The sequence below is a fragment of the Asaccharospora irregularis DSM 2635 genome, assembly GCF_900129815.1.
GTDB classification, from domain to species: domain Bacteria; phylum Bacillota; class Clostridia; order Peptostreptococcales; family Peptostreptococcaceae; genus Asaccharospora; species Asaccharospora irregularis.
Genome location: NZ_FQWX01000016.1, coordinates 10302 through 50702, shown reverse-complemented (window position 1 = coordinate 50702; position 40401 = coordinate 10302). Strand labels below are relative to the sequence as shown.

The following is a 40401-nucleotide window of genomic DNA, read 5'->3' as shown; positions in this document are numbered from 1 at the left end:
TCCTGCTGGAGCTTCCATTACCACATGTGTTGTAGGTTCTACAGCTGGTACTACACCAGTTTCTATAGCAGCTGTTATAGCTCCTATTGATCCATGACCACACATGTTTAGGTATCCTCCGCCATCCATGAATATTATTCCAAAGTCAGCTTCTGGAGAACAAGGTTGTGTCATTACAGAACCGAACATATCATTATGTCCTCTTGGTTCTAACATTATAGCAGTTCTTAAGTAATCTAAATTTTCTTCTAAGAATTCTTTCTTTTCAGCCATAGTATTCCCTTTTATGTTTGGTATTCCACCTACAACTATTCTAGTAGCTTCTCCTGCAGTATGAGAATCTATTGCTTGTATACTTCTGCTAAATTTCATAGTAAAATCCCCCTTGTTTATTAAGTTTATTTATTTAAATTTAATGTTACCTGTGTAAATAGACCAGTTTCTACCATTCTAATCCTATATTATTTTCTACTGCCTTGTCATATATTTTCTTAGCAGTTACAATATCTTGAACAGCAATTCCTACAGTCTTAAATAAAATTATTTCTTCATCATTTTCTCTTCCAGCTATACTTCCATTTATTACTTGTCCTAACTCTCCAGTAAAATCTTCTTTAGTTACTATACCCTCAGCTAAAGGAGTAAGTATATCACCTGCTTCTGATAATACTGCATCAGTAGAATCAAAGTATATTTTATCAGAACGCTTTAGAGTAGTTCCATCGAATTCATGCATATGAGGTTGATATGAACCTACTGCACTTATAGTCGCTCCTTTTTTTATCTTGTTTCCATCAAATAAAGGAACTGTAGATGTTGTAGCAGTTACTATTACATCTGCATCTTCTACGGCCTCATCAGCTGATGAAGCTGGAACAAACTTAGTTTTATATTCAGATAGTTCTATCTTAGCTTTTTCTATAAATTCTTCTACTTTTTTTGGGTTTCTAGAGAATATTTTTACCTCTTCTAAATCTCTAGCTGTAATCATAGCCTCTAGTTGAGCACAAGCCTGGCCACCAGTACCTATTAATGCTCCTTTTTTAGCATCTTTTTTGGCTAATATATCTATAGCCGCACCCGATGCAGCTCCTGTACGAATTTGAGTTATGTATGTACCATCTAACACAGAACTTACCTCTCCAGTAATTCCATCCATTAGTAAAACGGTTGCCGGGATTACTGGTTTTCCCTTTTCTGCATTTTTAGGAAAAACAGATACTATTTTTAGTCCTGCACAATCTAATCCCTCAACATATCCTGGCATAAATAACATTGTACCTTCTTCTTTAGGTGCCTGTATATTGGTTCTAAGTGGAACCTCACTCTCTTTATTTGTATAAATCTTAAAAGCTTCTTTATCAGCTTCTATAGCATCTTTCATTGTAAAAACTTTCTTTATGTCCTCTTTAGTAAGTAATAACATTTGTATGTCCTCCTTGCTTTTAAATTAGATTGCCCAGCATCTTATTCTTTGTATATAAATTAACTTTTTTTCTGCCTTTATATAATATTATATACTCTTTCTAGAAATTTTCAATATTTTTACTTTTTTTCATTGTTCTAATTTTTTTTAAATAAACCTATGATTTTTCAATATTTTTATAAGACTTACTGATTAATTCTGGTTTTGAACCCCTTTTTTTAGTAGTAATTTTTTAATATTTATTTTGTTATTTCATGTCTAAATTTAAACAAATTAATCTAAAAATAGTACCCAACTAAATTATTTTATTTAATTGGGTACCCATCAGATAAATTGTTTATCAAACTAAATAATCAAATTATTTTTTTAAGTTTTTTATTTCATAGAATGCATTTTCATTTCCATTTCCACCAACTCTAATGATATTATTAAAGTTCTTGTTTTGGACAACCTGTTTTTGACTTGCATCTAAGCTAGACCCCACTAACATTACAGGGGACTTAGTTCTAGCACCTAAAGGTCCTACTGCCAATCCATCTATTAAATCCTTTTGAGCCTTCATTCCATCTTTAACTACAAATAAATTTTCTAGTGCAGAAGTTCCTGGATAAAATTCATTTATTATTTTTGAATTTGTGTCATTTCTATTTAATCCTGCTAATCTCTTAGGATTAACCAGCTTACTTTCTAAACTAGTTGATAATGTAGATGTCCCACCAACTACATAAGACTTATTTACATTTATTGACTTTATAAATTCTTCTGCCCCACTAAGTTCACTTTTTTCATTAGCAAGTATTATCGGCATATTGTTTTGTGCAGCAGCCGCACCAACACTAATTGCATCTGGTAGACCTTTTACTCCATTTACTACAACTATGTTTGATACAGAACTTATACTGTTTTGTTTTTTTGCCAACTTGATACTAGTTTCATATCTATCATTTCCCCATACTCTCTCTACATTAATTCCCATATTCTTAAGAGCAGACTCAGTATTTTGGCTAAGTGAATTTGTACCACCTATTAAGTATACCTTGTTGGCTTTTAATCTTTGTATTTCTTTTTTAGTTTCTGGATTAAGAATACCTTTTTCTGATAATAAAATCGGTGCATCTACTGATTTCGCAAAAGGAGTAGATGCTAAGGCGTCTACTATAGAATCACTATTAACCAAAACAACATTATTTGATGTAGTCCATCCTTTTTGGCTTACCTTTATTGCTGTTTGGTATCTATCTGCACCTGCCAAAACTTCACCTGGATTTGAGTTAACTCCAGTCTTTGTTATAGCTTTTATTGTTGGGTTTCCTTGTAAATCACTTCCTGGTAAATTAGTATCCTCAAACTTTATACCATTAAAGTAATAACTCTCTCCTAAACTAGCCTTTGCATTGAAGTAATTAGGTATAGTTGTCTCTACTCCTAGTGTTGCCTTTTTTTGGCTTGCAGAAGGTTTTATATTGACTACTATTGCACCCTTTCCCTTAGGTAAATTATATAGGCCTGTATCTACTGTGATATACCCTGAGAAATCTATATTTCCACTTTTTATTTTTTGCATCTTATCTTTTTGAGGAACATTATTTACTACAGGTGCATAGTAAACTTCATATTGTCCACCTACACTATCTGTAGAAAACATTACAGAGTCTAGTACCTCTCCTTCCTCAGAAAAATCAAAAACATTTGCAGCCGTAATTTCACTAGCTGTTATAGTTATACAACTTCCTTTTTCGTGTTGATAAAGTTTTTTATTTTTATCTGGAGTTTCTGCTTTTTTTATAGCATAGTTATCTGAATCCTTTAATAAAGTTTTGTCCTCATATGATATCCACAAATAACCATTTTCTCCACTATCAGGTCCCCAGCTATTTTTTATTAGCCAAGCTCCATTTTTCGTAGGCTTATAACTATTTGAGAAATTGTCTCTTGAATAATTGTCATCCCAACCTACAATTGAAATTGCATGGTTTGTAACTGCTGCAACATCACTACAATAATACGCACTACCTTGTGCATTCATATACTTAGGATCATCATAGTATCCTGATATTACCCCTCCATACTCTATTATTGCATTTTTTATAGAATCCATATCAGTGCTTACGCAAACCACATCAGTTACATTTGTTTGCACATCCCCACTATCCATATTACTAGGTTTAGTAGCTCCGTCTGCCTTGGATATTTTCCCGTTATACGGTATATCTTTCTCAAGTTTTGGTCCTTCCCAAGAAGTAAAATACCCTACAGCTGGTAAGTTAGAAGCCCCTTCTCCATCGGCATCTCCCAACCATCCAGAATAATTTCCATCATCTATTACCCACCATTTTAGGTGTTCTTCTGATAGATCATAATCTCCATAATTCTTTGATTTTAAATGACTCTCTAAAGTAGATATAGCAGCAAAGTCCCAACAAGTAGATAAATCTTCCTGGTCTTTAACCGCTGTCACTTTGTTTAATTTTCTCGGATCATATGATGAAATAGATCCTCTAGTAAAATTATATTTAGAAGGTAACTTTTCGTTGCTTTTGTTAGTAATTTTTGTACCCTCAAATGAATATGGCGCTGGGGCTACTCCCCCATATTTTTCAGTGTCACCAGTTTTAACATCCTTTAGGTATTCCTTGAACTCTTTGCTGTATTCTGAAATCCTTATATCGTATTTTGAGCTAATATTCTCTGCTGATACTATTGCAGGATTTAACGAAAAAATACAAAGAGATGTCGCCAGTATAACGCTAAAACCTTTTCTAATAAGTTTCATACTCATCTTCCCCCTATAATATTTTTAATAAATATACTATATTCAATCATAAATTTATTTTTATTAGTGATCTAATAATCCAATTTAAAACATATTAGAACATAAAATAAGTTGAATATATACATATAGTTAAATTATACATTAAATTTCAAAAAAACTTTAATGTATAATTCAAATTTCTAAATAAAAATTATTTCCTACATGCATTTAGTACCCTGAAATTACTGAGTTAGGTTAGTTATGCATAGAAAGCAATTTAATATAATTTTTTGCAAAAAAATAAGAATAAGTAAAAATATTACTTATTCCTATTTCAGTTGCACTTAATTTTAATATTACTCACCAAATCCACCTGACACTAAATCGACTAATTCTGTTATTGCCTCTTGTTCATCACTTCCATTTGCAATTATAGTCAATTCTTCACCTTGGGCTAATCCCAAACTCATTACACCCATTATAGATTTAGCGTTTACAGTTTTTCCCTTAGCTAGAATTTCTACATTAGATTTAAATTCAGATGCTTTTTTTACAAACATTCCTGCTGGTCTAGCATGTAATCCACTTTCGTTTTTTATGCTAATTGTTTTCTCCATTTGTTAACCTCCAACTGTATTTTTCTTTAAGTCATATTTTATGCTTATCTTTTGTAAAATCTTATATTACATATTCTATTATAACCTATTTTATAATATGGCATTTTTTGTCCTCTATGTAGTTTTTTGTCCCACATTCTTTTGAAAATTCTTATTAATAATATACACTTTTTTTATACTAAATGGTAGTATTTAATTAAAAAAACAGAGGATTTTTTATAATTGATTTTTAAAATTTATTTATAATTGATTTTTAAAATCTCTTATAATACAGTTTGTTAGTATTTTTGTCACTTTATTTTTGTTAATAGATATGACTGGTCTAATTTCAAAGTTTGACATTAGATCATTGTTTGAATTTATATTTTTATTTACAACATTTATAACCTTATTAAAATCATAAAGCTTTAGTCTGTCTATATTATTTTCTTCAAGTTTTTTTTCATATATACAGTAAAATAAGTCCTTATATGAAAAATCCTTTGGCAATCCTAAAATGCTACCTAGCTTTGGAAGTACATCTTCCATCAATGTTCTAAGACAAGGGCATTTTTTTATATTTAAAATATTACAAAGGTTTTCTATAGTTTCCTTAGTTAATTGCTTGAATTTACAAAAACAGTAATCCTCATCATACTTAAATTCAGCGTTGAAATAGTACTTATTTCCATCATATCTTTCATAAGCTTTCATAGCATCTAAATAGCCTAACTTAATATTTTTCTCTACATTATCTCTGTCTTTATTTAGAGATCCTCCTAAGTATTCAGATGGAATTATAGTTTTTATATTTAAATCCATATGTTTGTTTAAATTTCTCTTGCCTATAAAATCATCCAATAACCTTATTACAACAATATCATTGTATCCTTTGTTTTCAAGTAAACTTATTGGCATATTATCAGAAAACATTCCATCTAAAAAAAGCTTATCATCTATAGTGTTAAGCTGAAAAATTGGCAGGCTCGAACTGGCAATTAAATAGTCTATTAGCCTCCCTTTTGGTATGTCTTCTAGGTATAATGGGTGTGGATTGATCCCTTTTTCCCAAGAAACTGTTACCAACCCAAAGTCCTTTTTACAATTTCTAATTTCACTTTCATTTAATGTTTTTTCCATCAAATCCCTTAGAGGGCTTATATCTATGCCCTCATTTTTTCTAGCCTTATTTACAAGTTCAATTACATTGTTTATATTTCTTGTTGTAAAATCTACATTTTTAAATCTCTCATAAGTCTCCTCATCTATGTTCATAAAATGAGTGTAATCATAATCCAACCAGATTTCTTCCATGATTTCAATATCATTTTGAAGCATATAGGCCCCATTTAATGCACCTATAGAGGTTCCTGTTATACCCTGAAACTCTATTCCAAGATCTCTAAGAGCTTTATATGCTCCTATCTGGTATGCACCTTTAGTGCCTCCACCTTCTAATACTAGTCCTTTCATACTATCACCCATTTGATAAAAATTCGCTAATCTAAGCTGCTAGTTAACTTCCTTTATTGATTTTATAAATTTAACTGACTTTAAAAATAACTTTTTCTCAATAGCTCCCAGTGATAAACTGTTCATTATATTGTTTTTGGGATCTACTAAATACATCTTATTATATCCAGTTTTTAGGAAAGCCATACACACATTCCTTATGTCTTTGTTGTTTTCACATTGAAAATCTGACGGTTCCACTACTAATCTATATTGTGAAGGCTTTATAGATTTTGTCATTCTCTTGTAGTTATTCAAAAATTCTTTTGCATCTACTCCAGTTAAATACCCGCCTACACTTACATAAACAATATTCTTATCCTCAACTATTTTTGCATTAATCACTAATTTTCCCCCTTCAATATTTAAATCTCACTATAAATTATATGAGGCAGGGGCTAAATAGGTGATTTTACATCAAGAGATGATTCTATTAAATAGTCAATTTCTCTCTGAAGTTTTGATATATTTTCTTTTTTTTGATTTATTATGTCTGATTTTAAATCTTTTTCTTTTAATATCTCGTTTATTTCATACGAATCTGATATTATCTGTTTTGATAGTTTCTCTATTTTATAGTAATTATGGTCTTTAAATATTTTAATTTTCATGACTTTGTTTGGATAGTAGTCGTAAATATTTTTGCTCATTTTCTTAGCCGTTATTTTGTAATACTTATTATATACTTCAGAGTTTAAAATTCCTACCAAATACTCGTAAGAAAATTCATCTATATATTCGTCCTTTATAAAAAAAGAATAAACATCTGCACTAGAAAAATTATTTTGGTAATCTATTGCGAACCTATTGTTATTTGATTTATATGGGTACATTATTTTCTTTCTTTCAAATAAACTTTTTTCTCTTCCCCATTGAAGTTCATACCATTTTCTTAGGTTTTTCTTACATTCTCTTCTATTTTCTAATTTTTCTCTATACCTGCCTATAAATTCATTTATTACGACTGGGTACTCTTCTTCACTTTTTATATCATTTGAGTAGATCAATTTATGCCTAGCTTCACTGACTATATAAGGATTTATTCCTTTGCTTTTTATCCAATTCTTAAGCAAACTTTCACTTACCTTTTTTATTCTATCATCGTCTTTTTCTATTATGAATGCTTTATCGCATCCCGTTATAATACCTTGGAAACTCACTGCAATATCATCTAATACATACTCACAAGTACTCTGGATCTTATTATAAAAATCATACTTGTCTCGATTTACAATTACCCACTCATCACCTAATGCATCTACATCTATAGAAAAGTGTTCAAATAAATCTTTTTGTATAAAGTTAGATAGATTATCCAACGCATTAATACTTATATCTTCATTCTTTATTCTAAACACATCTATAGGATCTTTTTGCTGTTCTTGCTTTAATTTTTTATTAAAGGTTATTATACAGCTTGCAACCCCTATATTTTTGAATACGTTTGCCCCTAAGAAATCCACCAACTCGTCTATTATTACATTGTTCTTCATATACTCTCTTAAATATTTTGCAGAAGGACTCTCCAAGAAGTACCTTGGTGTAATAATACTACTAACACCGCCTTCTTTTAGAATTCCTATTATCTTTTCATAAAAACAGAAATATAAATCAGACTTGTCCTTGTATACTTGTCCATAATTTTTTAAAAGGAATTGCTTGTATTCTTTATCCAAATTTTTGTGGCCTATATATGGGGGATTTCCAACTATATAATCAAACCTACTATACCATGATGTATTTAAGCTATCACAACAAAATATATTTAACTTATCTACTTTTGAATTTTGTTTTTTCTCAAGCAAAGAAGCCTTTAGTATATCTACAGCTTCTCTGTCTATGTCTGCACCGTATATACAATTACTAAGTATATGATTGTGTAAATTTTCGACTTTCCAATATTCTTCACCATATCTTTTAGCTAAATCCTCTATGTTTTTTTCAAATAATTCATATAAAATATCATACGCCTCTAATAGAAAGTTCCCACACCCACACGATATATCTAGTACTTTTAAATATGGATTTTCTATAATATCATGGCCTTTTAATGTTTTTTCCATTATATAGTCAACCACTACCTTTGGTGTATAGTATACTCCCTTGGTTTTTTTTATATCTATATCCAAACTGTTTTCGTAACTTATAGATGAATGAAAATTATTTCTACCCATTTTCTCCTCCAAAATATATCTCCTTTACTTTCCCGATTTTATAAATATATTTATCCTAGCGCTATCTATGTAGAAAGTCTCCCTTGAAAAATTTACAAGGTCGACTCTTTAGTTACATTTTATCTAATTATATCATATGTTTTATATTTAATCCCATCTTTCACCTAGCCACCTAACTGTATCAGATATATCACAGCTTTCTCCTAGTGATACCAAATATTCTATAGCTTCATAATCATCCATCGCAATATCCCTACTCATTTTAGGGTTTACTCTATTGTAGTTATCCTCTAGTAGTTTTTGTGAAAATAACTGACTCATTTGACAGTTTCCCTCTAGAGTAACTGCTATTATCGGTAAAGATGGTTTTTTATTTGTTATCCAGTCTATAGCTCCCCAATCAGTTGTATCTTCCTTTATACTGTTGTATACATATCCCGTTCCAATAGAAAGTAGCCTCATATCACTCGTCTCTTTGCATATTTCTTTATCTATAGAATAGATTATACAAGCTAGGCTCGGGTCTGTTGCGATTATTCCACCATCAATATGGTAGTTGTATGTTGGAAAAATTACCGGTGCAGCACTACTAGACATAGCCACATCTACTACCCTTTCATTCTCTGTTTCAGAACCAGGTATATTGTTGTAAAATATAGGTTTCCATGTGCTAGTCTCATTCCCAATATAAAATGTAGGTACGACAACTAATTTCCCCAAATCTTTTAACCTTAACCTTTCTGGAAATATACTTAAAAGTACCTCCTTCAGATTCTTGTTGTTGTATTTAGGCCTTATTAACTCTGAATGTTCTTTATTAAATATATACCTTGAATTCTCTATTGAATAGAGTTCTTTTATCTCCAGAGGACTCACACCATAGGCAAGCCCAAGGGCAATTAAACTTCCTGTAGATGTCCCACCAAACATATTTACATTGTTTAATATATTCGGAAATTTACCCTGAATTCTAGCCAAAATTGTTGCACTCAAAGCCCCTCTGAGCCCTCCACCATCAAATGTCATTATATTAAAAGATGAATTCACTTTATCCCTCCTACCCCGCATGAGTTAGTTTTTATATACATCAACACTTTAATATATGCATTATAAAAACAAAAAGCCTTTAGGAATTAAATTAACTCCTAAAGGCTTTTTATTTACGATAGTAATTGCGACTAAAATGGGTACTATTTCCGCTTCTTATAATAAGGTTACAGTTGTTGGGGGTACTGCATACCTTCTAAATTTAGTAACCCAGTATAATTTTCACTTCTTATCTACATATATACAAATACTATACATACTATTTTTGTAACATCTAGTTATCCACCTATAAATTATAAAATAATAAATGTATTTCTACGTTTCCAAATTCTAATATCTCTAAATTAGATAATACCATATTTTTGCTTTATTTTCATTACTTTTTATTGAAAATCCTAATATGAAGATTTAACAGTAACCTAACCTTTTGATTTTTGATCTAAAAATGAAAGTATTCCCTGAACTATACCCTCTGTAAGCTGATCTTGATATTTTTGGTTAAGTAGTTTTTGTTCTTCCTCAGGCGTAGTCAAAAAACCACATTCAACTAATATAGCAGGCATTTGGGCTTCTCTAAGAATTTCAAAATTATTTCCTAGTATACCTCTATCATTAGTTGGTACATAAGATATCATCGTATCTTGAACTATACGTGCTAGTTCCTTTGATCCATCTTCAGCTCCATTTTTGTAATATGTCTCTATTCCAGTTGCCGTATTTCCATTTTTCTCAGCATTTAAGTGTATAGAAACTAATAGATCCACTTCTTGATCTTTTACCACTTTCGGGCGGTCAGACAAACTAACATATCTGTCTTCTTTTCTTGTAACAACAACTTGAACATCGTCTTGTTTAGCTAATTTATTCGCTACCTTCTTGGCTATTTGTAGACTTAAGTCCTTCTCATAAACATTGGTTAGCTTACCTGAAGTACCTTTGTCGTACCCTCCATGGCCAGCATCTACAAGAACAGTAAATTTCTTATTTGCATTTTCTGATTCATCTCCTAATTCAAATTGTTCATTATCTATAACAATCCCATGTGAATTCTTAGACTTTAATTTGGCGCTACTTAACGCTCCTAGACCATACTGTATTATTTTGAATACACTAAAGATAGCTATCATCAAAAAACAAATGACTATTAATAACTTCTTTTTATTTAATTTTCTTTTTCGGACACTCTTTTTAGACATACTCGACATTTGTCCACCCTTTTCATTATATTTTATCTACTAAACCTTATTTGTTAGTGATATTTTATCATATAATGAGGTATTTTTCCAATGGTTCAAGCCAATGTATTCATTAAGTAAGTTGTCGTTTATCCTCCTAAAGTAACATCTTGAGTATGGTACCACTCAAAAGCTTCTTTTATATGCGTATCTTTAAAATCTGGCCAATAATTCTCTATTATATAGAAATCTGAGTACACAGATTGTACTGGAAGGAATCCGCTAAGTCGTCTTCTTCCTCCCCATCTTATTATTAAATCTATTCTTGAAACATCGCACGACTGTATATTTTCTTGTATATTATTTTTATTTAGATTTTTAGAACAAGCTAAATTCATCAAATCCCAATGCCATCCATAGTTAACTAATAAGTTGGCCTTTATCTGACCTTCTTTAGCTTTTGTCCTAGTTGTATATGGAGTTAGCTCCTGTGGAAACATTGGAGAATTTGTATTCCCCAAGACTAAAAGAGCAGCCCCTTCTTCAATCAAAATCTTAGCTGCATCTACACATGCCTTTGTAAAAGCTTCCTTTTGATATGACGGTCTTTTGGTGTTATCTGTCGTAAATCCATAAAATGTAATCTCTTCTACACCCATATCTCTACATATCCTGTATGATTCTAATCCTGGATCAATTCCACATTCATATCCTTTGTCCTTTGTCATTCCTCTATCCTGAGCCCATCGTCTATTTCCGTCAGGTATAATTCCAACGTGCTTTGGTATTCTCATATTAATCACCTCAACTCGTATTATTGTCAGGTTTTTGTTATATTAATCAACTTTAAACTCATAATAATAATATATCTCTTCATTCTTTCCTACTTATATAGTAAACTTATATATAAAGCGATATTTTTGACATTTGGAGGTGACTTATGAAAAAAATTGCATTGATTTTATCGATAACTTTAACAATATTTATTGTAGGCTGCTCTTCTAATAATGAATTTAAAAATATTTCTACAAATAGAATAAAAAATTCAATAGAATCGTCCAAGTTACTAGTTGAGAAAAATGTTTCACACGATATAAAAGAATTTGATTATTTCAACGATGTTCAAGAAGATATTTCTGATGGATTTGTTATAAAATCAGATATAAGAACTCGGTTAGAAGATATTATAGTAATAAAGACAGATGATGCTGATAAAATCTATAGCACTTTAGACAGTTACAAAGAGGACATGATTATTAGACCCTTTGGAGACGGGTACGGATCAGAAAATAATGCAACTATTGCAAAAAATACTATAGTAGAGAAAAAGGGAAAATATGTTTATCTAATATCTGCAAAAAATGCTACTGAAATAGAGAAAAGAATAATTAACCTTATAAAAAAATAATATAAAAAAATATTAATAAAGCTTGTCTGTGTTCAACTATTTAAGACAAGCTTTTGATATTTTACTATTCATGAAGTGCGCATATTTTATTGTTTTTATAACATTGATTACATCCTATACACTTAGATGCATACTCTATGTTGTTTTTAAATTTACTTACTAAATCAGGCTCACAAATTAAAGGTCTAGACATAGAAAAATATTCAATATTAGTGTTATTCAAAATATCATTCATATTTTTCGCGCTTCTATTTCCTCCAACCAAAATGACAGGACAGCTTAAAATATCTGACAACTCCTCTGCGTATTCTCTAAAAAATGCTTCTCCCTTAAAACCTCTAAAGTCACCACCACTTATTTCTGCTGAGTTTATACCCAATTTATCAAGTTCTGTCAGTACATACTTACAATCCTCAAAATTGGCTCCACCATCTCTAAAATCACTAGAGTTTATTTTTATACTAATATGATAGTCTTCTCCCACCTTTTCTCTTATGGCTTTATATACCTCTATAATAATTCTAGCTCTGTTTTCTATGGAACCACCGTATTCATCAGTTCTTCTATTGTGATAAGGATCCAGCCACTGACTAAGTAAATAACCGTGAGCACCATGAATTTGAATACCATCAAACCCTGCCTCTTTGCATCTAAGAGCTGCATCTGTAAAGTAATTTATCAATAGCTTTATTTCTTCTTTTGTCATCTCTTTTGGTAGCGTTCCAGTTTTTAAATGTTTTATAGCTGATGGTCCCCAAATAACTCTACTACCTACATCGTAACTTGTGTTAGAACCTCCATAAACTATCTGCATTATAATTTTAGTTCCATAAGAATGAACCATTTTTACTAGCTTACTATACTCATCAATAAAAGAATCATCATATATTCCCAGCATACCAAAATTAGGTTTTTCATCTTTTGTTATGTAGGCGTAACTAGTTATTATAAGCCCGATATCACCTTTGCATAAATCTTCGTATACATCCATGATATTTTTGTTAATGTGACCATCATCATCACTAAGACCCTCCCAAGTTGCCGAGCGTACAAACCTATTTTTTAATTCCATATTTTTTACAGAAGTCTGATCGAATAAAGATTTCATAAAATCCCCCCATTAAGTATTATCAATTTAAGTATTATTAACTATAGTATAATACTTAAATTAGTATTTATCATAGTATTTTATTTTTTATCAGTAAATTACCATCCATAGTATCCCAATATTTTTATATATCGTTTCTCCCCTTCTTTTAAACTTAATGGATAATCCAATAAATCATAAGTGTGCTGACAGATCAAATAGTCGATTAAATAATCTCCATCCAAAATAACTTCTGTAATAATCATATTATGATATGCCTTTCCTCCATACACTAACTGAACTAAATCGCCCAACTCTAGTTCGTTATAATTTGCCATCCTAGCATAAACCCCAAATGAGTCTGTATTCTCATTATTATTTCCTATTATATACTTATAAAACGCCTCTGCCGCTGTCCATGATGGAGTTCTTTTAGAATCACTGTACCAATACCATTTTTTCATTATATCATTTCCTGTATTATCAAATGGTATTTTACCTGCTTTTATGCATTGTGATATAAAATTTGTACAATCTCCTCCCCATTGCTCATAATCTTGATAAGTTGGATTTCTTCCTAAAGCCCATGCTTTAGCATAGTTCACAGCTAGCTCTCTGTTATATGGCATAAGCTCTTTCATAACACACCTACTCTCCTAATAATTTGGATCTAGTATATTCACTTAAATAATCATAAAAATCCTCAAAAAATATTTTAAACTCCAATAAAATTGGATTGTCTCTTATTATTTCGTAACTAGAAAAACAAATAACTATACCATCTTCCTCTATATAAAAATTCCTATAGTTTTCTTTACTCTCAAAATTATCTGTTATTAAGTCCTTTATCCTATCCAGCATTTCTAATTCACTAGATTCTAATTCTTCTTCATATATATATGTGTCTTTTTCTATACTATTTAATATTTCTTTTGATATACACACCAAATAGTCTTTTTTAGCATCAAAAATATCTTCTATAACTATTTCCCTGCACAGGTCTATATCATAATTATAGGTATTAATATAGCTTATATAATTTAGTCCAATAAACTGTGAAAATTCTATAGCTATACTCACAATACTATTATTGCTAAACCCTACCCTGTATTCTGTAGATGCATTAATTAATGTATTTTTTTTTACTTCTTGATCTTCTAATTGAATATTAAAAAAATCTCCAAAGGATGTTATGTCTTCATATATAGTATTGTTTATATCATCTATTAAATTATTTTCATTATCTCTATCTGTTATAATCACAGGATATTCAAAGCTACAAACTTGGTACTTACACCAAACATTCTTGATTTTCTTTTTGAAAGTAAACATATTATCCCCCCATATTTGTGTCTATAATATTTAATATGTAAATGTTTACAAATTTGATATATATTTATTAAAAAACCATATTTGTTGAAAATTAAAATTCAAGGTATTTTTTTGAATATTCTAGTCGAATATAGTATTGAATATATCTACATACTTTAATATAATTAATTGTATGCTATTATAAAAAAATTTCTATCTAAAACTTTAAATGGATATTTTTTGAAATGCATATAATTTAATATGCATTATAAAAAAACGTTATTCTTAAAATAAGAAAGAGGGGATATTCTTGTCGGCATTAAAAAGGCTTGTAGCATTTTTAACCTTCCTGGTTATAGCTCTTCCTATCGGTGCTTATGGATATGTTTATCATAAATTAGGGTTTGTACATGACTCTTCCATAAATACTGATTTGCTAAACAACACTGACTACAAGAGCGAAAAAAATATAACAAATGTTTTATTACTGGGAACAGATGGTAGAAATAAAGAAGAAGTTTCAAGATCAGATGCTATGATGATTTTAACGATCGATAACAAAAACAAAAGTCTTAAACTTACTTCATTAGCTAGAGATACATATGTTGATATTCCTGGGCATGGCAAACAAAAACTTACTCATGCCTATGTTTATGGCCAAGCTAATCTATTAATAGAAACTATAGAACACAACTTCCAACTTGATATACAACATTATGTAGCAGTTGACTTCTTTTCATTTATGGATATAGTCGATGCCTTAGGTGGAGTTACAGTAAATGTTCGCAGTGGCGAGATAAGGGAATTAAATAAATTTATTCCAGAAACTTATGCCTGGCACAAAAATCCATCTAAAGGAAGTATGCAGTATATAAAAGCACCAGGAGAGCAGACACTAAACGGTTATCAAGCCTTGTCGTTCTCTCGTATCAGAAAAAATGACTCCGCTATGGAGAGAGATCGTAGACAAAGAGAAGTAATTCAAAGTTTGATTACAGGTGCCAAAGATTTACCAGTTACCAAATATCCTGGTGTAGTAAATAGTATTTTGCCTTATGTCAAAACTAATATGACTCCAAACGAGATAATTGGTCTAGGCACTGAAGTTCTTGGTATAGGAAATCTTGATTTAAAATCACTAGAATTCCCTACAAACACAGACACTGGTAGGAAAATTGGAAACGCAGGATATGTAATTCCTTTTGATGATTACGAAGTTAATGTACTTCACGACTTTATATTCGAGGATATACAGCCGGTTAAGTAGATATTAAAAACATATTTAAATATAAAAAATTTTCTATGCATTATAAAAAATGTGGATTTTGCAAATAAATTCACATTTTTTATATTTTTGTAACTTATTGTAGTATTGAATATAGTATAATATTTTAATATAATTAAGTGTATTTTATTTTACACAAGAAAGAAGGGATATCCTTGTCGAGATTAAAAAAATTCGTTATATTTTTACTGGTTTTAGTTATAGCATTTCCAGTTGGAGTCTATGGGTATTTTTATACTAAGTTATCAGCAATTCACGACCCTAGTATAGATAATACTATTTTAAACAGCAAAGACTTCAAAAACCAAAATGGAATAACTAATATATTACTATTGGGAACTGATGCCAGACCTGGCGAAGGTAATTCAAGGTCAGACTCTATGATGATTCTAACTGTAGATAGTAAAAATAACAGTATCAAACTTACTTCATTAGCGCGTGATACTTATGTTGATATTCCAGGACATGGCAAACAAAAACTTACTCATGCCTACGTTTATGGAAAATCAAACTTATTAATAGAAACTATTGAAAACAACTTTGAAATAGATATTCAAAACTATGCTACAGTAGATTTCTTATCTTTTATGCATATAATCGACTTATTAGGTGGAGTTAGTGTCAATGTTGCAGCAGATGAAATTAGAGAATTAAACAAATTCATTCCAGAAACTTATAAATGGGATGAAAACCCTGACAAAGGTGACATGCAGCTTATTGAAACTTCTGGAGAGCAAACTCTAAACGGCTACCAAGCATTAGCATTCTCTCGTATTAGAAAAAATGACTCTGCTATGGAAAGAGATAGAAGACAAAGAGACGTTATTCAAGGGTTAATCAAAGGTGTTAAAGAACTACCACCAACTCAGTATCCAAAACTAATGAATACTATACTTCCATATGTTAAAACTAACATGAAGCCTAACTCAATTTTTGCACTAGGTCTTAGAGTGTTAAAAATAGGCAACTTAGATTTAAAACAATTTGAATTCCCTATAGACGATGGAGTTCACAGTACTGGTGGACTATACGGAAAAGCAGGATGGGTTCTTAGATTTGACCCAGATTCATTACAAATTCTACATGACTTTATATTCGAAGATATAGAATATACAAAATAACAAATAAAAGGTTCACTGTACTAGATTGTACAATGAACCTTTTTCTTTTTATTATTTTAATAAATTTAGAATATTATTAAATGCTATAGAACTTAATCCCTCTCCTACTTGGTATACTAGATTTGATGATTTAGCATCTAATACAGTTTTTTGAGTTGGGCTAACGCTATTTCCAATCATGACTATAGGAGACTTTAGTTTAGCCGCCAACGGTCCAGCTGTAAGTGCATCTACAAGAGGGTTGCTCTTGCTTACAAATATAGATTGATAGTTATTATTTGTATAGAACTTCTCAATTACTCTAGCATTTGTTTCTTGTCTATCTAATCCTGCTACTCTATTTCTAGATACATCATTAGAAGTTATCATATTTACCTTTGATATTACATTGTCTGATAAACTAGAATTTCCTCCAATAAAATAAGCATCACTTATATTTTTGTTTTCTATCCAATTATGTATATCTAAGCTCAAATTGTCTTTTCCAGATAAAAGTATAGGTTGCTTATCTTCTCCTGCCTTAGAAGCTATAGAAAGGGCATCTGCCTCCCCTATTCCGCTAGTAATATACACTTTATTTATAGCTGTTTTTTCACTTATCTTATTAGCTATTAAAAGAGAAGTTTTATATCTATCTTCACCACCTAATCTATCTATAGAAACACCTGGTAGTAGAGTATTTATACTATTTTTTACAGAAGTACTTATAGAGTTTTCTCCCCCTATTAATATAACGTTGTCTGGGTTTAGTCTAGCAATTTCATTTTTAGTAGAAGTTGGTATACTATTTTTTTCAACCAACAGTACTGGTGCGTCATTTACCGTTGCAAGTGGTGTAGATGTTATCCCATCAACAATAGAATATCCATTTACAAGCACAACTGTACTTGCACCACCGTTCCAACCTTTTTTACTTATCTCTGCTGCAGTATCATATCTATTAGCACCCTTTAACTTTTGAACATCTATATTACTAACAGTTTCATCTGGAACATTATTTATATAAAGAGTCTTTAAATCATTTTGGACTTGAGTATTGTTAGTTATATTTTTAGCTGAAAAATACATGCTGCCCTTTATTTCGCTGTAATTTCTGTTTAGAGTTATTTGACTAATAATCTCTTTAGCTATATTTTGACCATAATATTTATCTTCGCCCTGCTTGTATATACCTTGTCCTATGTATAAATTAACGTTTGTTCCTTTTACCTCATTTGCCCACCAACTGACTAATTTAGAGTAGTCCGCAACATCTAATCCTATAGGCCAATAAATTTGTGGCACAACATAGTCTACCAAACCTTGTCTAATCCAAGCCCTAGTGTCTGCATACGTTCCCACATAACTCTCATTACCTCTTGTATCAGATCCTGTTGGGTCACTAGATTTGTTTCTCCATATACCTGATGGACTTACGCCAAACACAACATTTGGCTTTATAGACTTTATAGATGATTTTACATCTCTAAGTAGAGAATTTACATTTTCTCTTCTCCAATCATCCTTGTTTTTGCCTTGGCCATAGCTTGCATAAGCAGCATCATCGGCAAAGCTAACTCCTGGATAAAAATAATCATCAAAGTGTACTCCATCTATGTTATAGTTTCTAACTACCTCCATCACAGTATCGACTATATATTTTCTAACCTCTGGCAACCCTGGATTATAATAATAAGAAGTTCCATGTTTTACAACCCATGATTGATTTTTCCTAGCTGGATGATTCGCTGGCAAACTTTCTAATGATTCATTAGCTGTAGTCGCTCTATAAGGGTTGAACCAAGCATGAAATTCCATACCTCTTTTGTGTGCCTCGTCTATTAAAAATGGCAATGGGTCATATCCAGGATCTTTTCCTTTAGTCCCTGTAAGGTATTCTGACCAAGGATTTATAGTTGATCTATAAAACGTATCTGACTTTGGTCTTACCTGAACCACAACAGTATTTATGCCCGTACTTTTTAATTTATCAAGCATGTCTATATACTCTCTTTTTTGAGCCGACTCATTATTTTTAGTTGAAGGCCAGTCTATATTGTAAACTGTAGATATCCAGGCCCCCCTCATCTCCTTAGAATTAGCAAATGAATCTGCTCTAAACATTGTAAATGTTAATATTACTGATAAAAACAACAAACTTATTTTTTTCATCTTATCCCCCAATTATTTTACATATTTCTACACTAATAAGTATATATAAATTTCACATTATATGTCAATTAATTACTATGCAATTAAAAAAGGTCATTCCAAAATATCATTTTAGAATAACCTTAACTTCAAATCAACAATTTAGTTTAATATTTAATTTAATAATTAGTCTAGTACACGAGCTGCTGATATAAATCTTCTTGAGTAACTTCCAGTATCCATTCTGCTAACCTTAACTACATCACCAGTTTGTGGAGAATGTATAAACTTAGAATCTCCTACATATATACCAACATGGCTTATTGAACCTGAACCAAAGAATACTAAGTCTCCTGGTTTTAAGTCGTTTTTAGAAATTCTCTTACCTACATTAGCTTGGCTTCTAGATACTCTTGGTAAGTTTACCCCTACTGAATTTTTGTATACATAAGATGTAAATCCTGAACAGTCAAATGCACTTGGTCCATTTGCTCCCCACTTATATGGTTTGCCTGACTGTTTGTATGCTAAGTTTAAAAGTGACTGTACCTTCTCACTTGAATTTTGAGTATTAGTTTCAACAGAACCAGATTCTGTTATATATCTTCCATTTACCCATCCTGTAACATCACCATCAGTTTTTATTTTATACCATCCATTTGAACTTTTCTCTATAATTTGTACAGAATCACCTGTATTTACTTTTCCTACTACTGAATTTGAAACACTTGCCCCACTTCTCATATTTAAAAAATCACACTGCTTAACTATTCCTGTACATACCCCATCTGCATTAGAAACTGTTATATCCCCCGCAAAAGAAATTGTTCCAGCTATTAATGTTATCGCAATTGTTTTCACTATTGTATTTCTTCTCTTCCTACTAGACATCATAAACTAAGTACCAACCTCTCTAAAAAATTTAAAGTTATATATAAAGTTCAAGTCTTATTCTCATTAGTCATTTTGTTACAAATTTTATAACTTTTTTAATCTACATTCTTATTTTAACACAAGTTGGTAACTATGCAAACATTTTTATTACAATTTTGTAATATTTTTGTAATTATTTTGTAATTATTTTAGTATTATTAAATTATTTTCTTTAATATATTCGCTAATATCTCATGTTTATCTGTGTTTTTTGTTTGCCTCTTCAGGATTTATATAAGTTTTAACTAATTTTCTCATAATAACTTGTATCTTGTCTATATCTTCATTATCTATAACTTCTTTTAACAAATTTAGACATTCCGTTATTTTTTCCCTATTAACATCTATAGGTCTACCTATAAATATCTTTTCGTGTTCTGTATCTAACAATCCTTCTTCTGAAAGTAAAAGCTCCTCATATAATTTTTCGCCAGGTCTAAGACCTGAAAATTCTATTTGAATATCTACACCAACTTCAAATCCACTAAATTTGATTAAATTTTTCGCTAAATCCAGTATCCTAACCGGTTCTCCCATATCAAGCACAAATATCTCTCCACCCTTTGCCATAGCTCCTGCTTGAATAACAAGCCCTACAGCCTCTGGTATAGTCATAAAGTACCTGATAATATCAGGATGAGTAACAGTTACTGGACCTCCCTCCTCTATCTGTCTTTTAAATAAAGGAATCACGCTTCCATTACTCCCTAGGACGTTTCCAAATCTAACCGCTACAAATTCAGTACTGCTTGACTCGTCCATAGTCTGAATAATCATCTCAGCCGCTCTTTTTGTCGCTCCCATTATATTTGTTGGATTGACTGCCTTATCAGTAGAAATAAGTACAAACCTCTTAGATTTGTATTTAGAAGCTAATTTAGCTACATTTAATGTTCCAAATATATTGTTTTTTATAGCTTCACCAGGACTGCTCTCCATAAGAGGTACATGCTTGTGTGCAGCAGCATGAAATACAACATCCGGTCTGTATTTATCAAATATACTATCCATACGTTTTTCTTCTCTTATTGAGGCTATTATTGTTTTTAGGTTTAGCTTGTCCCTGTATTTTCTGATAAGTTCTTGTTCTATAGAATAAGCATTGTTCTCATAATTATCCAATATAATAAGTTGTTTTGGCTTAAAATTGGCTATTTGTCTACAAAGTTCAGATCCTATAGAACCCCCACCACCAGTTATAAGTACAACTCTATTTGTTATATAATTGCTTATTTCCTTTAGATCCACCCTTACAGGCTCTCTTCCAAGTAAATCCTCTATCTCTACGTCTCTAATCTTCTTTATATCTACCTTGCCATCTATAATTTCATAGATTCCTGGTATAGTCTTTATTTTGCAATTAGTATTCTTGCACGAATCCAAAATTTCTTTTTTGTCCATTTTACTTATATTAGCAATAGAAAATATTATCTCATCTATCTGATATATCTGAACTATATCATCTATATCAGAAGTTGTTCCTACAATTTTAACATTGTGTATCCTTCTTCCTAGTTTATTTTTATCATCATCTATAATTGCTACAGCAGATTTCCTTAAATTAGGATTTCTTTTTAGTTCCTGTATTACCATTCCTCCAGCAATACCCCCACCGATTATAAGAACTCTAGAAATATCCTCTTTAGAATAAGTATTCTCAGTAATAAGTCTTATTGCTCTATAAAAAATCCTAATTCCTATAGTAAGCGACACTACAAAAATTCCATTTAGTATATAAAATAAATAAGGGTACTCTATCCCAACTAGTTTGTATACTAAATACACAGGTACTATACCTAATAAACATGCAAGAAATACATAAATTATCTCTTCTTCTCCAGCATATCTCCACAGTGTACTGTAACATTTAAATAAAATAAAACTAACTGTATTTATAACAATGTAAATAAAAGCAGGAATTATCCAAACCTTAACCCCTACTTGTTCTCCCAACATCAATTTTAAAGACAACTGAAAAGCTACTAATATACTACAAACATCCAAAAACCATAGTATGACCTGTCGGACTCTATATCTATCTAGCATATTTACTCTAGGAGTGTCTTCTCTTGAATCTACTGACTTTTCGTACATAATGCCCTCCTCTATATAAAACAATCAAATAGTAGCTAATTAATAGTATATATAAATTTTAATTAATATACAAACCAAAATTAACCTAAAAACTAGTACCTTTTCTTGACACTGATAGGATTTTTATTAATCTCAAATTAACCTAATTTTGGATTGATTAACTAGATGTATTCAGAGTTAGTTTTATTGTTTTTATGTCTGATTGTATTTTCTCATTTTATAAAAATGGCTATCGATATGTATTTTAGCTCGATAGCCATTGATAGAACCTCTTATTATTTACTTATTATTGAATCATATATTTTTTCTATGTCGCTAAAGTTTGAGTTTACCTCGTAGTGTTTTCTTACAAACTTACGGCCGTTTTTACCCATTTTAAGTCTTAACTTTTCATCTTCCATCAACTTAACTATTGCTTTTTTTATTTGCTCTGGCTCTTTTGGTTCTACTATGATACCTGTTTCACCATCTGATAGTGATTCTGGATGTCCACCCACATTTGTAACTATAACAGGGACTTCACATGCCTCTGATTCTATAGCAGCCACTCCAAACCCTTCTCTAAGTGATGGGAATACTGTAACATCAAAAGAGTTGAATGTCTTAGCTACATTTTCTGGAGATACTCTACCTAAAAACTCTACATCACTTAACTCTAATTCTTTAGTTAAGGATTTTAAGTTATCCATCTGACTACCAGATCCTCCTATTTTTAGTACTATATTTTTTCCGTTATATCCGTCCTTGTACTCATCTTTTATCATCTTAAAAGCTCTTAAAAGATACTCTATCCCATATTTTTTTTCTAAACTTTTTATGATACCAATAACAAAAGCATCTTCCTTCTCAACCTCAATAGGTCTAAACCTATCCATATCTACTCCAAAGAAAGTTACATCTACATGTTTGTCCGTATATTTATTTGCTTCCTTTGCCATATCCCTACTATTTGAAAATATATAATCTGCTTTTCTAAAGTTATGCTTTATAATATTTTTTTGTATAAATCCATTGTTAGGAAAATCATATATATCAGTTCCCCATACAGATATTACGTATGGGTGATACCCAAGTAAACTTCCTATCAGACCATAACTACTTGCATACTGTGCATGTAGTATATCCGGTTTTATTTGGTGTACAAGTGTTTTTATTTCTTTGATAGAACGCATATATCCAACTTTTTTAAATATATTTTCATTTTTTAGCTTTTCGACATTGGAACTAAAATCATAGACTTTTACTCCATCTATTTCTCCGCCATTAAGAGATATAACATGAATTTCATATCCTCTGTTTTTAAAAAAGTCACACCACTTTTTAGTATGTGGATTTGAACCATCTGCTAAGTATACAATAGTTTTCATAATATCTACCTTCCTAAACATCTATATCTATTAAAAATATTTATCTACCTATAGAATAATATTCAATTCCCAACTTTTTCATATCATCTATTTTGTAACAATTTCTTCCATCAAATACTAAAGGTCTCTTCATATTTTTCTTATATTTGCTTATATCATAGTTTACTATTTCCTTCCACTCTGTCATTACAAAGCATATTTCAGCATCCATTATAGCTTCATCTATAGAGTTTGCATAGAAAATAGAGTCCCCGAATATTTTTTTAGTATTTTGAGTTCCTACTGGGTCATATACAGTTACATTGGCTTCTCTCTCTATCAAATACTGTATATTTGGAATAGATGGAGCCTCCCTTATATCATCTGTATCTGGTTTGAAAGTAAGTCCCAAAACGGCGACCTTCATTCCTTTAAAATTTTCCACTAACTTTGAAGCCTTTCTTATTAGTCTAAGCTTTTGGTTTTCATTTACCTCTATGGCTGCCTTTACTGTCTTTAATTCATATCCATTGTGAGAAGATAGCCAGTGAAGCGCCTTAGTGTCTTTTGGAAAACATGAACCTCCATAGCCTATACCCGCTTTTAAAAATTTACTCCCTATTCTATCATCATAACTCATTCCTAAAGCAACATCCTCAACATTAGCCCCTACTATCTCACAAAGGTTTGCTATATCATTCATAAAGGATATTTTTAGGGCTAGGAAATCATTTGATGCATACTTTATCATCTCTGCACTATTTCTATTTGTCACTATTATAGGTTGATTAAACGGTCTATAAATTTCCTCTAATAACTCTCTTGCCCAATCACTCTCAACACCTATCACTATTCTAGATGCATTTAAAGTATCGTTTACAGCACTACCTTGTGATAAAAACTCTGGATTTGAAGCCAACTCTACTCTCACATCATTTTTTAGGTTTTTGTTTATGTATGCTTCTATTTCTTCATTAGTTCCAATAGGAACCGTTGATTTTATTACTACTAATGTATCCTTAGTAACTGTTTGAGCTATTTGTTTTGAAACTTCTTTTATATAATCTAAATTTGCAGATCCATCGCTTCTCTCCGGTGTTCCTACAGCTATAAGTATAACATCTACATCTTCATATGCTTTTTTATAGTCAGAAGTATAATCAATTCTCCCTAACTTATAATTTTTTATCATTAATTCTTCTAATCCATCTTCATAAATAGGACATTCTCCCAATTTCATACGCTCGATTTTTTTGTCATCAATATCTACACATACTACATTTTCATGCCCCACTTCAGCTAAACATACTCCTGTAACTAATCCAACATATCCAGTTCCAGCTATAGCTATTTTCATCCTGTTTACCTCCGAATGTGTAAAACTTATATTCTTTTCTTTATAGCATTAAAAACATAAAAACAAAATACATACATGCTTTTAGGTAAACTTAAATGTTCTACATTTCTATAAGTATTCCAAGTTCTCTTTAATGCCTTTATTTTATTGCTAGATATAGAATTTCCTACTAGTCTATAATTTACTAGATCCTCATAAATTCCATATGCATACTTTTCCTTTTTTAAGATTTGTAACCAAGTAGCAGTATCTTGTCCCCTTCTAACCAAAGGCATCTCAAAATTCCCTACAATCTCCCTATCTATAACAACAGTAGAACATCCTATTATAGTATTTTTGAGTAAACCTTCGTAATCTATTTTTTCAGGAGCCCTTGCTACCTTATTAGTTTTTGTTCCATCTTCTCTCATATATCTATACGATGTAAAAGTAAAACCTATGTTGTTTTTTAACATATACTCTACTTGTGTTTCTAACTTTACTCTATCCCACAAATCATCACTATCTACAAAAGCAATAAATCTGCCCTCAGCATTTTTTATGCCTTCGTTTCTAGATACAGCAGCCCCTGAATTTTTTGCAAGTTTTATATACTTTATCCTTCCATCATCTTTTTGAAACTTTCTTATAATATCGGCTGAGTTGTCCTTAGAACAATCATCCACCAATAAAAGCTGCCAATTTTTATATGTCTGATTTTGGATCGACTCTATTGTCTCTGATAAAAACTCCGCTGAGTTATATACAGGGGTTATTATCGATACTAAAGGTTTATTCATATTTTTACTCTCCTTATATAGCAACTAGCTAGCCTACTATACTAATAAGTTTATTTATCTATTAACTTTCTTTGTTTTGCATATTTGTAATATCCTAAAGGAAAAAGCATCACATACATATACCTATCAAACAATCTATCTATATCTCTAAAACGACTAGTTCCAGATAACAATGAATACCTAGCTAAATTTATATAATTCTTTATCCACATATAAGGGTATCTATTTATTGGGTAAGTTTTTTGATTTATTAAATATAAAAACTCCCAAGCCCTACCCTTTAGGGCATTTTTACTAAGTATATTTTTAGTTAATCCGTCATCTAAATACTCAACTACCCTCAAAGGCTTATTTACGCATACCATATCGTATTTTTTTGATATTTCATGCCAAACAACACTTTCTGGCAAAAACTTCACACCCTCTACTTCCGGAAATCTATACTTTTTAAGTACATCCGTTGCAAAAACTAGGCTCTTATCTCCATCTATATTAAACTTGAAGTATAAATCTGTGAAATTATATATTTTCTTGTCATCAGGCATATTATCTCCTACAATCTGCCCATCCTTTAAGACACAAAGGCCTACTACTCCGCTAAGTCCCTTTTTATCTTTTTGTAAATCCCACTCATTATTTACTATCTCAAGAGAATTTTCTAAAACACCATCATCACTATCCACTATAAAAAATAACTCTCCATTGGAGTTTTCTACACCTATATTTATAGCAGTATGTTTGCCACCATTTTCCTTATATATATAGTTTATATCCATTTTATTTTCAGATACAAACCTATCTACTAATTTTTTAGTATTGTCCGTACTTCCATCGTCTACAATCAACCATTCAAAATCATTGAAAGTCTGTTTTTTTAAACCATTATATACATTTTCTAATAGATGTTCTCTATTATATGTCGCAGTAAATACAGTAAATTTATATTTATGCATTTTTACTACTCCCCTCTTAGCTCTTTTTTATCCCGTTAATTCCATAATTTATGAAATAATATATAGCCTTATGTAAAGGTATCTTTTCTACATTTCTATATATATTCCAAGTCCACTTAGCTGCCTTGATTTTGTTACCACTAAGAGAATTACTAGACTTTCTATACAATGCTAATACTTCATTTATCCCATGTGCAGTATGCCCCTTCTTTAAAATAGACAACCATAAAACATAATCTTCGTGCCTTACACCACTCATCCTTATATCAAAGTTTATTTTTGTCTGATCTATTACTACAGTTAGGCATCCTAATACATTACCTTTTAATAACTTCTTATAATCTACATTCTTTGGGACAGGTATAACCTTATTTAGGGGTTTGTTATTTTCATCCATCAACTCATAAGAAGTAAACGTAATCGCGTAGTTATTTTTATTCATAAAATTTATTTGAGTTTCTAACTTTTCTTTAGTCCAAATATCATCACTATCTAAAAAAGCTAAAAATTGACCACTGGCATTTTCTAGGGCTAAGTTCCTCGCACTTGAAACACCTAAGTTAGACTTGTTTCTTATGTATTTTATTCTATCATCTTTTTCTACATAAGCTTTAACTATATTAGCACTTTTATCTGTAGAACAATCATCAATTATTATCATTTCCCAATCTTGATAAGTTTGTTCTATCACAGATTTTATAGTGGCTTCAATAAATTTTTCAGAATTATACATGGGAGTAATTATAGATACTAAATTTTTCTTCATATTACCTTCCTCATCATTTATAAATTATTTATTAATTTTACTTAATATACAGTCATATATTCTTTCACAATTCTTATTGTCATTATATCTGAAAAACTTACTTCTTTCATTTTTTTGGTCATCTAAAACACAAAAATCATTTTCGATAATATCAATAAGTTTATTTACAGCTTCATTACTATTATAAGCTAAAGACCCAAACATTTCACTTTTTAAGTCTATATATGAATCTACTTTTTTTATGTACTCCTCTACATCAAATTGATAGAAAAGTATTGGTCTATTCATATATAAAAAGTCAATCGCAACACTTGAATAGTCAGTTATATTTGCAGCTGATTTTCTTATTTCACTGGCTAGTGTTACTCCTTTGTCCAAAAATATAATTCTTTTACCCGTTATATTTTCCTTTATATCGTCTATAAACTCATGCATAAGGTGATGCATATAGAACTTAATATTTATATTTTTATCTTCTAATACATTATTTAATTTTTCATCATTTAGGAAGTCCATTATATTTTTAAAGTAATCTGTATCTGTAAATTTCCCTGAATTAAACTTTATCCAGTCTCTCCAAGTAGGAGTGTATAGTATATCCCTAGTTTCTGATTTTTCATCAGTTGGCAAATTATCATATCTAGCATTTCCCACTATACATACTGAATCTTCACTCATGGACCAATCATTTACCATAACATCTTTTTCAAACTCCGAACTTGCTGTAGATATGTCATAGCTTTTTAGTAAATCGTCTATAAGTTTTTTAAATCTACCATTCATAGGCTTTCTTTTCTTGAAACTTATAGTCCCATGATTTAAATAAACCTTCACAGGCTTTTTATGGAAACAATTTAATATAGGTATTGCAAAGTTATAAGGGGCTATATCAGCTGATGGTGAATGTGAGAATATTATAGCTTTTGAATTATAGTAGTATAAGTAGTTTTCTCTACTTCCTCTTATCAATTTTTTGCCTGGGACCTTGTCAAACACCTTGCTATCCTTGTTTATGACCCAGTATATCTCAACCTCTTTGTGCTCCTTTAACATATATTCATAAAAAAACTTTGAGTTATCATTATATATGTCCCCTGAATGTCCACCAATAAGCCAGATATTTCTACGATCAAACCTACCTTTGCTAAATGGATACATAAAAAATGCGACAACCATATTTATTAAAAATTTAATCTTATCCATAAATCCCATCCTCACTATAGCTTATATTGTCTAAAACCATTAACTCTCCCCTTTATAGTAGCGCTATGGTAATCTTTATTTGAACTCAAGATAAGTCCACCTATATTTCTAACCAGTTTAGAAATCATTACCTTTAAAAATTTATAGTCTTTTCTATAGACTATCTGTTTTTTGCATAAAGCTCCAAAGCCTCGTCCATAGTTGTAATCTCTTTCGTATTTTTCTTTTGATTTTGAATGTTTTTTGGCAGGGTGGTAAATCAAATCATCTCCAAAATATCGTCCTCTAAATCCTAGAGTCAATAGATTTAGTACATAATCTATCTCCTCCCCTGAACCATATTCGCCACCTACCCCTAGTTTTTCATCAAATTTTGTGTACTTATCACTTCCAAAATTAACGAAAAACGTGATAGATGTAATAGTATCTAAAACATTTGTGCTTACTATATCACATATTCCATCGTGCATTTTTTTAAATGCATCTACTTTATTTTTGTCCATAGTCTTGCAACTATATATTTTGTATTCTATGCTTTTTTCAAAAAAATTTACTACCTTTTCTAAAGTATCATTTTCATATTCACAGTCATCATCTGGAAATCCGATTATCTGACCTTTTGCCATGTCTATTCCTAAATTTCTATTGTAGCTTAACCCTAATTTAGGACTTTTTATATATTTTATATCTAGTTTATCTGAGTACTTATCTACTATATCTTTTACTTTGTCATTTTGATTTTGATCTACTACAATAAGCTCGAAGTTTTTATAAGTCTGGTTTTCTAAGCTTTTCATAAGTAGATATATATCATCGTACCTATTTAGAGTAGGCATTATTAATGATATTAACATTAGCCTGCCCTCCTGCTATTAAAAATAGTAAAATTATCTTTGTTGTTTATAATTATATGCTTTATAAGAAGTACAATCGTAAAGTTGTATCCCACTTCTAATAGAATATTTTCTGCTAATGCATATATCAAAAACATCATTACTATAGCTATATATTTCTTTTGATCATTTATAATAAATAAATCTAATCCTTTGTATAATAAATACATAAAGAATATTAAAGAAACTAATCCCAAAAATGCATACATATAAACATACGAACTATCTAATGGGTGAGCTGCCTTTATTTCACTACTATATTTATTTCCGAACAAAGTAAGTAAATTCCCATTTTTAACTAAGTATGCATTCCAGTGTCTAGGTCTAGATGCCATTAAAGAATTAAGTGAAGAAACTTTTGCAAATACAGTTCCTACCAACAATGAACTCACTAAAAATATAAATGGTATTAATTTTAAACCCTTGGTCAAAAGTATATTGTCTTTTAAGTCGATTTTCTTCAACAACTCTACAAATACAAGAGCTCCAAAGATAGCTATAGCTCCTGTTCTACTTTTTGTAAAATAATAAATAAAAATAGTAGTAAATATAAGGAGTATCCTATCGTACTTATTATAATCATCAAATCTCAAGAAAATATATCCAGCATAAATTGCTAATGTAAACCAGAAAGGAGAGTTAGGATTTGCAAAACCAAAAGCCTCTCTTGAAACAAGTTCACCTTCAACTATTCTGTAGTGAGCCTCAGGAATAGGAGCAATATGCGGCATTAAATTTCCAATTATAATACTTCCAACTATAAATATTAAATTTAAAATAATATAACTCTTGACTACATAATCATCCTCAATATTTTTGATAGCTATTGCAAGCAATACTATCATCAGTATTGATCCCTCTCTTGTCAAAAGATACAACATCATTGTAGCTAAAAATATTATTATTTCTGTTTTATTGTGACTCTTTTGAATTGCAAACTGTAATAGTAATAGCACAAAAGAGCCATAGAATAATGCAGACATAAAAGTCGAAGGTACAATTCCGTCCCTTATTATGAAAATAGCATATCTTCTAGCTATTATAGCTAGCAAAGTTATTGTATATAAAATTTTACTTATTATAGAACCCTTATCATCACTTCTTAAACTGTTCATCTTATCCTCTCCCCTTTAAGGTTAGTAGGGTATTACTTACAAATATTTTAAAACATTTCCAAGCCTTGCTTATTCCGCTTAGGTGTTTACTTTCCAAGAAATAACTTCTTTTTTTGGCCCAGCTTTTTCCCCACCAATGTATACCATAAGTATCTTCTTTTATACAATTCAAATAAAAGTCTTCCTTATAGCTAAATGGGTAGAAATACTGTTTATCATATATGTGTATACCACCTTCATAGTTGTTTTTGTCTATTTTAGAATAATTATTTTCAACTATATGAGTCATTACCTTAGGAATAGTGAAAAAATCAGCACTTAGTATATCTTCTTTGTAAAAGTCCATCATCTTTTTGAAGAATTCATGTCCTTTTACACTTCCTATAATTCCTGCACTCATATATTTTTCATCTTCATAACCAAAAAACACTTCGTTATCAAGAAGAGGTGTTATATCTCTTATTATTTGCATATCAGTGTCCATATAAACACCTCCATGCTCATAAAGAACCTTTATTCTTATGTAATCAGATATAAATGCCCACATTTTTTTATTATAACATTCTTCTAAAAACTTTTTTCCTTTTATTTCTTTTTCTATGTCAAAATTTTTTTCGTTCCATTCTATTATTTCATAGCCAGGTAGTTTTTCTCTCCATGAATTGATACAAATATTTTCTAAGTTTCCCTTAGGTCCGCCGATCCATACATAATGTATTTTTTTAGGTATCAAAAGAGCACCTCCCTACATATATTCTTGTCTATTTTTTTCCTTTAATATTTCAACTATTTTTTTTACATCTTGAGCTTTGTCTTTTCTACAAACCATTACAGCATCATTTGTGGATACAACTATTAAATCGCTTACTCCAATAGTACTTATCAACTTATCATCTGAATAAATAATAGAGTTGTCAGTGTCTATAGTTATATTTTCTCCTCTTTTTATGTTGCCCTCGTTGTCTGTTGGATATATAGCACCCAGAGAATCCCAAGAACCAACATCATTCCATCCAAAATCTCCCGGAACTACCACAACATCATTGCTTCTCTCCATAACACCGTAATCTATAGATATAGAAGGAATAAGAGGGTATACACTATCTATTACCTCTTGCTGGCAGTCTGTACCTATACAATCATTTATTTCCTCTAGTTTTTCATATACCTTAGGTAGGTATCTCTTGAAGTCTTCTAATATTTTTGAGGCCTTCCACACAAACATCCCACTGTTCCATACATATTTCTTGGAATCTACATACTCCTTGGCCTTGTCAAAGTTAGGCTTTTCCACAAACTCAAGCACCTCATAAGCACCTTCTGATACTTGGTTTTCTCTAGAAAAGTTTATGTATCCATATCCTGTAGATGGAAATGTAGGAGTTATTCCTATTGTAATTAACTTATCGTTTTGTTCAGCTATTTTTATAGCTTTTTTTAAAACCTTAGTAAACCCTTCTTCGTCTTTTATATAATGGTCAGCTGGATAAACACACATTATCCCATCACCGTATTTTTTCATTATATTTATAGCAGCAAAACCTATAGCAGCTGCTGTATTTCTAGCACAAGGCTCCATAAGTATATTTTCATGAATACACTTATCTTTTACTATGTTTTTTAGTGCTTCTCCTTGTTTTTTGTTGGTAACTATAAATAAATTTTCTTTAGATGAAAGTGAATTTATTCTATTTATAGTTTCATTTATAAGTGCATCATTTCCACTTAAATTTATAAGTTGCTTAGGAACTTCCTGTCTACTCAAAGGCCAGAAACGAGTTCCTCCTCCTCCAGCCATTATGACATTGTATACTTTCATATTTTTCTCTCCTTAGCTATATAGAATCGACTATCTCCATTGTAGAAGCCATAAGCTTATCTATTTTTTTTCTTACACTTTTTTCACTGTCTGAGTTAGAACCAAAATAGAATTTTATCTTAGGTTCTGTACCTGATGGTCTAACTGCTATCCAAGAACCATCTTTAAGTAAAAACTTAAGTACATCAGCCTTAGGTAGACCGTCTACCTCACCCTTATAATCTAGAACTTTTTCTACTTCTATATCAGCTATATTTTCTATCTTAGTATTTCTAAAATAATGCATCATCTCTTTTATTTTTTCTACACCATCTATTCCCTTTAAAGTAAGAGATTTTAAATCTTCTTTGTAGTACCCAAACCTTTCATATGTGTCTATAAGACCTTCATATAAGCTCATATTTAAGGAAGAATAGTATGCAGCCATCTCACATATCATAAGAGATGAAACCACAGCGTCCTTGTCTCTGGCATGAGTACCTATTAAGTATCCATAACTTTCCTCATATCCCATTATAAAGCTTTTACTATCCTCGCCTTTTTTTGCTGCTTCTTCAAACCCAGTTATCTTCTCACCTATAAACTTAAATCCAGTTAAAGTGTTTAAACAATCAACTCCATAGTGATTTGCAATTTTTGCCCCAAGTTCTGAAGTTACTATAGTTTTTATTATAGTAGGATTTTTTGGAAGTCTATCAGTACTTACCAAGCTCTCTATCACATATCTAACAAGCAAAGATCCAACTTGATTTCCATTTAAAACTACATATTCACCCTCTAAATTTTTGACAACTATCCCAACTCTATCACAGTCTGGGTCTGTCCCTATTATCAAATCTGCCCCATTTGATTTTGCCATTTCTATAGCTATATTGAACACAGATTTTTCCTCAGGATTTGGATATTCTACAGTTGAAAAATTGCTATCTGGTAATTCTTGCTCTTTGACTACAGATACATTTTCAAAACCAGCTTTCTTTAGCGCCTCTCTTACAGGTATATTTCCTGTACCATGTATAGGAGTAAATATTATTTTTAGGTCTTTTCCATATCTATCTATAACATCTTGTCTTAAAATTTGCTTGTTAACAGCTTCTATAAAATCAATATCTATTTGCCCATCCAAAACCTGTATTAGATTTTTATTTATACCTTCATTAAAATCTAGAGTCTTTATTTGGCTATAGTCTTCAATCTTGTTTACTTCACTTATTATAGCATTTGCTTCATCTAAACAAACCTGTCCTCCATCGCTTCCATACACCTTGTACCCATTGTATTCCTTTGGGTTGTGACTAGCAGTGATTACTATTCCCATCGCACAGCCTAAGTATCTCACTGCAAACGAAAGCTCTGGTGTAGGTCTTAGATCATCAAAAATATATGCTTTTACATTATAAGCCGCTAAAGTTTTCGCAACTTCCATACAAAACTCTCTAGACATGTGTCTACTGTCATGTGCTATAACCACACCTTTTTTCTTGCCTTCTTCACCCATAGTCTTAGATATATAATTTAAAACTCCTAAAGTAGCACGTCTTACAGTGTAGATGTTTATTCTATTAGTTCCCGCTCCTATTACACCTCTAAGACCTCCTGTACCAAACTCCAAGTCTTTGTAAAATCTCTCTTCTATTTCTTTTTCGTTATTTTTTATTTTAATTAACTCTTCTTTTGTATCTTTATCAAAATAAGGAGAATCTAACCACATGTTATATGTCTCTTTGTATCCCATATTCTCACCCTTTCTAAAGTCATAATTTATTTTAATAACCTAGTTTGTTGTCTCATTATCTAGGAATAAGTTTATTTTTCACCTTTTTTAGTATATCAAATGCCAATCCTACTTCTTCTACTTTCATTATTATTACTAATAATGAGTAGACTACAACTCCAGATAAAACTGATCCAGATAAGGATATTAGCTCTTTTATCATTCCGGCACCAAGTATTAAATGTAGGTTGTTGTATACAAATAGAGTCACAACACCCATAATCGCTGAGGCAATCATACTTTTTATACCTGTTTTTATTATTTTATCCCCTCCAAAGTATCCTGTTTTTCTCTTTAGAGATATAAATAATAAAACAACTGTTATGATTGATGAAATACTAGTAGATATAGCTAGTCCCGCATGGCCTAATGGTTTTATTAGTAAAAGGTTTAAAACTATGTTTATAGCTAAAGCAATACTTCCATTTATCATAGGAGTTTTTGTGTCTGACTTTGAATAAAAAGCTCTATAAAGCACATCCCTGATACCACAAGCAAGAAGCCCCACTGAATAAAGTCTAAGTGCAATTGATGTAAGCTGTGTAGAATTTGCATCAAATTTTCCTCTTTGAAATAATATCCTAACTATTGGTTCAGCTAAAACTATAGCTCCTATTGCAATAGGAAGAACCACCAAAATTATACAATTTGACGATTTAACTATTGTACTTATATAACCTGAGTTATTGTCTTGATTTGACATTTTAGATAGCTTAGGATAAATAACTGTTATTATAGATGTTACAAATAGCGCCATAACAAACTCATTTAACCTGTTTGCATAGTTTAGAGCTGCTAGTTGTCCACTTGGCAAATGAGTTCCTAATAATCTATCTACAAACACATTTAACTGACCTATTGCAACACCCATAAGCATAGGTAAAACCAAAACTGCCAATTCTTTTATAGACTCATCCTTTATATTTACATAAGGTTTGTATCTATAGGATTTTTTAAATGCAAAAGGCAGTTGAAAAAGTAGTTGAGTAGACATAGCAAGTAAAGCACCTGCAGGAAGTACATACAAATTTGTGTTTGCACTTATTATAATAGAAGCTATTATGATGATATTATAAGGAAGCCCTATAAGTCCCGGAACCACAAAGTTATCATTTACCTGTAAATAAGAACTAAACAGCTTACTTCCACTTAAAAATAAAACTCCACTTATCATTATCTTGGTAAACTTAACTGCTATTTCAAACTTTTCTCCCTTAAATCCTCCGGCAAATACTGTCACAAACTCTCTTGTAAATAAAAGTCCTAATACAGCAATTACTATCGCCATTATATAACATATATTTAACACATTATTAGTAAATTTTAACGCTTGTTCTTCGCCATATTTTTCCTTAGTATTAAAATACATAGGTATATATGTCGTGGCAATTGCAGAACCTATAACTGCTATAATAAGCCCCGGTATGTTTAGAGTTACTACAAATATATCTGCAATATTTCCTGTTCCATAGAAATTTGCAAGGACCATCTCTCTAAAAAATCCTAAAACTTTTGAAAGCATGGTTGCCACCATAATCCAAAGCGCCGCTTTAGCTGTTTTTGACATCTTAATTCTCCTTATCTTTTAAGCTATATCGTCAGACATACCTCATTAATAGATTTTTGAAAATATATCCACTTAATAGTATTAATCACTCTTTAATCCAATATTATACTTGATACCTAAACGCTCTAAAAGTAATAATAACCAATAAAATTATTAGCATCAACGACGATATAAATGTTTTTGTAAGGAGGGCATTTACAAAACTGTACTCTCCTATTTCAAACCCAACCTCAGTAATATCGTCTATATTATTATTTTTTATAAACTTTTCTTGTCGATATGTCAGCTTGTCGTTGCATACCATTATCGGAATATCTTCTTTTGCTGAAACCACTCCTAGCGAAATATATTCATTAGAATCTGATCTCTTGCCAAACTCAACATTAGCCGTATATATTTTTTTTGTTTCATCTCTATCATAAAATTTATTAATCAAATCTATATTAGTATCAGACTTGTTTATTTCTTTTATTCTTTCGTAGTTATCAAGAGTATTTTCTACATCTGAAATAAATTTTTCCGAGTCTCCTATTGTATAAACCTTGTCTAATTTTTTTCTTTTTAAAAAATCCAATTGATAGCTAAAATTCTCATCTTGTGCCCATATTATAGGCATAGAATTTCTGGCAGCATAAGAATAAATAGATACAGCATTTTCAAGACCTGCATTTGAACTCATTAAAAACGCCTTATCAAATCCTGTAGTTCTATATATTTCCCTGGCAATTTTTAGCGAAGTATCATATCTATCTTTACCCCTAATTCTATTTACCTTTATATCCATCTTTTCTAGACTACGCTCTATATCCTTAGATACAGCATCTAGACCACCTACTATAGTGATTTTTTCAACTCCCAATTCCTTTATGTAGTTTCTAGTAACTCTTCCTATTCTCTCGCTTTTAGTTACTAAAATAGGTGCATCTTTTGCATAAGCTAAAGGAGTTGCACTTATACTATCCACTATAGACTTTTCATTTATAAGAATTGCCTCTTTCGAACTTTTAAAAACTCTTTTATTTAGATCTCTAGATATTTCTGCCATACTTCCCTCTAATAATTCTTTGTTCGCTACTTCTGCATATATAACCGAGCTACTAGAAATAGAAATTGTCAAAATTAACGACAATACAGTTGCAATCTTCTTTATCATATACTCTCATATCCTTTTCCATTTTTTTAGTATTCTCTAAAACATAAAAAAGCTCTTAATAAGAGCTTTTTTGTGTGAATAATCTAATATTTTAAAATTATCTAGCTCCATCTCCTGTTAATATAACCTTAACAGTCCTAAAGAGTATCTTAAAGTCAAGTAATATACTCCTATTTTTTATATAGTACATATCTTCTTTAAGTTTTTCTTCAGGAGTAATTTCATATCCGCCGTTTACCTGCGCCCAACCCGTAAGACCGGGTTTGATTGATAGTCTATTTATAAAACCAGGTATTTCTGTATTAAACTGAAAAGTAAATTCTGGTCTCTCTGGTCTAGGTCCTATTAGACTCATATCACCCTTTAATATGTTGAATAATTGTGGAATCTCATCAATTCTAGTCTTTCGAATAAATTTACCAACTTTGGTTATTCTAGGATCTTCTTTTTCTGCCCACTGAGCTCCAAATTTTTCTGCGTCCGTTCTCATAGATCTTAACTTATATATATAAAACCTCTTTCCGCCTTTTCCTAGTCTTTCTTGTTTGTAAGTTATTGGTCCTTTATCTTCAATTTTAATAAGAATTCCAAATATCGCTATTAAAGGTAATCCAACTACCAAGCCTACCAACGACAAAATAATATCTAATACCCTTTGATAAATGTCAAAAAAGGTATTGCCTTTTACTAATTTATAATCAATATCACACACTATTTCATCACAGTTTATTGCTGGATAGCCATTAGCCTTTGGAACTTCACAACTTTCATTTGTATATCCAGACATAATTACCTCCATATTGGAATAAAATTTTAAACTATAAATTCCGACTTATTTCTATATTATACTCAATAATCTAGATATTATCAATACAATATACACTATTGTAAATAATTTTAACCCTTACATAAATTATCATCTCTTCCTATTTTTTGAATTACAAAATAAAAAGAGATGACTATTATTTTTTACTATTTTATAGAATCTTCTATACCCTTACCTATTTGAGTTCCTATAGTTTTTACTTTTGTCGAACTATTAAGCAGTCCCATATCATAGGCATTATCTATAAATGCACACTCGATAAGTATTGCTGGTGCATTAGTGTTTCTAAGTACATATAAGTAGTCAGTTCCACTACTATTAAGTCTTGTTTTTATACCTCTATCTTTAAAGCTAAATTTTTCCAAAATTCTATTTAAAACATTTTTAGCTGCAGTTTTGCTAGGTCCGCCACTTGCATCTCTGTGGTTATAATATACCTCTACTCCATTACCTGATCCGTTTGAAGCATTGTAGTGAACACTTGCAAATAAATTAGTATTTATAGCATTAGATATAGCTGATCTTTGTCCTAAAGTTAGAGTCTTATCAGTATCTCTAGTAAGTACTACATTTACCCCTTGAGATCTTAAATACTCTGTAGCAGCTAAAGTTGTATCTAAAGTATAGTCCTTTTCTCTTGCTCCACCGTTTAAATTACTTCCTGCACCTGGATCTGCACCACCATGACCTGCATCTAAAACTACTGTTTTATTTCCAGCTGTATGTTTTGATAAACTACTAGCTATAGAATTCATTACAGTACTTCTTAGTTTTCCACTCACCTTATAAACTACTCCTGCTGACTTGTTTTTAAGGTTTGTTTCGTGGTAAGCTGATACATAAGTTGTAGGAGTTATAAGTATAGGAGAATTCAAACTCGCCCCCAAAGGTCCTGCTGTTATAGCATCTACTAAAACATTCGACTCTGCCACTAGCATAGCATCTAAGGAGCTATCTGGGTAGAATCTTTCTATCACCTTGGCATTTGTCTCATGTCTATCTTTTCCAGATATTCTGTTTTTATATATACTGTTTTCAGGATCATTTACATGTTTTGGTGTTATATCAGCCATTTTATGTATTATATCTACAGCTATAGAATCCTCTCCACCTATAAAATAAGCAGTATCTAGGTTCTCTGATTTTAACCAGCTATATATACCACTTGGTATAGAATTTTTGTCTGTTAGTATTATAGGTTGTTTGTCTTGTCCTGCCTTTGCAGCAATAGTAAGGGCATCTACTTCCCCTGCGAATGCGTTTGCCATATAAACTTTATTTACGTCATGGTACTTGTCTATTTCTTTTGCTATAAGTAAAGATGTGTCGTGTCTATTTTCTCCATTTAAACGAAGAATATTAGAATTTGTTGTAGATTTTATTTGATTTTCAACGTTTTTAGAAACAGATTTTTGGTCTCCTACTATTATTACGTCTCTAGGGTTTAATCTTTTTAGTTCTGATTTTATGCTATCTGGCATACTTGAACTATTGGTTATAAGTATAGGTGCATCATAAGTTGTGGCTAGAGGAGTTGCTATAACACCATCTATCACTGTTTCTGCATTTACTATGATTACCTTGTTAGAACCATTTGGCCATCCTTCTTTACTTATACCTATAGCTGTTTCAAATCTAGTAGCACCAGAAAGTGTTTTAGTAGGGGCAGCTGTTTTTCTGATATATTGAGTTACAGCCATGTTAGATACTGTACTATCTATTATATATTCTTGTGTTACGTCATAATCACTTAGGTTTAGTCCTAAACTTTTTAGTTTTTCTTTGTCTAATACTTCTTTTTTGTCGCTTTTGTTTAGGTCTATGCTTTGCAATTCCCATACGTTAAGGTTTTCAGGGTCTTTATTGAAAAATATTTCTCCCTCATATGAATCTGTCTGTGAATTGTAGTTTATTGTTGTACTTAAGGGCATGTCGTAGCACATGTAGTTTAATGTAATACTGTCTGCGTCTTGTTTTTCTTTGAATTTTACGCTTACTTTAGATTTGCTCCCCAGTACTACACTTTTCTTTTCTAAATTTATATTAATACTTGAGTCAGTTTTCACTATATTTTCATTAGCAAAAGCCATATTTGGGGCTAGTATTGCTATAGTCGCTATTCCACTTGTAAGTAATCTTTTTCTCTTATTCATCATTCTCCTCCTATTATATCTAAAAACTAATTTAATTATATCATAATGGTTACAAAAATGACATAATTTTACGTTTACAACATATATGGGTAAATATTCTTTTACAAAGGTTTTCTTCTTTTAATATACGACATTTTTAGATATAGTTTTAATGGAAATTTGAAATAAAATATACGGGATAGGAGTTTATTATTTTTTGTCTAGACTGTTTTTATAACGGTTACAAATCTGTAAATTTTTGTGGGGTATAAAATTATAATTTCTCGACTTTTTTTAAAAGGTATAGTATAATACTTTATAGGAAGAAAGAAATTTCGAACATCTCTTTTTTCCGTATTTCTCACACAAAAAGCCCCTAGAGTAATCTAGGGGCTTTTTATTTTGGAGTGAGTGGGTGTGGGGGGGCTCCGGGTGAGATAAGAAATAGCCTTCCCTCCAGGCAGTCAAGCTGCAATGTCGGTTCAGTCTATTTTCTTATCTCACCCTCCGCCGCCTCCTCCACATCAATCCGAATATAAATTAGCCCGGGGGGCGAGAAGTAAAAAACATTTCAACACAGGCAGCCAAGCTGCTGTGTTGGTTCTGTCTATTTTCTTATCTCACCCTCCGCCGCCTCCTCCACATCAATCCGAATATAAATTAGCCC

General features: G+C 30.9%; 34 protein-coding genes. 3 read left to right on the top strand and 31 right to left on the bottom strand.

Going from position 1 to position 40401, the window contains the following annotated elements:
- The 10 genes from BUB34_RS07925 to uppS all read right to left on the bottom strand — a co-directional run.
- Positions 1–372, bottom strand: a 372-nt coding sequence (locus BUB34_RS07925; protein ID WP_200787891.1) for a proline racemase family protein, incomplete at its 3' end; no start/stop codon positions are given.
- A gap of 70 nt (positions 373–442) precedes the next feature.
- The gene (locus tag BUB34_RS07920) at positions 443–1426 is read right to left on the bottom strand and encodes an ornithine cyclodeaminase family protein (RefSeq protein WP_073126244.1); all 984 of its coding nucleotides are present in this window, start codon (positions 1424–1426) and stop codon (positions 443–445) included.
- Positions 1427–1784: 358 nt separating this feature from the next.
- Positions 1785–4199: a cell wall-binding repeat-containing protein gene (locus BUB34_RS07915; RefSeq protein ID WP_073126243.1), complete on the bottom strand. Its 2415-nt coding sequence runs from the start codon at positions 4197–4199 to the stop codon at positions 1785–1787.
- Positions 4200–4534: 335 nt separating this feature from the next.
- Positions 4535–4795, bottom strand: a complete 261-nt coding sequence (locus BUB34_RS07910; protein WP_073126241.1) for an HPr family phosphocarrier protein — start codon at positions 4793–4795, stop codon at positions 4535–4537.
- Between the two features lie 240 nt (positions 4796–5035).
- Positions 5036–6247, bottom strand: coding sequence for a patatin-like phospholipase family protein (locus BUB34_RS07905; protein ID WP_073126239.1), 1212 nt, complete (start codon positions 6245–6247; stop codon positions 5036–5038).
- A 39-nt stretch (positions 6248–6286) separates the two neighbouring features.
- On the bottom strand, positions 6287–6631 hold the full coding sequence (locus BUB34_RS07900) for a hypothetical protein (RefSeq protein ID WP_073126237.1): 345 nt from the start codon (positions 6629–6631) through the stop codon (positions 6287–6289).
- Positions 6632–6684: 53 nt separating this feature from the next.
- A complete protein-coding gene (locus tag BUB34_RS07895) occupies positions 6685–8460 on the bottom strand; it encodes an Eco57I restriction-modification methylase domain-containing protein (protein WP_073126236.1) in 1776 nt (591 codons plus the stop codon).
- Positions 8461–8607: 147 nt separating this feature from the next.
- Positions 8608–9507, bottom strand: coding sequence for a patatin-like phospholipase family protein (locus tag BUB34_RS07890; protein ID WP_242948852.1), 900 nt, complete (start codon positions 9505–9507; stop codon positions 8608–8610).
- A gap of 419 nt (positions 9508–9926) precedes the next feature.
- On the bottom strand, positions 9927–10703 hold the full coding sequence (locus tag BUB34_RS07885) for an N-acetylmuramoyl-L-alanine amidase family protein (RefSeq protein ID WP_073126232.1): 777 nt from the start codon (positions 10701–10703) through the stop codon (positions 9927–9929).
- A gap of 128 nt (positions 10704–10831) precedes the next feature.
- On the bottom strand, positions 10832–11476 hold the full coding sequence (gene uppS / locus BUB34_RS07880; RefSeq protein ID WP_073126230.1) for a polyprenyl diphosphate synthase: 645 nt from the start codon (positions 11474–11476) through the stop codon (positions 10832–10834).
- Positions 11477–11622: 146 nt separating this feature from the next.
- Here uppS and BUB34_RS07875 point away from each other — a divergent pair, with 146 nt between their 5' ends.
- Positions 11623–12090, top strand: coding sequence for a DUF4358 domain-containing protein (locus tag BUB34_RS07875; protein WP_073126228.1), 468 nt, complete (start codon positions 11623–11625; stop codon positions 12088–12090).
- Positions 12091–12154: 64 nt separating this feature from the next.
- Here the strand turns inward: BUB34_RS07875 and BUB34_RS07870 are convergent, their stop codons facing one another.
- From BUB34_RS07870 to BUB34_RS07860, 3 genes are all read right to left on the bottom strand, one after another.
- On the bottom strand, positions 12155–13198 hold the full coding sequence (locus tag BUB34_RS07870) for an NADH:flavin oxidoreductase (RefSeq protein WP_073126226.1): 1044 nt from the start codon (positions 13196–13198) through the stop codon (positions 12155–12157).
- A gap of 98 nt (positions 13199–13296) precedes the next feature.
- Complete coding sequence (locus BUB34_RS07865; protein WP_073126224.1) at positions 13297–13818, bottom strand: amidase domain-containing protein; 522 nt, start codon at positions 13816–13818, stop codon at positions 13297–13299.
- 7 nt (positions 13819–13825) lie between these two features.
- The gene (locus BUB34_RS07860) at positions 13826–14509 is read right to left on the bottom strand and encodes an RsiV family protein (RefSeq protein ID WP_073126222.1); all 684 of its coding nucleotides are present in this window, start codon (positions 14507–14509) and stop codon (positions 13826–13828) included.
- A gap of 289 nt (positions 14510–14798) precedes the next feature.
- On the opposite strand from BUB34_RS07860, the gene BUB34_RS07855 reads away from it, so the two are divergent.
- Together BUB34_RS07855 and BUB34_RS07850 are read left to right on the top strand one after the other, a co-directional pair.
- Positions 14799–15755: an LCP family protein gene (locus tag BUB34_RS07855; RefSeq protein WP_073126220.1), complete on the top strand. Its 957-nt coding sequence runs from the start codon at positions 14799–14801 to the stop codon at positions 15753–15755.
- 173 nt (positions 15756–15928) lie between these two features.
- Complete coding sequence (locus BUB34_RS07850) at positions 15929–16894, top strand: LCP family protein (RefSeq protein ID WP_073126218.1); 966 nt, start codon at positions 15929–15931, stop codon at positions 16892–16894.
- 51 nt (positions 16895–16945) lie between these two features.
- Here the strand turns inward: BUB34_RS07850 and BUB34_RS07845 are convergent, their stop codons facing one another.
- From BUB34_RS07845 to BUB34_RS07760, 18 genes are all read right to left on the bottom strand, one after another.
- A complete protein-coding gene (locus BUB34_RS07845; protein WP_073126216.1) occupies positions 16946–19045 on the bottom strand; it encodes a family 10 glycosylhydrolase in 2100 nt (699 codons plus the stop codon).
- 165 nt (positions 19046–19210) lie between these two features.
- Entirely contained in the window at positions 19211–19918 is a 708-nt protein-coding gene (locus tag BUB34_RS07840) for a C40 family peptidase (protein ID WP_073126214.1), read from the bottom strand.
- A 237-nt stretch (positions 19919–20155) separates the two neighbouring features.
- Positions 20156–22051 carry a polysaccharide biosynthesis protein gene (locus BUB34_RS07835; RefSeq protein WP_143153355.1) on the bottom strand — a complete coding sequence of 632 codons (1896 nt, stop codon included), beginning with the start codon at positions 22049–22051 and terminating at the stop codon, positions 20156–20158.
- Between the two features lie 275 nt (positions 22052–22326).
- A complete protein-coding gene (locus BUB34_RS07830; protein ID WP_073126212.1) occupies positions 22327–23418 on the bottom strand; it encodes a glycosyltransferase family 4 protein in 1092 nt (363 codons plus the stop codon).
- A gap of 40 nt (positions 23419–23458) precedes the next feature.
- Positions 23459–24754, bottom strand: a complete 1296-nt coding sequence (locus tag BUB34_RS07825) for a UDP-glucose dehydrogenase family protein (protein WP_073126210.1) — start codon at positions 24752–24754, stop codon at positions 23459–23461.
- A 26-nt stretch (positions 24755–24780) separates the two neighbouring features.
- A complete protein-coding gene (locus BUB34_RS07820) occupies positions 24781–25533 on the bottom strand; it encodes a glycosyltransferase family 2 protein (RefSeq protein ID WP_073126208.1) in 753 nt (250 codons plus the stop codon).
- A gap of 50 nt (positions 25534–25583) precedes the next feature.
- A complete protein-coding gene (locus BUB34_RS07815) occupies positions 25584–26486 on the bottom strand; it encodes a glycosyltransferase family A protein (protein WP_073126206.1) in 903 nt (300 codons plus the stop codon).
- 16 nt (positions 26487–26502) lie between these two features.
- On the bottom strand, positions 26503–27252 hold the full coding sequence (locus BUB34_RS07810) for a glycosyltransferase family 2 protein (RefSeq protein WP_073126205.1): 750 nt from the start codon (positions 27250–27252) through the stop codon (positions 26503–26505).
- 24 nt (positions 27253–27276) lie between these two features.
- Positions 27277–28455 (bottom strand): CDP-glycerol glycerophosphotransferase family protein, encoded by a 1179-nt coding sequence (locus BUB34_RS07805; RefSeq protein WP_073126203.1) that lies wholly within the window; start codon positions 28453–28455, stop codon positions 27277–27279.
- Between the two features lie 14 nt (positions 28456–28469).
- Positions 28470–29309 (bottom strand): glycosyltransferase family 2 protein, encoded by an 840-nt coding sequence (locus BUB34_RS07800; protein WP_073126202.1) that lies wholly within the window; start codon positions 29307–29309, stop codon positions 28470–28472.
- Positions 29309–30463 carry a hypothetical protein gene (locus tag BUB34_RS07795; RefSeq protein ID WP_073126200.1) on the bottom strand — a complete coding sequence of 385 codons (1155 nt, stop codon included), beginning with the start codon at positions 30461–30463 and terminating at the stop codon, positions 29309–29311. The genes BUB34_RS07800 and BUB34_RS07795 overlap by 1 nt, the downstream gene beginning before the upstream one ends.
- Before the next feature lies 1 nt (position 30464).
- The gene (locus BUB34_RS07790; protein WP_073126198.1) at positions 30465–31196 is read right to left on the bottom strand and encodes a glycosyltransferase; all 732 of its coding nucleotides are present in this window, start codon (positions 31194–31196) and stop codon (positions 30465–30467) included.
- A gap of 12 nt (positions 31197–31208) precedes the next feature.
- Positions 31209–32282 (bottom strand): mannose-1-phosphate guanylyltransferase/mannose-6-phosphate isomerase, encoded by a 1074-nt coding sequence (locus tag BUB34_RS07785; protein WP_073126197.1) that lies wholly within the window; start codon positions 32280–32282, stop codon positions 31209–31211.
- A gap of 16 nt (positions 32283–32298) precedes the next feature.
- The gene (locus BUB34_RS07780; RefSeq protein ID WP_073126195.1) at positions 32299–34017 is read right to left on the bottom strand and encodes a phospho-sugar mutase; all 1719 of its coding nucleotides are present in this window, start codon (positions 34015–34017) and stop codon (positions 32299–32301) included.
- A 55-nt stretch (positions 34018–34072) separates the two neighbouring features.
- Complete coding sequence (gene murJ, locus BUB34_RS07775; protein ID WP_073126193.1) at positions 34073–35623, bottom strand: murein biosynthesis integral membrane protein MurJ; 1551 nt, start codon at positions 35621–35623, stop codon at positions 34073–34075.
- Between the two features lie 103 nt (positions 35624–35726).
- Positions 35727–36776 carry a cell wall-binding repeat-containing protein gene (locus BUB34_RS07770; RefSeq protein ID WP_073126191.1) on the bottom strand — a complete coding sequence of 350 codons (1050 nt, stop codon included), beginning with the start codon at positions 36774–36776 and terminating at the stop codon, positions 35727–35729.
- Between the two features lie 97 nt (positions 36777–36873).
- Entirely contained in the window at positions 36874–37563 is a 690-nt protein-coding gene (locus BUB34_RS07765) for a sugar transferase (RefSeq protein ID WP_084120290.1), read from the bottom strand.
- A gap of 185 nt (positions 37564–37748) precedes the next feature.
- The gene (locus BUB34_RS07760) at positions 37749–39755 is read right to left on the bottom strand and encodes an N-acetylmuramoyl-L-alanine amidase (RefSeq protein WP_073126189.1); all 2007 of its coding nucleotides are present in this window, start codon (positions 39753–39755) and stop codon (positions 37749–37751) included.
- Positions 39756–40401: the final 646 nt, after the last annotated feature.

Excerpts from the sequence above, each read along its gene's own strand:
- BUB34_RS07825 (WP_073126210.1), bottom strand. The coding sequence starts at position 24,754 with ATGAAAATAGCTATAGCTGGAACTGGATATGTTGGATTAGTTACAGGA.
- BUB34_RS07835 (WP_143153355.1), bottom strand. The coding sequence starts at position 22,051 with ATGTACGAAAAGTCAGTAGATTCAAGAGAAGACACTCCTAGAGTAAAT.
- BUB34_RS07905 (WP_073126239.1), bottom strand. The coding sequence starts at position 6,247 with ATGAAAGGACTAGTATTAGAAGGTGGAGGCACTAAAGGTGCATACCAG.
- BUB34_RS07785 (WP_073126197.1), bottom strand. The coding sequence starts at position 32,282 with ATGAAAGTATACAATGTCATAATGGCTGGAGGAGGAGGAACTCGTTTC.
- BUB34_RS07845 (WP_073126216.1), bottom strand. The coding sequence starts at position 19,045 with ATGAAAAAAATAAGTTTGTTGTTTTTATCAGTAATATTAACATTTACA.
- BUB34_RS07770 (WP_073126191.1), bottom strand. The coding sequence starts at position 36,776 with ATGATAAAGAAGATTGCAACTGTATTGTCGTTAATTTTGACAATTTCT.
- BUB34_RS07760 (WP_073126189.1), bottom strand. The coding sequence starts at position 39,755 with ATGAATAAGAGAAAAAGATTACTTACAAGTGGAATAGCGACTATAGCA.
- BUB34_RS07865 (WP_073126224.1), bottom strand. The coding sequence starts at position 13,818 with ATGAAAGAGCTTATGCCATATAACAGAGAGCTAGCTGTGAACTATGCT.
- BUB34_RS07780 (WP_073126195.1), bottom strand. The coding sequence starts at position 34,017 with ATGGGATACAAAGAGACATATAACATGTGGTTAGATTCTCCTTATTTT.
- BUB34_RS07815 (WP_073126206.1), bottom strand. The coding sequence starts at position 26,486 with ATGCATAAATATAAATTTACTGTATTTACTGCGACATATAATAGAGAA.
- BUB34_RS07765 (WP_084120290.1), bottom strand. The coding sequence starts at position 37,563 with ATGTCTGGATATACAAATGAAAGTTGTGAAGTTCCAAAGGCTAATGGC.
- BUB34_RS07805 (WP_073126203.1), bottom strand. The coding sequence starts at position 28,455 with ATGGATAAGATTAAATTTTTAATAAATATGGTTGTCGCATTTTTTATG.
- BUB34_RS07875 (WP_073126228.1), top strand. The coding sequence starts at position 11,623 with ATGAAAAAAATTGCATTGATTTTATCGATAACTTTAACAATATTTATT.
- BUB34_RS07860 (WP_073126222.1), bottom strand. The coding sequence starts at position 14,509 with ATGTTTACTTTCAAAAAGAAAATCAAGAATGTTTGGTGTAAGTACCAA.
- BUB34_RS07910 (WP_073126241.1), bottom strand. The coding sequence starts at position 4,795 with ATGGAGAAAACAATTAGCATAAAAAACGAAAGTGGATTACATGCTAGA.
- uppS (WP_073126230.1), bottom strand. The coding sequence starts at position 11,476 with ATGAGAATACCAAAGCACGTTGGAATTATACCTGACGGAAATAGACGA.
- BUB34_RS07840 (WP_073126214.1), bottom strand. The coding sequence starts at position 19,918 with ATGATGTCTAGTAGGAAGAGAAGAAATACAATAGTGAAAACAATTGCG.
- murJ (WP_073126193.1), bottom strand. The coding sequence starts at position 35,623 with ATGTCAAAAACAGCTAAAGCGGCGCTTTGGATTATGGTGGCAACCATG.
- BUB34_RS07920 (WP_073126244.1), bottom strand. The coding sequence starts at position 1,426 with ATGTTATTACTTACTAAAGAGGACATAAAGAAAGTTTTTACAATGAAA.
- BUB34_RS07915 (WP_073126243.1), bottom strand. The coding sequence starts at position 4,199 with ATGAAACTTATTAGAAAAGGTTTTAGCGTTATACTGGCGACATCTCTT.
- BUB34_RS07800 (WP_073126202.1), bottom strand. The coding sequence starts at position 29,309 with ATGTTAATATCATTAATAATGCCTACTCTAAATAGGTACGATGATATA.
- BUB34_RS07830 (WP_073126212.1), bottom strand. The coding sequence starts at position 23,418 with ATGAAAACTATTGTATACTTAGCAGATGGTTCAAATCCACATACTAAA.
- BUB34_RS07885 (WP_073126232.1), bottom strand. The coding sequence starts at position 10,703 with ATGTCTAAAAAGAGTGTCCGAAAAAGAAAATTAAATAAAAAGAAGTTA.
- BUB34_RS07810 (WP_073126205.1), bottom strand. The coding sequence starts at position 27,252 with ATGAAGAAAAATTTAGTATCTATAATTACTCCCATGTATAATTCTGAA.
- BUB34_RS07820 (WP_073126208.1), bottom strand. The coding sequence starts at position 25,533 with ATGAATAAACCTTTAGTATCGATAATAACCCCTGTATATAACTCAGCG.
- BUB34_RS07795 (WP_073126200.1), bottom strand. The coding sequence starts at position 30,463 with ATGAACAGTTTAAGAAGTGATGATAAGGGTTCTATAATAAGTAAAATT.
- BUB34_RS07895 (WP_073126236.1), bottom strand. The coding sequence starts at position 8,460 with ATGGGTAGAAATAATTTTCATTCATCTATAAGTTACGAAAACAGTTTG.
- BUB34_RS07870 (WP_073126226.1), bottom strand. The coding sequence starts at position 13,198 with ATGAAATCTTTATTCGATCAGACTTCTGTAAAAAATATGGAATTAAAA.